At 50.2% G+C, this 55045-nt stretch carries 62 protein-coding genes, 9 tRNA genes and 1 other RNA gene (2 of these 72 running past the window's edge); 43 read left to right on the forward strand and 29 right to left on the reverse strand.

The genetic code is table 11. The features are described 5' to 3' along the window. Positions 1–92, reverse strand: the 5' end (the start) of a protein-coding gene (locus tag HY455_01645; GenBank protein MBI4118224.1) for a hypothetical protein. Its footprint begins 382 nt before the window's first position; the window shows 92 of its 474 coding nt (coding positions 1–92); it begins with the start codon at positions 90–92; the stop codon falls past the left edge of the window. Here HY455_01645 and HY455_01650 point away from each other — a divergent pair. The 9 genes from HY455_01650 to HY455_01690 all read left to right on the forward strand — a co-directional run bounded on the left by HY455_01650 (position 75) and on the right by HY455_01690 (position 7213). Continuing rightward, positions 75–551, forward strand: a complete 477-nt coding sequence (locus HY455_01650; protein MBI4118225.1) for a hypothetical protein — start codon at positions 75–77, stop codon at positions 549–551. The genes HY455_01645 and HY455_01650 overlap by 18 nt on opposite strands. Beyond that, complete coding sequence (locus HY455_01655; protein ID MBI4118226.1) at positions 514–1089, forward strand: M48 family metallopeptidase; 576 nt, start codon at positions 514–516, stop codon at positions 1087–1089. Before HY455_01650 ends, HY455_01655 begins: the two co-directional genes overlap by 38 nt. 434 nt (positions 1090–1523) lie before the next feature. Continuing rightward, on the forward strand, positions 1524–2744 hold the full coding sequence (locus tag HY455_01660) for a peptidoglycan-binding protein (protein MBI4118227.1): 1221 nt from the start codon (positions 1524–1526) through the stop codon (positions 2742–2744). A gap of 103 nt (positions 2745–2847) precedes the next feature. After that, complete coding sequence (locus HY455_01665; protein MBI4118228.1) at positions 2848–3255, forward strand: metallopeptidase family protein; 408 nt, start codon at positions 2848–2850, stop codon at positions 3253–3255. Positions 3256–3276: 21 nt separating this feature from the next. Next, positions 3277–4557 carry a Glu/Leu/Phe/Val dehydrogenase gene (locus HY455_01670; protein ID MBI4118229.1) on the forward strand — a complete coding sequence of 427 codons (1281 nt, stop codon included), beginning with the start codon at positions 3277–3279 and terminating at the stop codon, positions 4555–4557. 127 nt (positions 4558–4684) lie between these two features. Continuing rightward, the gene (locus tag HY455_01675) at positions 4685–4873 is read left to right on the forward strand and encodes a DUF378 domain-containing protein (GenBank protein ID MBI4118230.1); all 189 of its coding nucleotides are present in this window, start codon (positions 4685–4687) and stop codon (positions 4871–4873) included. Positions 4874–5026: 153 nt separating this feature from the next. After that, the gene (locus HY455_01680; GenBank protein ID MBI4118231.1) at positions 5027–5569 is read left to right on the forward strand and encodes a hypothetical protein; all 543 of its coding nucleotides are present in this window, start codon (positions 5027–5029) and stop codon (positions 5567–5569) included. A 209-nt stretch (positions 5570–5778) separates the two neighbouring features. Continuing rightward, a complete protein-coding gene (gene nth / locus HY455_01685) occupies positions 5779–6405 on the forward strand; it encodes an endonuclease III (protein MBI4118232.1) in 627 nt (208 codons plus the stop codon). 166 nt (positions 6406–6571) lie between these two features. After that, positions 6572–7213: a hypothetical protein gene (locus tag HY455_01690; GenBank protein MBI4118233.1), complete on the forward strand. Its 642-nt coding sequence runs from the start codon at positions 6572–6574 to the stop codon at positions 7211–7213. A 39-nt stretch (positions 7214–7252) separates the two neighbouring features. Here the strand turns inward: HY455_01690 and HY455_01695 are convergent, their stop codons facing one another. The 4 genes from HY455_01695 to secG all read right to left on the reverse strand — a co-directional run bounded on the left by HY455_01695 (position 7253) and on the right by secG (position 12580). Next, positions 7253–8449, reverse strand: a complete 1197-nt coding sequence (locus tag HY455_01695) for an MFS transporter (protein MBI4118234.1) — start codon at positions 8447–8449, stop codon at positions 7253–7255. Between the two features lie 8 nt (positions 8450–8457). Further along, positions 8458–10449 carry a ribonuclease J gene (locus HY455_01700; GenBank protein ID MBI4118235.1) on the reverse strand — a complete coding sequence of 664 codons (1992 nt, stop codon included), beginning with the start codon at positions 10447–10449 and terminating at the stop codon, positions 8458–8460. Between the two features lie 58 nt (positions 10450–10507). After that, entirely contained in the window at positions 10508–12283 is a 1776-nt protein-coding gene (locus HY455_01705) for a peptide ABC transporter substrate-binding protein (protein ID MBI4118236.1), read from the reverse strand. A 69-nt stretch (positions 12284–12352) separates the two neighbouring features. Next, on the reverse strand, positions 12353–12580 hold the full coding sequence (gene secG / locus HY455_01710) for a preprotein translocase subunit SecG (protein MBI4118237.1): 228 nt from the start codon (positions 12578–12580) through the stop codon (positions 12353–12355). A 218-nt stretch (positions 12581–12798) separates the two neighbouring features. On the opposite strand from secG, the gene HY455_01715 reads away from it, so the two are divergent. The 3 genes from HY455_01715 to HY455_01725 all read left to right on the forward strand — a co-directional run bounded on the left by HY455_01715 (position 12799) and on the right by HY455_01725 (position 15504). Next, positions 12799–13107, forward strand: a complete 309-nt coding sequence (locus HY455_01715) for a co-chaperone GroES (protein ID MBI4118238.1) — start codon at positions 12799–12801, stop codon at positions 13105–13107. 3 nt (positions 13108–13110) lie between these two features. Continuing rightward, positions 13111–14757, forward strand: a complete 1647-nt coding sequence (gene groL, locus HY455_01720) for a chaperonin GroEL (protein MBI4118239.1) — start codon at positions 13111–13113, stop codon at positions 14755–14757. Positions 14758–14877: 120 nt separating this feature from the next. Next, a complete protein-coding gene (locus HY455_01725; protein ID MBI4118240.1) occupies positions 14878–15504 on the forward strand; it encodes a LemA family protein in 627 nt (208 codons plus the stop codon). A gap of 43 nt (positions 15505–15547) precedes the next feature. On the opposite strand, the gene HY455_01730 is transcribed toward HY455_01725, so the two are convergent. Beyond that, positions 15548–15757, reverse strand: a complete 210-nt coding sequence (locus HY455_01730; protein ID MBI4118241.1) for a hypothetical protein — start codon at positions 15755–15757, stop codon at positions 15548–15550. Further along, on the reverse strand, positions 15758–15991 hold the full coding sequence (locus HY455_01735; protein ID MBI4118242.1) for a hypothetical protein: 234 nt from the start codon (positions 15989–15991) through the stop codon (positions 15758–15760). Between the two features lie 105 nt (positions 15992–16096). Here HY455_01735 and HY455_01740 point away from each other — a divergent pair, with 105 nt between their 5' ends. The 9 genes from HY455_01740 to HY455_01780 all read left to right on the forward strand — a co-directional run bounded on the left by HY455_01740 (position 16097) and on the right by HY455_01780 (position 21348). Then, positions 16097–16990, forward strand: coding sequence for a M48 family metallopeptidase (locus HY455_01740; GenBank protein ID MBI4118243.1), 894 nt, complete (start codon positions 16097–16099; stop codon positions 16988–16990). A gap of 137 nt (positions 16991–17127) precedes the next feature. After that, on the forward strand, positions 17128–17487 hold the full coding sequence (locus tag HY455_01745; protein MBI4118244.1) for a hypothetical protein: 360 nt from the start codon (positions 17128–17130) through the stop codon (positions 17485–17487). A 156-nt stretch (positions 17488–17643) separates the two neighbouring features. Continuing rightward, the gene (locus HY455_01750; GenBank protein ID MBI4118245.1) at positions 17644–17961 is read left to right on the forward strand and encodes a hypothetical protein; all 318 of its coding nucleotides are present in this window, start codon (positions 17644–17646) and stop codon (positions 17959–17961) included. Positions 17962–17990: 29 nt separating this feature from the next. Beyond that, a tRNA-Ser gene (locus HY455_01755) sits at positions 17991–18075 on the forward strand. Positions 18076–18154: 79 nt separating this feature from the next. After that, positions 18155–19147, forward strand: coding sequence for a serine hydrolase (locus tag HY455_01760; GenBank protein ID MBI4118246.1), 993 nt, complete (start codon positions 18155–18157; stop codon positions 19145–19147). 79 nt (positions 19148–19226) lie between these two features. Beyond that, positions 19227–19937: a hypothetical protein gene (locus HY455_01765; protein MBI4118247.1), complete on the forward strand. Its 711-nt coding sequence runs from the start codon at positions 19227–19229 to the stop codon at positions 19935–19937. Between the two features lie 97 nt (positions 19938–20034). Beyond that, entirely contained in the window at positions 20035–20505 is a 471-nt protein-coding gene (locus tag HY455_01770; protein MBI4118248.1) for a YjbQ family protein, read from the forward strand. Between the two features lie 110 nt (positions 20506–20615). Beyond that, on the forward strand, positions 20616–21047 hold the full coding sequence (locus HY455_01775) for a DUF1761 domain-containing protein (GenBank protein ID MBI4118249.1): 432 nt from the start codon (positions 20616–20618) through the stop codon (positions 21045–21047). 34 nt (positions 21048–21081) lie between these two features. Beyond that, positions 21082–21348 carry a hypothetical protein gene (locus HY455_01780; GenBank protein MBI4118250.1) on the forward strand — a complete coding sequence of 89 codons (267 nt, stop codon included), beginning with the start codon at positions 21082–21084 and terminating at the stop codon, positions 21346–21348. 68 nt (positions 21349–21416) lie between these two features. Here HY455_01780 and HY455_01785 read toward each other — a convergent pair whose 3' ends face one another. Together HY455_01785 and HY455_01790 are read right to left on the reverse strand one after the other, a co-directional pair. After that, positions 21417–21866 carry a hypothetical protein gene (locus HY455_01785; GenBank protein MBI4118251.1) on the reverse strand — a complete coding sequence of 150 codons (450 nt, stop codon included), beginning with the start codon at positions 21864–21866 and terminating at the stop codon, positions 21417–21419. Further along, the gene (locus HY455_01790; protein MBI4118252.1) at positions 21863–22354 is read right to left on the reverse strand and encodes a hypothetical protein; all 492 of its coding nucleotides are present in this window, start codon (positions 22352–22354) and stop codon (positions 21863–21865) included. The genes HY455_01785 and HY455_01790 overlap by 4 nt, the downstream gene beginning before the upstream one ends. A gap of 230 nt (positions 22355–22584) precedes the next feature. On the opposite strand from HY455_01790, the gene HY455_01795 reads away from it, so the two are divergent. The 11 genes from HY455_01795 (at position 22585) to HY455_01845 (ending at position 32790) form a co-directional block, all read left to right on the forward strand. Then, positions 22585–22767 carry a hypothetical protein gene (locus tag HY455_01795; GenBank protein ID MBI4118253.1) on the forward strand — a complete coding sequence of 61 codons (183 nt, stop codon included), beginning with the start codon at positions 22585–22587 and terminating at the stop codon, positions 22765–22767. A gap of 63 nt (positions 22768–22830) precedes the next feature. After that, positions 22831–23691, forward strand: a complete 861-nt coding sequence (locus HY455_01800) for a hypothetical protein (GenBank protein MBI4118254.1) — start codon at positions 22831–22833, stop codon at positions 23689–23691. Positions 23692–23699: 8 nt separating this feature from the next. Next, a complete protein-coding gene (locus tag HY455_01805; GenBank protein ID MBI4118255.1) occupies positions 23700–24407 on the forward strand; it encodes a hypothetical protein in 708 nt (235 codons plus the stop codon). 10 nt (positions 24408–24417) lie between these two features. After that, the gene (locus HY455_01810; protein ID MBI4118256.1) at positions 24418–24693 is read left to right on the forward strand and encodes a hypothetical protein; all 276 of its coding nucleotides are present in this window, start codon (positions 24418–24420) and stop codon (positions 24691–24693) included. A gap of 26 nt (positions 24694–24719) precedes the next feature. Then, positions 24720–25178 carry a DUF192 domain-containing protein gene (locus HY455_01815; protein MBI4118257.1) on the forward strand — a complete coding sequence of 153 codons (459 nt, stop codon included), beginning with the start codon at positions 24720–24722 and terminating at the stop codon, positions 25176–25178. A gap of 49 nt (positions 25179–25227) precedes the next feature. Beyond that, an RNA gene (rnpB, locus tag HY455_01820) (RNase P RNA component class A) lies at positions 25228–25581 on the forward strand. A gap of 214 nt (positions 25582–25795) precedes the next feature. Then, a complete protein-coding gene (locus HY455_01825) occupies positions 25796–28168 on the forward strand; it encodes a tetratricopeptide repeat protein (protein ID MBI4118258.1) in 2373 nt (790 codons plus the stop codon). 74 nt (positions 28169–28242) lie between these two features. After that, positions 28243–29916, forward strand: coding sequence for a murein biosynthesis integral membrane protein MurJ (murJ, locus tag HY455_01830; GenBank protein ID MBI4118259.1), 1674 nt, complete (start codon positions 28243–28245; stop codon positions 29914–29916). Between the two features lie 430 nt (positions 29917–30346). Beyond that, a complete protein-coding gene (lepA, locus tag HY455_01835; protein MBI4118260.1) occupies positions 30347–32143 on the forward strand; it encodes an elongation factor 4 in 1797 nt (598 codons plus the stop codon). A gap of 165 nt (positions 32144–32308) precedes the next feature. Beyond that, the gene (locus HY455_01840) at positions 32309–32698 is read left to right on the forward strand and encodes a septum formation initiator family protein (protein ID MBI4118261.1); all 390 of its coding nucleotides are present in this window, start codon (positions 32309–32311) and stop codon (positions 32696–32698) included. Positions 32699–32719: 21 nt separating this feature from the next. Then, a tRNA-Gly gene (locus HY455_01845) sits at positions 32720–32790 on the forward strand. A gap of 41 nt (positions 32791–32831) precedes the next feature. On the opposite strand, the gene HY455_01850 is transcribed toward HY455_01845, so the two are convergent. After that, on the reverse strand, positions 32832–33665 hold the full coding sequence (locus HY455_01850; GenBank protein ID MBI4118262.1) for an ATP-dependent Clp protease proteolytic subunit: 834 nt from the start codon (positions 33663–33665) through the stop codon (positions 32832–32834). A gap of 158 nt (positions 33666–33823) precedes the next feature. On the opposite strand from HY455_01850, the gene HY455_01855 reads away from it, so the two are divergent. Further along, the gene (locus HY455_01855) at positions 33824–35206 is read left to right on the forward strand and encodes a dihydrolipoyl dehydrogenase (protein MBI4118263.1); all 1383 of its coding nucleotides are present in this window, start codon (positions 33824–33826) and stop codon (positions 35204–35206) included. A 64-nt stretch (positions 35207–35270) separates the two neighbouring features. Here the strand turns inward: HY455_01855 and HY455_01860 are convergent, their stop codons facing one another. The 4 genes from HY455_01860 to HY455_01875 all read right to left on the reverse strand — a co-directional run bounded on the left by HY455_01860 (position 35271) and on the right by HY455_01875 (position 36892). Further along, positions 35271–35585, reverse strand: a complete 315-nt coding sequence (locus HY455_01860; GenBank protein ID MBI4118264.1) for a hypothetical protein — start codon at positions 35583–35585, stop codon at positions 35271–35273. Positions 35586–35587: 2 nt separating this feature from the next. Then, positions 35588–35884, reverse strand: a complete 297-nt coding sequence (locus tag HY455_01865) for a hypothetical protein (GenBank protein MBI4118265.1) — start codon at positions 35882–35884, stop codon at positions 35588–35590. 120 nt (positions 35885–36004) lie between these two features. Next, positions 36005–36643 carry a C40 family peptidase gene (locus HY455_01870; protein MBI4118266.1) on the reverse strand — a complete coding sequence of 213 codons (639 nt, stop codon included), beginning with the start codon at positions 36641–36643 and terminating at the stop codon, positions 36005–36007. Between the two features lie 178 nt (positions 36644–36821). Beyond that, positions 36822–36892 (reverse strand) — tRNA-Ala (locus tag HY455_01875). A gap of 182 nt (positions 36893–37074) precedes the next feature. Here HY455_01875 and HY455_01880 point away from each other — a divergent pair. The 6 genes from HY455_01880 (at position 37075) to HY455_01905 (ending at position 38526) form a co-directional block, all read left to right on the forward strand. Next, positions 37075–37311: a glutathione S-transferase N-terminal domain-containing protein gene (locus HY455_01880; protein MBI4118267.1), complete on the forward strand. Its 237-nt coding sequence runs from the start codon at positions 37075–37077 to the stop codon at positions 37309–37311. Between the two features lie 81 nt (positions 37312–37392). Next, positions 37393–37464 (forward strand) — tRNA-Arg (locus tag HY455_01885). Between the two features lie 95 nt (positions 37465–37559). Then, positions 37560–37631, forward strand: a tRNA-Arg gene (locus HY455_01890). 111 nt (positions 37632–37742) lie between these two features. Then, a complete protein-coding gene (locus HY455_01895) occupies positions 37743–38069 on the forward strand; it encodes a hypothetical protein (protein ID MBI4118268.1) in 327 nt (108 codons plus the stop codon). 184 nt (positions 38070–38253) lie between these two features. Further along, positions 38254–38445, forward strand: a complete 192-nt coding sequence (locus HY455_01900) for a hypothetical protein (protein ID MBI4118269.1) — start codon at positions 38254–38256, stop codon at positions 38443–38445. Between the two features lie 9 nt (positions 38446–38454). Next, a tRNA-Phe gene (locus HY455_01905) sits at positions 38455–38526 on the forward strand. 191 nt (positions 38527–38717) lie between these two features. Here the strand turns inward: HY455_01905 and HY455_01910 are convergent. The 7 genes from HY455_01910 to HY455_01940 form a co-directional block, all read right to left on the reverse strand. Next, positions 38718–39188 (reverse strand): Hsp20/alpha crystallin family protein, encoded by a 471-nt coding sequence (locus HY455_01910; protein MBI4118270.1) that lies wholly within the window; start codon positions 39186–39188, stop codon positions 38718–38720. A gap of 5 nt (positions 39189–39193) precedes the next feature. Continuing rightward, a complete protein-coding gene (locus HY455_01915; GenBank protein MBI4118271.1) occupies positions 39194–39907 on the reverse strand; it encodes a PrsW family intramembrane metalloprotease in 714 nt (237 codons plus the stop codon). A 16-nt stretch (positions 39908–39923) separates the two neighbouring features. Then, positions 39924–42110 carry a valine--tRNA ligase gene (locus HY455_01920; GenBank protein MBI4118272.1) on the reverse strand — a complete coding sequence of 729 codons (2187 nt, stop codon included), beginning with the start codon at positions 42108–42110 and terminating at the stop codon, positions 39924–39926. A 43-nt stretch (positions 42111–42153) separates the two neighbouring features. Then, positions 42154–42585 carry a hypothetical protein gene (locus tag HY455_01925; GenBank protein ID MBI4118273.1) on the reverse strand — a complete coding sequence of 144 codons (432 nt, stop codon included), beginning with the start codon at positions 42583–42585 and terminating at the stop codon, positions 42154–42156. 70 nt (positions 42586–42655) lie between these two features. Then, a complete protein-coding gene (gene tsaD / locus HY455_01930; protein ID MBI4118274.1) occupies positions 42656–43879 on the reverse strand; it encodes a tRNA (adenosine(37)-N6)-threonylcarbamoyltransferase complex transferase subunit TsaD in 1224 nt (407 codons plus the stop codon). 73 nt (positions 43880–43952) lie between these two features. After that, the gene (locus HY455_01935) at positions 43953–44192 is read right to left on the reverse strand and encodes a hypothetical protein (protein ID MBI4118275.1); all 240 of its coding nucleotides are present in this window, start codon (positions 44190–44192) and stop codon (positions 43953–43955) included. A 217-nt stretch (positions 44193–44409) separates the two neighbouring features. Beyond that, the gene (locus HY455_01940; GenBank protein MBI4118276.1) at positions 44410–45276 is read right to left on the reverse strand and encodes a hypothetical protein; all 867 of its coding nucleotides are present in this window, start codon (positions 45274–45276) and stop codon (positions 44410–44412) included. A 97-nt stretch (positions 45277–45373) separates the two neighbouring features. Here HY455_01940 and HY455_01945 point away from each other — a divergent pair, with 97 nt between their 5' ends. Beyond that, positions 45374–45967, forward strand: a complete 594-nt coding sequence (locus tag HY455_01945; protein MBI4118277.1) for a hypothetical protein — start codon at positions 45374–45376, stop codon at positions 45965–45967. 21 nt (positions 45968–45988) lie between these two features. Here the strand turns inward: HY455_01945 and HY455_01950 are convergent, their stop codons facing one another. Together HY455_01950 and HY455_01955 are read right to left on the reverse strand one after the other, a co-directional pair. After that, positions 45989–46237, reverse strand: coding sequence for a hypothetical protein (locus tag HY455_01950; GenBank protein ID MBI4118278.1), 249 nt, complete (start codon positions 46235–46237; stop codon positions 45989–45991). Positions 46238–46647: 410 nt separating this feature from the next. Beyond that, positions 46648–46734, reverse strand: a tRNA-Ser gene (locus HY455_01955). A gap of 59 nt (positions 46735–46793) precedes the next feature. On the opposite strand from HY455_01955, the gene HY455_01960 reads away from it, so the two are divergent. Continuing rightward, positions 46794–46866, forward strand: a tRNA-Glu gene (locus HY455_01960). 56 nt (positions 46867–46922) lie between these two features. Here the strand turns inward: HY455_01960 and HY455_01965 are convergent. Then, positions 46923–47498 (reverse strand): elongation factor P, encoded by a 576-nt coding sequence (locus tag HY455_01965; protein ID MBI4118279.1) that lies wholly within the window; start codon positions 47496–47498, stop codon positions 46923–46925. A gap of 61 nt (positions 47499–47559) precedes the next feature. Here HY455_01965 and HY455_01970 point away from each other — a divergent pair, with 61 nt between their 5' ends. Continuing rightward, positions 47560–48303, forward strand: coding sequence for an RNA methyltransferase (locus tag HY455_01970; GenBank protein ID MBI4118280.1), 744 nt, complete (start codon positions 47560–47562; stop codon positions 48301–48303). A 51-nt stretch (positions 48304–48354) separates the two neighbouring features. Then, positions 48355–48431: transfer RNA gene (locus HY455_01975), tRNA-Val, on the forward strand. A 25-nt stretch (positions 48432–48456) separates the two neighbouring features. On the opposite strand, the gene HY455_01980 is transcribed toward HY455_01975, so the two are convergent. The 5 genes from HY455_01980 to ftsA form a co-directional block, all read right to left on the reverse strand. Further along, complete coding sequence (locus tag HY455_01980) at positions 48457–49503, reverse strand: hypothetical protein (protein ID MBI4118281.1); 1047 nt, start codon at positions 49501–49503, stop codon at positions 48457–48459. A 102-nt stretch (positions 49504–49605) separates the two neighbouring features. Further along, complete coding sequence (locus HY455_01985) at positions 49606–50640, reverse strand: hypothetical protein (GenBank protein MBI4118282.1); 1035 nt, start codon at positions 50638–50640, stop codon at positions 49606–49608. Positions 50641–50774: 134 nt separating this feature from the next. Next, entirely contained in the window at positions 50775–52403 is a 1629-nt protein-coding gene (locus HY455_01990) for a hypothetical protein (protein MBI4118283.1), read from the reverse strand. A gap of 167 nt (positions 52404–52570) precedes the next feature. Next, positions 52571–53761 (reverse strand): cell division protein FtsZ, encoded by a 1191-nt coding sequence (gene ftsZ / locus HY455_01995; GenBank protein MBI4118284.1) that lies wholly within the window; start codon positions 53759–53761, stop codon positions 52571–52573. 279 nt (positions 53762–54040) lie between these two features. Beyond that, on the reverse strand, positions 54041–55045 hold the 3' portion of the coding sequence (gene ftsA, locus HY455_02000; GenBank protein MBI4118285.1) for a cell division protein FtsA. 168 nt of this gene lie beyond the right edge of the window; 1005 of the gene's 1173 nt are visible here — the last part of the coding sequence; the start codon falls outside the window, past its right edge; the stop codon is at positions 54041–54043.

A 55045-nucleotide genomic window follows, 5' to 3' on the forward strand; every position in this document is an offset into this window, starting at 1 on the left:
AAGAGGGAGGCAACAAGGCGCGGCCAGGGGACGGCATGCCAGCGACATTGCTTCTTCTCGCTGACACCTTTGCCGTGAGAGTGCTCGAGCACGACTTCGTCTCTGCCCCGGCTCGACAGGAAGGCGATTACATGAGCCGCCGTTGCCGTTGGGTCATCGAGATCCGAGAACCGCTCCATCGCTGGCATGGCCCCGAGTGGGTACACGTCGTCGTAGCGGTAATGAAGGTCCGCGAGCAATATGAACGGTGCGTCGAGGAGTCGTTCGATTCGGTGGTTAGCCGAGACGAGGGTAGGGGCGACGAGACGACTGAATGCCTCTCGCTTGATGCCCGACAGAGCGTCGTCGGCAAGGTTGCCTCTGATGATGTTCAAGGATTTCCTCCGCGTTTTCCGCCTTTCGGCGGTCCAGGCCAATTATATCATATTTTACATAGCCTGTCAATCAATTACGCCACAGAGAAAAAGCTCGCGGGAGTGTCGCAGGTATCGGTCAGTGGTATACACTCCCGCCATGACGAAGCGCAAAGTGGCTCTCCTCGGGAGACGTAAAATAGCCTATACAGTGAGGCGAAATGCCCGGGCAAGGCAGATCGGTATTACGATCTACCCCAACGGGAGCGTCGTACTCACAGTCCCACAGAGTGACACACTACGAAGCGCTGAAGCCTTTCTCCGAGCAAAGGCCGATTGGGTATTAGGACTCATACGGCAATCGAAGACGGAGCGTGCGAAACGGCTTCCGCCTCCAAACAAACGATACTATCTCCTCAATCATGATCGGGCGCGCGACCTCATTACCTCTCGCCTTGAGCATTTCAATGAACATTATGGTTTTCGATATCGTGATGTACGTATTAAAAATCTTCTTTCGCAGTGGGGGAGCTGTTCGGATAAGAAGAACCTGAACTTCAACTACCGCATTATGTTTCTTTCGCCGCGCCTCCGAGATTATGTGATTGTGCACGAGCTGTGTCACTCCGCCCAAATGAATCACTCTGCATCTTTCTGGCGGCTTGTTGAAGAGATGTTTCCTAACTATAAAGCACTGGAAGAAAGACTTGGGCGCTACACGCTCGCGCGCTTCTAAGCGGAGGGTGGGGTTACCACAATATATTGACAAAAGTCTTTTATATTGTATTATTGTAACGGAGTCCCATGGAGGTAGTGTCGTGAAAAACCTCGCGGTCCAAGATTTTGTGGTGTATTGTCAGCCGTTGGTGTCGGAGGGTGGCGCGACAACGGTTCAGGGTTACGTATTGCACACCGACACGGCCAAGCTCAGCGCCTTTTGCGCGGGGTACCGTCAAAGGTGCAATCTCGTGCCGCAAGAAAATGCACTATACGTTATTGACCCGACCTTCTCACTTGAGGCCGATAACATGATGGTGCTTCGCGGTGGTGGCACCGTGCTCGTGTTGAACAATGATCTCCCGCCGCAACGACGGCTTCACTAATATATAGTTACGTATGTCACCCGTGTTCGCTCAGTTGGCGAATGCGGGTTTTTGATATACTAAAGATATGACTTCGCGCGCATTGTTTTCTCCCGCACCCGTACTCTTGCTCGGAGGGTTACTCCTTGCTTTTGGCGCATACTTAGATATTCCAGTGCTTCGAGTGCCTGGCGAGCTAGTTGCGAACACTATCTTCGGCGTAGGACTTTCACCTGACGAGCTTCGCGCCAGGTATTGGACAGGCCCTCTGCCTATATTGATTGTTCCCGGACACGACAACGCCTCGCGGGGGACACAGTTCAGGGGTTTGAAAGAAGGAGACCTTAACGTCACACTTGGCTATCTCCTCTACGACGTCTTAGCAAAAGACCCGCGTTTTGTGCCCATGATAAACCGCACCCCCGACGGGGAGTATGCACTGTGGTTTGCTTCATACATGAAAGAGAATCGTGTTGCGATTCAGGAGTTTCGGACACAATCAAAGGTGAAGACGCGCTATTTTGCGACTCAAGGTCTCTATGATCCGCGCCGTCTTGTGCACCACAACCCCGCCGCGGACAATGTCTCTGTTGCGCTCTATGCCGTAAACAAATGGGCAAATGACCAAGACGTTCCCGTTGTGCTCCACCTTCACTTCAACGACTATCCGCGCCGCAAAAAGACGGAAGTCGGTGAATACTCGGGGTTTGCGATTTATGTGCCCGAAGGCCAACTGCCCAATGCGGGCGTCTCGACCGCGCTTGCAGAAATGCTCGCAGAACGTCTGGGGCGTGTCGTCGGTCCCAGCAACTTGCCTGGCGAGAAAGGGCCAATTGTTCCCGACCAAGAGCTCATTGCCGTTGGCTCAAACGGCTCTCGAAATGGCGCGTCGGCAGTGATTGAGTACAGCTATATTTACGAACCACAGCTCCACGACCCCGAGGTTCGTCAGCTCTTCCTTCGTGAACTAGCGCACCAGACGTATCTGGGGCTCAAGGCATTTTTTGACCCCGGGGTGCTTGCATACGCCGGAGTGCCCCCGACAACGTTATTGCCGTATGAATGGACATCAAAAACAGTTGTCGATGGCATGCGCGGTAAAGAAGTTTTTGCGCTTCAATCGGCGCTCCGCATTAGTGGATATTACCCGCCCTCCGGGCTCTCGCTTGCAAGCTGTCCATTGTCGGGCAACTATGGCCCCTGCACCACCTTTGCGGTGAAGGCATTCCAGCAAGCATGGGGTCTCGCGCCATCCGGGTCAGCCGATGAAGCAACGCTCGAAGCAATAAAAGGCATTGGTGCAAAATGATCCCATTAGAAGTCGCGGGAATCAAAAGTGCGGTAATCCACGCAATGCCTAATTCTGAGTTGGGGAGCGTAAACGGTTTGTACGATTCCCTACTTCTAACGGGATGAAACGGAAAGAATTTGAAAAACTTGTTTTGGAAAGCTACGCGGCACTGCCGTCGCGTTTTCAAGAGCGAGTCAAAAATGTAGCTGTCTTGGTAGAAGATGAGCCGTCGACTGCCCTGCGGCAAGAAGAGGGCCTCGTGCCAGATGAAACGCTTCTTGGACACTACCGCGGGATTCCTGCGACGGAGCGTGGAGAAGACTATGGTGTTGGGGTGACACTGCCGGACACGATAACACTCTATCAAAAGCCGATTGAAGAAGCGGCGCACGAACTTTCGGAAGGGGTGGAAGGAGTGTTCGAGGAGAAAGTGAAAGAAGTGATCTCCGATACTGTGTGGCACGAATTTGCGCACTACTTTGGCATGGATGAAAATGATGTCGCATTGCGAGAGCGCGCGGAGGAGTAGAGGTGTGGTATCATATTTTGTATGAATGTCAGTGCATTTGAGGCGTACCACGCGCATTTAAAAAGAGCAGCAGAGATCCTCGGGCTCTCGGAGGAGACCGTTCTGCGTTTCCGTGAACCTGACAGGAACATTGTAAAAACACTCACGATTGAACGCGATAGCGGCGAGCATGTGTCGCTTAGTGCCTATCGTGTTCAGTTCTCAAACGCGCGCGGACCTTACAAAGGCGGTATCCGTTTCCACCCCGAAGCAGACTTGGATGAAGTTAAATCACTTGCGGCTGAAATGGCTGTTAAGACAGCGGTTGTTGGGATTCCTTTTGGTGGGGCTAAGGGTGGCGTAGCTTTTGACCCAAAAGGGTATAGCAAGCAAGAAATTGAAAGGGTTGCGCGTGCCTATGCGCGTGCGTTCGCGGATGATATTGGTCCTGATAAAGATATTCCAGCTCCGGACGTATACACCAATCCAGAGATCATGCAGTGGATGCTCGATGAATACGAGAAGGTGGTCGGACACGCGGCACCGGCCACATTTACCGGGAAACCAGTTCGCGCTGGTGGAAGCGAAGGGAGAGACACTGCGACAGCAGATGGTGCCATTTTTGTTTTAGAGGCATTCATGAAAAAGAGAGGACTCAAGGTGTCTTCACAAGGTCGCGTTGCTATACAAGGGTTTGGCAACGCGGGGTTCAATGCTGCGCGCGTCCTTTACAATATGGGGTATACCATTGTCGCTGTCTCTGATTCAAAGGGTGCGATACATAAACCGACCGGTCTCGACCCGGAAGAAGTTAATCGTGTCAAAGAAGAGGGGCGTTCGGTTACAGAGCTCTATTGCAAAGGCTCTGTCTGTGACGCAAAAAAACTCGCAGATGATGGCGCGAGTGTTTTAAGTGGTGAGGATATATTCGGGGTCTCGTGCGATATTTTTATCCCCGCTGCGCTAGGTGGTGTTCTCACAAAAGAAAATGCATCTAAGGTGAAAGCTGCTGTGGTATTGGAGATAGCAAATGGCCCAACAACCCCAGAGGCCGACCAGAGCCTGGAAGAACGCGGTATCGTCGTCATCCCTGACGTGCTTGCAAATGCAGGGGGTGTCGCAGTCTCATACTTTGAGTGGTTCCAGAACCAGAAAGGAGAAGCCTGGAGCAAGGAAGAGGTACGGAAGCGCCTTAAGGAGATGATGGAGAAAGCATTTGTTACTGTTTTTACTCGCGCAGAAAAAGATAAACTTACATTGCGTGACGCTGCTTACGCTGTCGCTTTTGAGAAAATTCTCGCGGCATCCCCCGAGAAAAGATAAGTTTGTATCGGGGTGTGGATAACTGCTGCTGTCATGGGTATCACGCTTTTGATATCCTTAAGTAGTAAAGCTGAATTAATGTAATTTATTCAGGTCGAAGTATTAATCAAAAAATCGTTCTTTTATTATGGACGTTCTCCACAAAATCTCGTTCTGGCTTCTCGTCATCGGTGGTTTGAACTGGCTCTTGTATGTCTTGGGCTGGGAAGTCGGAGGTGTCCTCTTGGGCGGCATGGATGCCATGCTTGCGCAGGTCGTCTACGTTGTCGTAGGACTTGCTGCGCTCTTTGAGGTCTTCTACTTCTTCAAGAAGTAGAAGCAACAATTCATATCAGTTTCTTCTTTAAACAAATCCCCTTCACGGGGGTTTTGTTTTTGCTACAATTGCTCGTTCCACAAGCATGGTATATGCTCGAGAAAGAAATAGACGAGAGGTCTCCCTATGACAGGCGATGTGTGGAAGGTTGTAATGCAGCAGCCTGGATACTCTGGTAAGCGCCGCGATGAGATCCGTCAAGGGTGGGATAAGGAATACGGTCCTCTTAATTGGCGCATTGCGTGGCAGGTGAACGACATAGTTACTGATTTTCTTGGCGTGTGTGCGCTCTATGAAGACGCATACTTCAAATTCTTGTGCAGACATCAGGATGTTCTTGCCACTCTCGTGAACCAAGCTTCCGAAGTCTATGATGATGCACCGTCCAATGTCCTGTCGGGTTTTAACTATCTAGCGCAAGAGACAAACCGGACGCATATCCAAGACATCGCCATTCGAAAGTGCCTAGTCCGCATGGCCCTACAGTTTCGGGGGAAGGAACTTATCCGGATTCGTGACAGCAGGGGAACGCATCCGCTCTCAAAAACACTCTCGCCTGGTCGCATACCGTTCCATGTGCGGCGTCTCATTGTAACCCCAGAGCTTTCTGGTTGGTGGGAGAAGGGAAGCGTTGAAAGTTTCTATCAATCGAATAAGGTATTGCAAGTGCGGAAGGGCTCATCACCCGCAGCGTAATTAAACAGGAGAAATCCTGTTTTTTATTTCGTCGAGCGAGTGGGCAAAATGAAAATGTTTCAATTTTCATTTTCTCCGAGCGAAGACGAAATGAGGGTAGACTACCGCGCGGCTTGCCGCGCATTGCTGCGAGCGAAGCAAGCTCCTCCAATACCTCGGGGCTTGCCCCGAGGACACCTTTATTTTCTCCGTAATGATACAATGCGTGAATGATAGATAAAGAGGTAAAACGCCGTGCCGCGGCACTCCTTCGTGCGCTTACGAAGTTGTTCCCCAATCCCAAGATTGTTCTCAAGTACCACTCCAACTGGGAGCTTTTGGTTGCGGTGGAGTTATCTGCACAATGCACAGACAAGAAAGTGAACGAAGTAACTGAAAGACTTTTTAAAAAATACAGGACTCTTGATGACTATGTGCGTGCCGACCCGCGAGAGTTCGAGATAGATATTCACTCCACGGGTTTCTTTAGGAACAAGACAAAGAACATTCTTGCGGCCGCAAAGATGGTAAAGGAGAAACACGGCGGTCGTGTGCCTGACACGATGGAAGAGCTTATCGAATTACCGGGTGTTGCGCGCAAGACCGCAAACATCATTCTCGGAAATGCCTTTGGCAAAGTAGAGGGGATTGCGGTTGATACGCACGTCATACGCCTTGGGCATCGCTTCGGGCTCTCGAAAGAAAAAAATCCGGAGAAGATTGAAAGAGACTTGATGGCGACCTTCCCCAAAAAGGAGTGGTTCAAGCTCACCTATCGCCTCATTGAATACGGGCGTAACTACTGTCCTGCGCGTGGATGTCCGGATGACCACCCCCTAGCACGTTTTGACGCCTAATTTTGAGTATTTTCTAATCATATTTTCTCTTGCATAGACTGGCTGGAGGTGTGTATACTTTCAGTTACTATGGAATCCCGTTAGAGGCCACGATCATTCGCAGGTTTCTGGCTGGAGATGGGAATAGCTTACCAATTTTAATTCTAAGGCGGGGAACGATTTTCATATGATCGTGATCGCCTCTAACGGGATGGAACCAATGGATTACAACACGGGAGAGAAGCGCACCTCTAAAGGAGCTCTTTTTATCTCATTTATCGTAGGTATCGTCGTGGGAGTAGGTGGTTATTGGAGTGTAGACGAGAAAGGTTTTCTCGGTGATTTCTTGGCTCAACGCGAAGAAGTGGGAGAGGGGGTCGAAACTAGCCAGGAGAATGGAGGAGGTGATACGGTTGGAGATATTTTAAAGAATGCACGTCAGGCAGAACAAACTGCAGGACTTGTACAACCTGCCGTAGTCTCCGAGAACAACGCACTTGTTGTCACAAACCAAAGCGCAGGCAACACTGTCCTCGTATCACTCGTTTCTCTCGAGCAGAGCGGTTGGGTAGCGGTACATGAGCAAACCCCCGAAGGGAACCTCGGTAACATCTTGGGCGCGCGTCGCTTTGACGCCGGAAAGCAGTTCGGACAATCAATCGCGCTACTTCGTGGCACGGAAGCAGGCAAGGTATACCAGGTGGTGCTTCACGCAGACGATGCGGATAACGTGTTTGATTTTAGATTGGAGCTTCCAGTAACTACTGCTGGGGGCGAAGGCATTGCGGCAGTCTTTACAGCGACAGCCGTTGAAGAAGTAGCATACTAAATAGCACCAATTAAAAACACCCGCATGAGGCGGGTGTTTTTAATTGGTGCTCGTGTGCGCCGGGCTTCTCATGAGTGCGGCGTTGAGTGCTCCGAAAAGCAGGATGCCCGCCAAGATAAAAAAGAGTAAACGTGCGTCAAAAAAGAGGAGGAGCACTGATGCCGAGAGCGGGCCCGCAATAGCTGAAATCGGACGCATATCACGGAAGATGCTTATGATACTTGTGTCGGAGGCTGTAACTCGTTTGAAAAAATAACTTTCCGAAGTAATCTCGACAAAACTCATTCCAACACGAGTGCCAAAGAGACACAGTGCCCACAAAAGAAGCGAGGGCTCTCTAAGCAACACGAGAGTAGCCGTGAAGAACGCGGCAATCAAAAATCCCAGGAACATGACCCGCCTCTCTGCATTTTTCGAATCTACATAACGACCTACGGGGATTTCGAAGAGCACGAAGGGGAGGAGCATTATAGTGAGAATGATACCGATTTCGCCCCACGAGAACCCAATGTAGTCGTGCAAATAGATGGGTGTGTAGATTACCATCCACGAATAAAAGAAGTTCATCAAAAAACTCGCAATACCGGCATGACGGATGTCGTCTTTTGGGTGTTTTGCTAGAAGCGTTTTTTTGAGTGCGGCAAACAGTGAAATATCTTGATAGACAGGGTCCTTAAAGTTGTGAAAATGGCGAGCGATAATCCACCACGTCGGGAGGGTGAAGAACGCGGCGGCGAGATACACTTTGGAGAAATCCCCGTTAGCGAGGAGATACCCCGCGACCAGAGGGCCAAGAAGAATGGCGAAGTTCAAAACAGTAAGCATGACACCCCGCAATGCCCCGGTAATACGCTCCTCGGAGTACTGTTCGATGAAGACATCGATGTTAAAGAGCGATATGGTAACAAACCCTTGGTAGACAATAAAGAGGGGAATGACAGCGCTTGACTCCGGCCATACGGCAATTGCCACGAGCGCGAAGAACTCAAGCCCCAGGAGCGCAAGGGTTGTTTGGTAGTTCCCGAGTGTCGGAAGTACTTTGGGTGTGTATACCAAAGCAAAAAGCGAGGCAACCGAAGCCGCAATATATACAAAACCGACAAAACTCTCCGGGAGGAAGTTTTTGAGGAATGACGAGGTAATATAGAGCGTAAGACCAAGCTGGAAAGAAAAAAAGAAAAGTGCGGCGTAGAGAAAGTACAGCTTGGAGAACTTTTTAGGGAAGAGCCTCTGCATCACCCTCATTATATTCCAAGTATGACAGGGATGACAATCGGGCGTTTGTTAGTTTTCTGGAAGAGATATTTCGATACCTCGTCAGTCAAGATGCCCTTAAGGTAGTCGAAGTTCACCGGGTGCATTGCGCCAACCTCCTTCTCAACCGTTTTCTTTACAAGCGTGCGAGCATTTGAGAGCAGTTCTTGAGACTCGCGAAGGTATACGAACCCACGTGAGATGATGTCTGGTGATTTGCGGAGCTTTCCTGTAGTAACGTCCAAAGTTACCACGAGGACAAACATGCCGTCTTGAGCAAGCATTTGTCGGTCTCGAAGCACAACCTCCTGTATGTCGCCGATTGAGAAGCCGTCCACAAGGACCATTCCGCGAGGGGCCATTTCTTTAAGACGGACTATTTTCTCGCCTCCGTTCTGTATTTCAATGATAGCGCCGTTGTCAGGGATTATGACGCGGTCTTCGGGCATCCCGACTCTCTGCGCGAGTTTTCCATGCACATGAAGCATGTAGTGGTAGCCGTGAATCGGAATAAAGAACCGTGGTTTTACATGTTTGTGGATCCATTCAAGTTCACCCTGGTTCGCATGCCCACTTGAGTGCACGTCGGAGACTTGATAATGGACAATGTTTGCGCCCTGCCGTGCAAGGTTGTCTTTAAGTTTTTGTACAGCGAGCTCATTTCCAGGGATGATAGAGGACGAGAGAACAATCGTATCTCGTTTTGAGAGGCGAATGTACTTGTGACCCTTGTTTGCAACACGCATGAGAACCGCGTGCTCGTCTCCCTGCGCACCGGTCACAAGAATAACAATTTTTTCTGGAGAATAATCATCCATGGCATCAATGGGGACGATTGTTCCTTTCTGCGGCTTCAAAATGCCCGCTTCCGTTGCTATCTCAACGTTTTGCTTCATGCTCCGTCCGTCGATAATGATTTTCTTGTTGTATTTCTCGGTAATCTCTATGATTTTTGCGATACGCTCTATCTGAGAGGCAAACGTGCCGATGATAAGACGGCCTCGCGCATTCTTGATGATGTCCTCCATCGTCTTAAAGACGGCTGATTCTGGGATAGACCACCCCGGCTTCTCAACGTTGGTTGAGTCTGCGAGCAATGCAAGGACCTTTTCTTTTGCAAATATGCCGAATTCCTCATCCTCTTTCTTGGATGGCGTACCGTCTTTATGTTCAAGCTTTAAGTCACCTGTGTGCACAATGACACCGTGGGGGGTTTCAATGATGACTCCAGCAGCGTCCGGTATTGTATGTGTTACCGCAAAGAAACGCACACGAAAGCCGCCCAAGATAAGGTTCTCGTCTCCTTTGATCTCATTCAAATTAAGTGGCGGTAGTTCCGGGAATTCACCTTGCCGTTTCTTCACCATAAGCAAGGTCAAGAGCCGGGTGTAGATAGGCGGATTTCCAATGCGCGGCATGATGTAGGGGATACCACCAATGTGGTCGAGGTGTCCGTGCGTGATAATCACTCCTCGGATCTTTTCTTTTCTCTCCTCGAGGTATCGTGTATTGGGGAGAATGTAGTCGATACCCGGTGTCTCTTCGGCTTGGAACTGGATGCCACAGTCAACAATGAGGATGTCATCCCCGTATTCAAAAGCCGTCATGTTGCGGCCAACCTCTTCAACCCCTCCCAACGGAATGATTCGAATAGAATCCTTGGCGAGGGGTGGGATTATCTCCTCTCCCGGCCTTCGTTCTTTTGTTGGGTGCCCACCCTTGGGGGCGTCTCTCCATACGGCATTGCCGCTTTGTCTCTGGCGGCTACGTCCTCCATGGGACTTATGGCCTCCGCCACTCTTGCCACCTCCGTGGTATGGTTTGCGTCGTCCTCCGCCTCGGCTCTGCCCAGGCGAGGCTGGTCCTCCTGTTTTTCTTTCAGCAGACTGATGCGGCCGCCAACGCGACCCTCGTTCTCCTCCCTCTTTCTTTGGTGCGCGGTCCACTTGTCGTCCGTGCGATGCTTGTTTTTTGTCGTCCATGATTGTAGCCACTCGTTCGTAGCTTTTAGAGAAATTTTAATCTCTTATCTATTTGTAATTACTTGAAAAATACCCACTCTCTATTAGTTTCTATGAACCACTGATGTATGTTAATGAATCGCTCTGACGGCAAGGCGATCGTGCCTCGCTCCACTCCTTGTATCCGCTCCGGCAATATGTAGATAAAGTCTGGGGAATAGATGAACACTGCGGGGGAGTCCGATGCAATTTCTTTTTGGAACTTTTCGTATGCTTCTGCGCGTTTCTCAATATCCGTTGTCGAACGAGCTCCTTCGAGCAGTTTGTCCACAGTGATGTTTGTATAGAGTGCAATGTTTAGTCCAGGATCGTTTCTTTGTGAGGAGTGCCAGAAGGGGAATGGGTCTGATTCTCTGCCGATGACTTCTCCAAAGAAAAGTGTGTCATAGGTGCGCGGTCGTATAACATTTTGGTTGAGCTCGTTCACGGGGAGTGTCTGGATGATGACATCCGCTCCGAGCCCCCTCCATTCGCTCTGAAGTGCTTTTGCGGTGAGGAGGAGCTCCTCCGCATTTGACGTTGCGAGTGAAAAAGCAAGCGCTTGCCCCTTTCGTTTACGAATGCCCGTCTCTTTATCGAGTACCCATCCGTTCTTTTCGAGAAGCGCTATGGCGGCTTCCACATCCCCTGAGCTTTCCTCGGTAGGAGCTATATAACCGAGAGCCCCCGGCGGGAGCGGCCCCTCAAGTGGCGTGCCATAGCCATGAAGCACATTATCTACCAGTTTCTTCTTGTCGAGCGCCATTTCGAGAGCCTGCCGCACCGCTTTTTGGGTGAAGATTTCATTTTTGTTGTGATTGAAAAAGACTCCGAAGACACGGGGGAGGAGGAAGTTTAATATGCGATAGCCCTCTTCTCTAAGTTTTGCCGCCTCAAATGTAGGTATTGCAGAGACTGCCTCAACACCTCCCTTGCGCAGTGCCACAAGCAAATGTTCCTCGTCTGGATAAAAGTTGATATGAATCTTTGCAATATACGGTATCCCAAGCGCAAAGTGCTTGAACGGTGCGAGTTCGTAATACTTAGGAATCCCAGCCGAGTCGCGCTTAATTTTCTCGACACGATATGGTCCCGAACCAATTGGGTTTATGTTGTACAACGAGAAGGCAAATTGCTCCGGTGTGATCTTTTCCCAAACGTGTTTTGGCAGTATCCCGAGTGTCGTGTTCTCAAGGAATGGAGCATAGGGCTGTTTCAGCGTAAAGACAACTGTCTTATTATCCGTTTTTGCAACATCAACACCTTCCCAGTTTGCAAGCTTGGGGCTTTTGAGCGTGCTGTCTTGAACTTTTTTGATAGTAAAAACGACATCATCCGCCGTCACTGGCTTGCCATCATGCCAGCGAAGGGCGTCTCGCAATACAAATGTATATGAGAGCCCATCAGGAGAAACAATATAGTTTTCTGCAAGGTCATTCACCAGTGTCCCGTCTGTGGTTGGGCGAAGGAGGCCCGAATAGACGAGTGCTGTGATATCGCGATCTGCGTCTGACGTGGCAAGTAGCGGATTCAAAAAGCGCGGTGTACCAACAACTCCTTCAGTGAAGGAGCCGCCACGCGCGGGGACTATTTCGATGAACATCGCATTCACGGTAAGCAGTGTACCGAGGACTCCCACGACAAATAGGAGGACAAGCCCGAAGAATACTCGGCGCTCATGGGTACCAAGCGAAAGAATAATCAGCCGCACATAACGTACGGAAGCCTTAACTTTTTCGCGGAACCCAGGTGTTTCCGGCGTGGAATCACTGCTCTTCTCTGATTCGTTTGTAGTATTTTCGAGAGGAGAAATCACAAAAGATAGGCACTAGGTTTTGGTCGCCGATGTTAGGCGAGTTCGTCCCTATGAGCTAGTCGCTAAACTCTAAATAAGGAGAGTGACAAACGCTGTAATTGCAAAAAGAATACCAAGGATAATTGTTGCAAGGAAGAAAACGCGCTCTGCACCACGCCTTGTGTGGAAGCCGCCTGCGTCTGCCCCACCGAATGCTCCACCTAAACTGGCTCCAGTTTGCTGGAGTAAGATTGCTGCGACGAGGAGCACTGAAAGCACGATTTGGATCCAAGGAAGGACCGATACAAGCAATTCCATGTAATTCCCACTCTAGCGTACTATTGCGACGGAGTCAACTACCCAGCAAACATGCCCGAAAGCCCTCTAATACAAGGGGCTATGTGGCAGTAGCTTTTTTGCAATTTGCGTGTTACAATTTGCCCACGAAGTGGGTTATGTATAACAAAGAGCGGCTTTGTCGCCTTGTTTTCTAAGGTGGTGAGGACGTAGCAAAAAGAACTTAATTTTTTAAAACTATGAGTACAAAAAAACCAAAAGAGATTATCCCCTTGGGGGACAGGGTTCTCATTGAGCCCCTCGAAGATGAGAAGAGGACGGACTCGGGTATTATTATTCCCGATACTGCAAAGGGAGAGCGACCTCAGATGGGCAAGGTTGTAGCAGTCGGCGAAGGCAAGAGAAATGATAATGGCGACCTTGTGCCCATGACAGTCAAGAAGGGCAACGTTGTCCTTTTCTCGAAATACGGTCCTGATGAAATAAAGGTTGAGGGGGAGGAGTTTCTCATTACCAGCGAATCCAATATCTTGGCTATCATCAAATAACGTATGGCAAAACGAATTCTCTTTAACGAAGAAGCGCGCAGCGCCTTGAGGCGCGGAGTAGATATTGCCGGAGACGCTGTCCGGATAACCTTGGGCCCGCGGGGGAGGAACGTCATTTTTGACAAAGGCTTTGGCGCACCCACCATCACGAACGACGGTGTTTCTATAGCAAAAGAAATCGAGCTCAAGGACAAGTTTGAGAACATGGGTGCAGAGATTGCGAAAGAGGTTGCGAACAAAACGAACGATGTCGCCGGTGACGGCACCACGACGTCCGTCGTGCTTCTCCAGGCAATGGTCTCTGAAGGCTTTCGCAAGATTGCAATGGGCTTAAACCCCATGGCGACACGCGCGGGTATTGAGCGTGCACTCGCGGATGTCGTCGCGGCGCTTCACACCATTGCGACACCGATCAAGGGTCGCACAGAGATCGAACATGTCGCGACCATCTCTGCGGAGTCCGAAGAGATCGGCAAGAAGATCGCTGAGACATTCGAGAAGGTTGGCGAAGACGGCGTCGTGACCGTCGAGGAATCGCAGTCATTTGGCGTCGAGTCAGAAGTTGCACTAGGGCTCGAGTTCGACAAAGGGTATGTTTCTCCGTACATGATTACAAACACGGAACGCATGGAAGCGGAATACCGCGAGGTCTCGATACTTATTACCGACAAAAAGATTGCAAGCGTGCAAGAAATCTTACCGCTTCTTGAAAAGCTGGCGCAGAGTGGCAAAAAGGAGCTCGTCATTATTGCTGATGATGTGGAGGGCGAGGCGCTCACCACCTTCGTCGTGAACAAACTACGCGGCGCCTTTAGTATACTCGCGGTCAAGGCTCCTGGCTACGGCGACCGCAAGAAAGAGATGCTCCAGGACATTGCAACTACGACGGGTGGACAGGTCATCTCTGAAGATCGAGGTGTCAAACTTGAAAATGCGGAAGTAAAGATGCTCGGCAAGGCGGGGAGAGTTGTCGCGACCAAGGAGTCCACCCTCATCGTCAATGGCAAGGGGAAGAAGTCTGACATCGATGAACGCGTAGCACAACTGAGGCGTCAACTTGAACAAACAGATTCTAAATTTGATAAAGAAAAAATCCAAGAACGTATCGGCAAACTTTCAGGAGGGGTGGCCGTGATTCGTGTTGGGGCCGCAACTGAGACCGAGATGAAGTATAAGAAATTGAAGATTGAAGATGCGGTGAACGCTACTCGTGCCGCTATTAAAGAAGGTGTTGTGCCTGGGGGTGGCACCGCATTGGTTAAGGTGCTCGAGAAACTCGAAGGCAAGAAAAGCCTTGAGAGTCTTTCAGAAGAAGAGCGCGCTGGCTACGAGATCGTCCTTCGCTCGCTTTCGATGCCTCTTCGCCAGATTGCTGTTAATGCCGGAAAGGGTGATGGTTCACTCATTGTGCATGAAGTACGAAAGGGCAAGGGTAACGCAGGTTATGATGCAAAGAAGGACCAGGTGATCCCAGACATGATTGCGGCAGGTATCATTGACCCTGTTAAAGTGACCCGGAGCGCTATTGAAAACGCAGCCTCTGCGGCGGGTATCCTCCTCACGACTGAAGCAGCGATCGCTGAAGAGCCAAAAGAAGAGAAAGGCGATAATGGCGCCGGAATGGGAGGCGGTATGCCAGGAATGATGTAGTGACACCCACCTATAAATGTCGCAAAAGAACAAAAACCCCGCGCCTTGCGCGGGGTTTTTGTTGGGTGAGTTGTATGCTACTATTGATCGTATCTTACTAACTAACCATCAGTTAGCACCATGTCTCAATTTTGGAATATCATCTTTGCACTTGTTGTACTAGCCCTCCTTGCAAGTGGCTTCTTCGATTTTATCGAATGGAAATTCAACCTCATCGCGATTGCAGTGGCCGCAGTCTTTTGGTTCGTCGCAATTTACAACAGCTTTGTCGCGCTCGTAAACCGTGCCAAAGAGGCATGGGCGGACATTGACGTGCAGTTGAAGCGCCGCTATGATCTGATCCCGAATTTGGTGAACGCTGTGAAGGGGTATATGACACATGAACGCGCGACCCTAGAGAAGGTGACAGAAGCCCGGGCGCAAGCGCTTGCGGCACAGACAGTGGGGGAGCACAACAAAGCAGATAACATGCTCTCGGATGCGCTCAAGTCGCTCTTTGCCGTTTCTGAAAATTACCCGGATCTCAAAGCGAGCCAGAACTTTCTTGAGCTCCAACGCGAGCTCTCCGACACAGAGAACAAGATTCAAGCGGCGCGACGATTCTACAATACGAATGTGCGCGACCTTAACACAGCAATCGACTCGTTTCCGTACAATATCTTTGCTGGAGTCTTTGGCTTCAAGCCGCGCGACTTCTTCGAACTTGGAGAGGCAGGAGCGCGCGAGCCGGTGAATGTGAACTTTTAGCTACTAGAGTGCAATAAAAAAATCCCTATTGGGGGATTTTGCGCTAGCGCCTCGGCGCTTCGTAGATACAGAGACCAACAAGAAACATGATGCCCAAGAATGTGAACGGGATGTCCCAAACTCTATTGAACGCCTGAAAGGCATTGGGTAGATCAGTATTCCAGAACCTATTTAGCAAAAGATCGCTTATCGGGTAGAGGAAAAATCCAGCGAGGCAGACAAGAAAGGTGACCTTCAACAGACGCGCGAGCATTTAGGAGTACTTGTCTAGACGTTCCCAGTTTTTTGTGACAAATCCGATTGCGCCCACGAGAGCGGCTATGAGGAGACCTGGAATCAGGAGGAGACTTGGTCCGAAGATGCCCAACGCACCCAAAGGTATCATCAGGAGAAAGAGACCCAAAGACCCGAAGCAAATAACGAGGAACGTTAGATCCAGACCATCAAAAGACACGTCACGATAAGAGGGTTTCGTCTGCGTTACCATCGCTATTCCTCGCATTTGTTCTAAAAACAATTTACCACAACTATTTGAAATACGCAAGCCCCCCAATTGTTTAATTCCTAATTGCTAATCCCTAGTGGCTATATTATGGCTTCCATTTACACCCACAAAGATGCAAATATCAGGAAAACATGGCTTCTTATGCTAGGGTTTTTGATCGTGGTTATTCTCATTGGCTGGGGGTTTAGCTGGTACATGGGAGACGCCGTCGTCCTGTATGTCGCAGTTGCATTAGCTCTCGGCATGAATGTCAGCGCCTACTGGTGGTCCGATAAGCTTGTGATCAAGATGACAGGGGCTCACCCGATAACCCGCGATTCACATCGCGAACTCTGGAATGTTGTCGAGAATCTCTCCATCACCGCGGGGCTCCCAATGCCGAAGGTCTATGTGGTGGATGATCCGGCGCCGAACGCATTTGCGACAGGAAGGAACCCCAAACACGCAGTCGTTGCTGCGACGACGGGGCTCTTGCAGATCCTGAACAAGACAGAACTCGAAGGTGTCATTGCGCATGAGCTTTCGCATATCGGTAACCGGGACATGTTTGTTTCAACGGTCGCAGTCGTTCTCGTTGGTTTCATTGCAATCCTCGCAGACATCTTTCTTCGCATGATGTATTTTGGTGGAGGTCATGACCGCGACTCTCGCGCCGGCGTTGCTTTTTTACTATTGGGACTTGTCGCTGCAATCTTGGCTCCCATCGCAGCGCAACTCATTCACTTGGCTATTTCTCGCAAGCGCGAGTTTTTAGCGGACGCTTCGGGGGCACTATTAACCCGTTACCCGGAAGGACTTGCCACTGCTTTGGAGAAGATTGCGGTGCATGGAATGGAAATGAGGAAGACGAGCCACGCGACCGCCCACCTTTTTATTGCCAATCCGTTTGGTTCGAATGGGAGGGGAATGCACTGGGTTAACAAGCTGTTTAGCTCACACCCTGATCCCAAAGAGCGCGTTCGGATCTTGCGCGGGCTTTAGGAGTATTTTAATATTTCGCTCAAAAAAGTTTAAAAAGCACTTAATTCTCAAGTGTTTTTTAGTGTATCGCTATCTATTGACTTTTGCTACCAATTTGCTATAATTAAGGGGAAACGAATTGGAGGAGATCTTTCATCATGCCGGTCCGTTATAAGACCATCTCAAACCGTCGTGGCGTCGTCTTGTTCCGGCCCGAACCGAAGCAAGAAACTGTCACCGCTACGGTGACGGCGAGAGTGGCCCCGAATGACCCCGTCGTGGTCCTTGTGCGGGGAACTCGTGGCGTCGCTCCCTCTCCGCAGGGCAACACCGAGAACACTTCCGGGGTGCGCAAGGCTGTAGCCGTGGAGGCCGGACCCTATGTGCCCACTAAGTGGGAAATGCGGGCGCCGAAGTGCATCGATGTTCGGTCCGCCACTCGTCGGTTCTGGAAGGAGGCAAGACGTCGCGAGCGCGTGCGTCGTGAGCGCACGCGTCAGAGCTTCGCATTCGCATAACAACAAACACACACCGGGGGAGGTTTTCTGCCTGTGCGCGGCACGCAGACAGGCCTCCCCCGACAAGGGCAGCATGATACGCTGCTCTTTTGTTTTTTCTACTGTGAATGTTGGTATAATGAAACAATGCTATTACTTTCTGCTATAGCACACAGTATGGCTCCGTGGGCTTGGATTCTCGTGGGTGGGATTATTCTTACTGGAGGAGATATTATGACCAAGCTTGCAATTGAGGGGAGAGGGGAAACGTTCTTTTGGACAGGATTCACCCTTTTTATTATTGGCGAGTTTTTCCTCGCTATGAGTTTTTTTGGACAAAACATAGCTCAAGCAAGTTTGGCAATGGTCATCATTAATATCCTGGCACTTACGCTCGTAAACATCTTTGTGTTTCATGAGTCGATGTCTCTCCTTGGGTATGCTGCGATGGTGCTCGGACTCGTGTCGTATATCGTTCTTGAATTCTATGCGTAAGATGCATTTCCTGGTATAGTAGTTTTTTTGGAGGGGTCGCATAGTGGTCTAGTGCACACGCTTGGAAAGCGTGCAACCCGAAAGGGTTCGGGAGTTCGAATCTCCCCCCCTCCGTCCAGGTCACGCAACGTTTGGCCACCGCCTCCGTTTTGGTGTACACCCAGGTTCATAGGGAAAAAGATTTTTAAACAGTATGCTGCAGTGGAAACATATAACAATTATTGTCCTCACTTTCATCTTGGGGGCAGCACTTGGTTATACTCTTCATAGAACCTTCCAAACACAAGAGCGTGGTTTCATTGTGCGTGAGGGAGAATATAAATTCATCAGCCCAATCCTTGCATGTGAAATTGCGCAGGCAGGATCTTTTTCCGAACTGCATTCGGTGGAATCGGCGCTTGAACGAGTCATCGACAAAAAGATTGCTGACCGTGAAGTGGGTCATCTCTCCGTTTACCTCCGGCTGTTAAACAGCGGACGTTGGGTTGGTATCAATGAAGACGAGGAATATACCCCCGCGAGTCTGATGAAGGTTCTTCTCATGATGGCCTTTTTAAAGGAAGCTGAGTTGAAGCCCTCTGCGCTGACCCAAGTTTTACAGTTTACCGATGCAAAAGAGCCAGGCCAGTATGGACCAGACGGAAGACGAGTTCCGCCATTAGAGGTCGGCAGTTTCTATACGGTTAGCAACTTAATAGAGCGTATGGCGGTCTACTCTTCTAATGCCGCTGAACACACTCTGCTCGATAATGTTAATCTTCCCATCCTCGAAGAGGTCTTTTCCGACCTCGGCTTGCCACCCCCCGACTCACAAAGTGACAACGGTTTTTATGCCATGTCACCTGCAAAGTATTCACTCGCACTCCGTGTCCTCTACGGCGCTTCCTACTTGAACCGGGAGATGTCGGAGGCAGCCCTCGCGCTTCTGTCCAGTGGCGCCTACGAAGATGGTATTCGGAAGGGTGTATCAGAAGATATGACTGTTGCCAATAAGTATGGCATTTTCTTTGAGAAGGAGACGGGCCCCTTTGAACTCCACGACTGCGGCATCGTCTATTATCCTGACCATCCCTATCTTTTGTGCGTCATGACAAAAGGAACTAATCTTTCGGCACTTTCCTCTGCTATTGCGGATATCGCAACAACGGCGTATACAGAACTTGATCAGTTCTACCAAAACGAGTAGCCGATTACAGAGAATCTTGACTCTCCATTCGAGACGCTCTATAGTTGCAGGAGTTTTGAAATGAAGCGGAGTCGGAGAAATGGCGAAGCGAAAAGATGTGGCGAAGGATGAGTCTCGCGTGGTGGTGTCAACCAGCTACTTCCTTTGTGCCAGTGATCACAAAGCACTTCGTGGATTTGCTTTTTGGGAAGAAAAGCCTGGTTACGAGGTGGCGCGTTCTTTCATTCAAAAAGGGCTTAAGAACGCCAAACGTCGGCGAGATTCTGTGGCTCGCTTGATTAGCGCCCAGCGCAGTGCCGAACGAAATCCGCAAGGCACATTAAATAGTGAGCGCGTGCGTAGTGTCCTGATTTCAAGAGAAGAATATGAGCAACTTCGCGATGAGGCACACGAGACGCACGTTACAATTTCGGAGCTCGTTCGTGCGTATGTGATACAAGGGCTGGAGGAAGCCCCGAAAGCGCGAAAGGCTTTTGAGCGGCGTCTCAAGAAACAGCGCAAGGCAGAAGTAGCAAAGTCACATGACAAGTTTGTGCGGCGAATTGTCCGCGCGGCGACTAAGGAATTCCCGTCATTCGGTGGCGGACAGACGAGCGATACGAACCCGATTGCTCGAGCAATGAGCGACAAGCCCCCCAAGTTTGCCGCAATGGTAGATATTGAATCAGTTGTCCGCTTCGTCTTTAAGCGAGCCGCCACTCAACTAGAAAGAGAGAAGCAGGGTGTTCGAGTTCGAAAGGTTTCGAGTAAGGCAGTTAGTCTGCAAGAGAAAAAGAGCGCGGGTGCATAAGCCCCGCGCTTTTAATTAGTGTATTAGTTGACAAAGCCCCCAAGTATTCTATAGTTGGAAAAGCTGTTTACGCTTTCTTGCGAGCGCCGGAGGAGAAATGGCACATCATTTCGACAAGCTGACCATTCGAACGGCAGGGATGCTACCGACAAGTGTGCCCAACATTCGTTTGTACGATATTACAAAAAACATAACAGGGGTAGTACTTGCTTCAAAGATTAAACACGGGATTGTGGTCGCTCAATCACTCCACACAACGGCAGGGCTTCTCGTAAATGAGAACGAAGATGGGTTGCTTCAGAACGACTTCCCAAATCTGTTAGTGTCTCTCTGCCCAGAAGGAACGTATACTCATGACCGCCCCGAGCGACTCGCCACACTAACCAATGAGCCCGTTAATGGTGTGTCGCACTTACGTGCCGCTCTCGGTCTTTTGCCATCAGTTACGCTTATCGTTAAGCATTCTGTGGTACAACTCGGGACATGGCAGGCGCTGCTCTTTGTCGATTGTGACCCTGTTCATCGAGAGGAACGTTTTGTCGATGTACTAGTTCTTGGTGAAGCGTAGACCCCTCCGCCAGTTGGCGGATGGGGTTTTTCTTTTGAAAAAGTGGATAACGCACGATTTATCGCGTGGTATACTTGAGTCAACATTACGACTAACGTTCTCGCACGTGCATGCCAGAGATAAGTATTAATTTTGTCGCGGTAGTAGTAGCTGCAGTCGTGTATATGGGGATAGGAATGCTTTGGTACGGGCCCTTATTTGGAAAAGAGTGGAGGCGACTCATAGGGTTCTCTGAAGCAGACATGAAGAAGATGACGATGACTCCAGTCCAGGCGATGGTCGGTGGTTTCATTGCCGCGCTCATCATGTCGTTCGTCCTCGCGCACGATGCGTATGTGTGGGGACTCTTCTTCGGGGCTTCTGTCGGATCGTATCTTTTTGCATTCCAGCTTGCTTTCTGGATCTGGCTTGGGTATATCGCAACGACGCAACTCGGAGCTGTCTTATGGGAAGGCCGACCATGGAAACTCTTTTGTCTTAATGCCGCGAACTCACTCGTCTCGCTTATCGCGATGGCGCTCGTCATCACTTTTCTCAAGTAACTCCTTCTGGTACACTCATAACCAGAACAAAGTAATGAGGAGCTGGCAGTTGGGAGCAAAACTCGTCGCTTCAGTGATCTTCATAATTGCGGCTCTGCTTGCCTATATCAACGGTTTGTTGGTCGGAACCCTCGTTTTCTCCGGTTTATGGGTCATTGTAGGCACTGGATCCTTAAGAGAGTCGCTGATCAAGGGGGACAAAAGACTTTTGCGCATGACGGCCTCCCAGAGCCTGAAAACTTTTGCCAGAGCGGCTTTTTATGGTCCGTTTGTGCACCAGAGGGTGATGGCAAAACTATAGATGTGCAGAATCCCAAAAGGCGCTTTATTTGCGCCTTTTTACATTAAAAAAACCGAGCTAATGCTCGGCTATTCTTCATCAATGTCTCTCAAGACCACGATAAACGGATACTGCTTTGAGCTAAAGGCGTACCCGCGGAGGATATCCTTCATACCGCGATACTCCTCTCTATACCCTAAGTTAAAAGAAATGCGATTTGCCAACCACCAGTATCGCCAACCTTCAACGGCGACAAACTCGCGGAATGCCTTTGGCTCGAAACGAACCAACTTGCAGTTGAAGACAGCGACGCCGGAGGAAGTAATGCACACTCGCGTGGGCCGCGTATCGATCCTAGAGACGAAAACCCACGGGGGAGTGATGTGCCACCCCGACCTCTCTTGCATCGCTACTGTACCGTCGACCACATTCCACGTGATACCCACCTGGTGGGGGTCGAGGTGATTCAGGAAAGCAAGGTAAAAACCAAAAAGCAAAGAGGCGACTACCGCGACAACACTTGCCGAAAACCTTATCACGGCGCTACGTCTTCAGCCTTAAGCTCTCGAAGGACGGTGAGGAATGGGTAGGTTTTGCTACTTCCATCGAATGCGTAGCTCTTCAGAATCTCACCCAATGCTGTAGCCCCAGTTCCTGTCGGAACAGTGGCGCCAGACCTGTAATCACGGCCATGCCAAGAGAGAAAGAGATCGAGCCCTTCAGGGTTGAACTTCACCAACTTGCAGTTCAGAACTCGAGCATTTGCGTTGATGCACACCTGCATAGGACGAAGGTCAATGGTCCCCACAATTACGAGAAATGGTGGGTTGATGACATACCCATTTCGTTCAATGCGCGAAATCTCACCGGTGCGGGCATCGTACTTGTAGCCGAGCTCGTAATTGTCGACGAAGTTAACCCAGCCAATGCGGAAGATGATTGCTCCTACGAAGGCAAGTGCGGCAATGAACCCAACAACAGTGAGTACGGCTCTTCCCCAACGAATCTGTGTTTTTTCGGGTGCCATTGGCAACCTCCGTGGTTTAGTGCCTTGCGTATTTTATAACACCGCCAATGTTTGTCAACAAGCACTTCGAGGGCTTTCGATATTGTTCACTACGTTGTTGATAAATCACAAAAAGGTTGAACCTCCGGGTAATTTATCCACACTTCGTGAAAGAGATTCTGGGTACTTGCGCGTCTTGTGATACAATAGTGACAACTGTTGTATTACCAGTTAGTTTTTTGCTTACATCTATGGATTTTCTTAAAAAAATGTTTGGTATGGGGAAGAAGGATGACGGTCAAATGCCGAAGGAGCCGCAAGTGAATCCCGACATGAATAGGGTTGATACAAGCATGGGGGGCGCGGAAAGCGCGAAGGCTTCGGGGCAACACGAACACAAGAGCGAGGACAAAAACGTGTGTGAGTTTTGCTAACCATTTTTCTTCACATCGAACCTGCTGTGCCTTCGGCACGGCAGGGCGCATGTGCAGAAAAATATGTTTCAACGCATCGTCTTTTTACTTGCGGTTTTTTTGCCATCTATCGCCCGTGCTCATGATGGGCACGAGCATAGTCCGATAGACTTGGCACAGTTTGGCGCAGTCATCGGCGCACTTTCTGGCGCGAGCCAACTAGTGCTTACCGGTGTTGCTTTCGGCCTACTGCTCCTCATCGCACTCGCTGTCACTGTGAAGAAGCCGCAAAGTGAGTTCGCAAAAGCTTTTCTCTTCTTCCTACTCTCTGCTATTACAATACTCAGTACATGGGTCCTGGTTGACCGAACATTAGATGATGTGCGCCTGTCCCCAACGGGAGGCCCCGTACATTGGCACGCAGATTTCAGAGTTTTTAATTGCGACGAAGAAATTGATTCACTCGATCCATCGGGGCTTTCTAATCGTATTGGTACATCCGAGGTTCACGAACACGGCGATCTTCGTATTCATATCGAAGGCATTATTAGTGCCTTTACGGAAGCATCGCTCGGTAACTTTTTTAACGTAATCGGGGGCGAGCTCACAAACGAACGGCTCGTTGTTCCGACGAACAACGGTCTAGTGGTAATGGAGAACGGGAGGATGTGTCCAGGTGGAAGACCGGGAACACTCCAGGCATTTTTGTGGAGCACGGATGTGAGCAAAAAGCCGTGGGTGGCCAGCGTACAAAAGCTGGGAAGCGATTTCCCGGATTATGTCATGACTCCCGAAGCGATAGTTCCGCCCGGCGACTGTGTCGTCTTTGAGTTTGTTCCTGAAAAAGAGAAGACCTTTCGCACATGTGAGCAATATGAAGCGGCAGAAAACAGGGGAGACCTCATCATTCTCTGGCCGGATCTAGGTGATGATATCCGCAATTAAGTACGCATATGCTTGAAGCACAACTACCAACCCTCTTAACGGTCATTACAACGGCGGCCATTGACTCCATTAACCCGTGCGCTATCGGTGTCTTAATCCTGATGGTGAGCGTCATTCTTGCCTCGGGAGGATCGAAGGGGCGGCTTTTGTGGTTAGGTTGTCTCTATATACTCTCCATCTTTGTTGTCTACCTTCTCGCCGGACTTGGTCTCGCCTACTTCTTCACCAAAGTTCCGTTGGTGCTGACACTCTATATTTCGATTGTCGTAGGCGCCTTCATCATTCTTGCCGGACTTCTTGAGGTTAAAGATTACTTTTGGTATGGGCGGTGGTTTTCGCTCGCTATCCCCGTGGCTTTTGCGAAAAAAATCCACGTCTACTCGGAACGCGCCACGATCCCAGGAGTCATTTTTCTCGGCGCCTTTGTCTCGGCGGTTGAGCTACCTTGTACCGGGGCGCCGTATCTCGCGATTATCACACTTCTTGCGCAGTACTTTGATTTCACTGCGTTCATGATGCTCGTGCTGTACAACATCATCTTCGTCGCGCCACTCATTATCCTCCTCCTTCTTGTTGCTGGGGGGATGCAAGTTCAGCGACTCAAGGCATGGAAACAAGGCGCGCGCGGTTACGTGCGCCTCCTTATAGGACTTCTCCTGGTTGCCTTGGGTTGGCTCTTGATTTTAATTGCAAACGGGTCGATTAATTTTGGGTAAAATAGTATGTATGGACCACACACACATTGTTAAACGACACGGACACGAGGAAGCTTACGATAACCACAAAGTATATGCCTCATGTTACGCGGCATGTGTTTCTGCGGCATGTCACAAAGAAGACGCGGAGCGCATTTGTGGGGAGGTAATGCAAGAGGTCGATACCTTTATTGACGACAAGGGTTCTGTCACCTCGGACGAGATTTTTAACGAAACAGCACGAGCGATGAGGGGGCGCCATGGAGAGGCCGCATTTTTGTACGAAACGCACCGGGACATTTCGTGAAAGTTCTAGTTTCTAAGCTTTCCATTGTGAGTAAATATTTAGGCGTTCTCATTTTTCTTGTCTTAGCAGTAGTATTTGCCCGGCATGTCTTTTTTGATGCTAATACATGTGGTGCGACACTTCCGACATTTGCGTCGTTAAGTCTGGGAGGGGCATTCTTTGATGTAGAAATAGCGGGTACGGCGGAAGAGCGCGCATGCGGGCTCTCCCGTCGTGCTTCTCTCCCAAAGGATCGGGCAATGCTCTTCATGTTTCCCGAAAGTGGCCTTCACGGGATATGGATGAAGGATATGCATTTTCCAATCGATATTCTCTGGCTAGATAAGGACCTCGTTGTTGTTGATTCTGCGCGAGATGTCTCCCCGGACTCATACCCAACCGTGTTTCATCCAAAGCGGGAAGCACGATATGTGCTTGAGCTTTCTGCTGGTGCCGCAGACGTCTTGCATCTCAAAGAGGGGGATAAGGTTACGATCCCCAACTAATACGTTTTTTGGCTTGCTTTTTCTATTTTGTATAGTATAATGTAAGTATCCCCTGTATTGGGTAGTTGCGCTCCGATGTAAATCGGAGTGAGGAAAGTCCGAACACGCCCCCGACGTAAGTCGGGGAGGACGGTAGCGGGTAACACCCGTCTGGAGTAATCCAAGGGATGCGAGCAGTGACGCCAAGGCCGAGAGGCCGAGGGCTCCTTAGGGAGTAATCCCGCCGAAAGGCGGGGGTGAAACGGCCAAATTCCTATCTGCGTGCAAGGCCGTGGTCACTTCTACCAACTGGCAGAAGTGACAGTGCCGCTTGAGGTCTTGAGCAATCAGGATCCTAGATAAATAGCTGCCGTCCCGATGTCATGTCGGGATACAGAATTCGGCTTATAGATACAGGGGAACATACATGAAAATCCCCCCGAGAAATCGGGGGGATTTTCTGTTTACCAGGGCTGTCTCTTGTGTCGTGTGCGTGTAGCGGTATAATTAGCATACGTGTCATTGATCTATGTTAGCTTCGCTGTAACGTAAGGCGATGTGTTAGATCAAAGGTTTTTTATTGGATAATTACGTGCATACCCTCCCGCGTTAACACACAACTCATTGCGGGACTTATTATGGAAATTCTTAAAAATTTTGTAGCCGATATTTCTGGTGAGCGGAGTAAGCAAGATGCCGGTACGTCCATCGATGCTCTTATCGCATGGGTCATCGTTGCTGGGTTCTTTCTTACCCCCCTTCTTTTCGTACCTTTTGAAAGTATCCCGCTCGAGTGGGGAAAGATGCTTTTTATCGCGGCAATCGCTCTAGCCACCCTCGTGCTTTGGGTTGTGGCGCGGCTCAAGGAAGGAGCGATCAGTATCCCTAAGAGCCCAATACTTCTCGCCGCTTTCGCAATAGTCGTCGTCTTCATTTTGGCGGCCCTCTTTTCTCCGGTCATGAGTGTCTCTCTTGGCGGGGTTGCGTATGAATTTGGCACGGCACTCTCCTTTGCCTTTCTCTTCGTGCTTCTTGTTCTTGTTTCCGCCCTATTCCGCAATGCCTACTGGGTTTCTCTTTCCTACTTCGCGCTTTTCCTCTCATTTCTCGTTGCCTTTGTCTATCATGCCTTGCGGTTAGTGGTCGGAGTTGATTTTCTAGATTTTGGAATTTTCACGTCAGAATCGATGAGTCTCTTAGGGAAGTGGAATGACTTTGGAATCTTTGCGGGTCTTGTAGCTCTTTTAACGCTCATGATTATTGAGCTTTCCTATCCCCAGGGTCGCATGCGGATTTTTGCCTACACTCTGCTTGGGGCGGCACTTATTGTTCTTGCTACCATCAACTTCTCTGTTTCCTGGATACTTCTTGGGGGAACCGCGCTTGTTATGGTCGTGTATCACCTGTCTGTCACGCGTTTTGTTGAGACACAAAGGAAAAAGGTATACGCATTTCCAGTCACTGCACTCGTGGTACTTCTCATTGCTTCGGTCTTTTTGATGGCCGGAAGCGCCATTGGAAACGCCATTCGGCAGTACGTACCGCTCCCTTCTGTTGTGGAAGTACGCCCCTCCTGGTCTGCAACAGTCGACATTATTAAGCAAACATGGAAGGAGCAACCCCTTGTCGGGAATGGTCCGAACCGCTTCAATATTTCCTGGCTTCTTCACAAGCCCGACGCAATCAATGCAACACAACTCTGGAATACCGATTTTCGCCACGGGGTCGGTCTCATCCCCACCTACGCGGTGACCGCCGGCCTTTTGGGCTTGCTTGCTTGGCTTGTGTTCTTCGGCACCTTCTTGTATAGTGCCGCTCGCTCACTCTTTGCCTTTAGTGACACGCGCACGAACTACCTCGTCCTCTCATCGTTTGTTGCGGCACTGTATCTGTGGCTCACAGCAATTTTCTACACTCCAGGGGTCACCATTGTCGCGTTCGCCTTCTTCTTTACTGGGATTTTTATCGCACTTCTCGCGCAAAAAAAAGAGATTCCGAGTATTGAATTTTCTTACATTCGCGATCCGCGAACCGGCTTCTTCTCTGTTCTTGCTCTTGTGGCGCTTCTCGTCGTTACTGCTGGAGGAATGTACGATTTCGGGAAACGTGGGCTTTCGCTCCTCTCATACCACCAAGGCAGTGTTGCGGCGGCCGAGGGCAATCTTGATAAAGCAGACGCAGCGCTTGTGCGTGCAGGCGCACTCCAGGATTCAGATGTCGTATACCGCTCGCTTTCTGAAATACGAATAGGACGGCTATCTACGCTCTTGGGAAGGCAAGACTTGTCACCAGACAACGCTCGCGCGGAGTTCCAGAATATTCTAGGGAGCACGATAGACGCCGCACAGAACGCCGTGCGATACGATACGACAAATTATCGAAACTGGCTTACTCTCTCAAGGGTGTACACGGCCGTTGTCCCACTCAATGTGACAGGGGCGTATGAGAATGCAAAAGCGGGCCTGGAGCAGTCGCGCCTCTATAACCCCAAGAGTCCCGAGCTTTTCCTCGAGGAGGCGCGCCTGGAGGCAGGCCGCGGTGATAACGACAAAGCTCGCGAGCTCATCCAGCAATCGCTTGTTCTCAAAAACAACTACACAGATGCGATATTCCTCTTGGCGCAGATGCAGATTGACGAGGGGAACGTCAAAGATGCTATTCGCTCGGTGGAGCAGGCGTCTATCATCGATGCGAATAATCCCGGGGTTTTCTTCCGTCTTGGTCTCTTGCGCTATGCAAACAAGGACTACCGCGGCGCGGCATCGGCATTTGAGCGTGCAGTAACGCTTCTCCCCGATTACGCCAATGCGCAGTATTATCTCGGTCTCTCACTCGACATGATAGGGGAGAGCGAGCGGGCAATTGCGATATTTGATGGGCTTACAAAAACAAACCCCGATAACGAGGACATCAAGAACATCCTCGAGAACCTAAAAGACGGGCGAGCCCCCTTTGCTGAACGCAAAACCGCATCGCCAGCCGAACTTGACGAACCGCCTATAGAAGAATAAGTAATGGATTATTGCTAGAGTGTGCCTGCCCTACCCACATAATCGGGTAGGGCAGCACTCTAAGTCCCTCTCTAATGGTCACGAAGTTAAAAGATCTCTTATATGGAGAGACAAGCGGTCTTCTTGAGGCCGCTTTTCTCCTTGGTGGGTTTGCACTCTTCTCAAAGTTGCTTGCTTTGGTGCGTGACCGCCTCCTCGCGGGGAACTTTGGGGCAGGTCTCGAGCTCGATATTTACTATGCGGCGTTTCGTGTGCCTGATTTTGTTTTTATTTCACTCGCGTCTCTCGTCGCTTCTGCCGTCTTGATTCCGTTTTTCGTAGAGAGGCTTGGAGACAAGGAAGACGCGGAGCGTTTCTTCAACTCCATATTTACGGTTTTCTTCCTAGCCATCACTGTCGTCTCGGCAATCCTCTTTGTCGCCATGCCGAGACTCGCGCCCCTCGTTGTCCCTGGTTTTGACCCGGCATCAGAAGAGACAATGATACTGCTTTCGCGCATCATGCTTCTTTCCCCGATACTTCTCGGCCTTTCTGGCCTTTTCGCGAGTGTGACGCAGGCGCTTCGGAGGTTTTTTATCTACGCCCTGACGCCGGTTGTGTATAATCTCGGTATCATTCTCGGCATTCTCTTCCTCTACCCGACCTTTGGAATGCCGGGGCTTGCGTACGGGGTTGTTTTGGGCTCTCTTCTCCACTTCGCTATTCAATTGCCAGTGCTCGCGCGGAATGGCTTTCTCCCCAGATTCTCATTTGGATTGCGGTTTGCTGAGCTCGAGCGTGTACTCGCGCTTTCCTTGCCGAGGACGATTACTCTGTCGGCAAATCATCTTGTGATCCTAATTTTTATCGCGATGGCCTCTCTTGTCGCGGAAGGTTCAATCGCCGTCTTCAATCTCTCCTACAATCTCCAATCTGTCCCGCTCTCGGTTATCGGAATTAGTTATTCGGTTGCCGCATTTCCCACCCTTGCGTATCTGCTTTCAAACGGGAAGCGTACGGCGTTTGTGTCCCAGATTTTGACCGCAGCTCGGCACATTATCTTTTGGTCAATCCCGATAACCGTGCTTTTTATTGTCCTGCGTGCACAGATTGTTCGAACCATTTTCGGCACAGGAGAGTTTGGATGGGCGGAGACACGACTTACAGCCGCGGCACTAGCGCTGTTTGCGTTGTCCGTTGCCGCCCAAAGCTTACTCCTCCTTTTTGTCCGTGGGTATTATGCGGCCGGCTACACCAAGAAGCCGCTTTTTGTGAACGTGATTTCGGCGGTCGGCACCGTCCTCCTGGGATCTTTCCTCTTCTCGCTCTTCTCCTCATCAGAGACATTCAAGTATTTCATTGAGACGGTCCTGCGCGTCGAGGGTCTTGAGGGCACCTCCATTCTCATGCTCCCACTTGCGTTTTCGATAGGTCAGATACTAAACCTCGTCGCATTGTGGATCTTCTTCTCGCGCGACTTTGATGCGCCGTTTAAAGAGGTGTGGCTCACACTGCGGCACAGTTTCTACGGTGCGGTTGCGATGGGGTTTGTTTCGTTCGAGTCTCTTCGCGTATTCGATGACGTCTTTGATCTAAACACACTCTTTGGCATCTTCTCTCAAGGATTCCTCTCGGGTCTCATCGGTATCTTGGCCGGGATTCTTTTATTGCTTCTTCTTGGTAACCAGGAGGTCAAAGAAATTGGCAAGGCTCTCCACGGGAAGTTCTGGCGAGGGAAACCCATTGCACCAGACCAGGGGGAACTGTAAGTTGTTGGCGTTTAGAAAACAAAAGCCTGCCTCGCGTAGAGCGAGACAGGCGATTAGCGGTTGTGGATCCAAAAATTCTTAAGCCACAACAACCATAGTTTATGATGCGCGGTTACGTGGGAGGGGAATTTCCCATCACGTCCCCAACCAAATACTCGAAGAATGACATCGCGACCTCACAGTGATGAGCATCACACACCCCAAAGAATTGCTACACAGACAATAGCCATTCTTCACGCGCCTGTCAATTTCCCGCATTCTCCCACGGACTACATCTGTGGGAGAATGCGGGAATACAGGAAGGGGTCGGGGAACCAGTAGGGTTCCCCGTGGAGGAGTTAAGTGATGCAAGCGGGGCGGAGCATCGCGATTCTAGAACCGTGGGTTCATTGTTTTGGAGAAAAGGGCATTTTCAGGTATTGTTGAATCAATGGATACGAAGCTTATTCGAAACTTTAGCATTATCGCGCATATCGATCACGGGAAGTCTACTTTAGCTGACCGGATGCTTGAGGTAACAGGGACTATCGAAAAGCGCAAAATGCGTGAGCAGGTTTTGGATGATATGGAGCTCGAAAGGGAGAAGGGGATCACGATTAAGATGACACCCGTCACGATGCGCCACAATCTAGGGGGTACCGACTATAAGTTGAACTTGATTGACACCCCAGGCCACATCGACTTTTCTTACGAAGTTTCCCGGTCGCTAAAGGCTGTCGAAGGGGCGATTTTGCTCGTGGATGCTACCCAGGGCGTACAGGCGCAGACACTCTCGGTTTTTGAGATGGCGCGTGCTCAAGAACTCGTACTGATCCCCGTTGTCTCAAAGATTGACTCCCCGCTCGCGCGTATTGAGGAAGTGAGGGAAGAGCTCGCGTCTTTACTCGACGTACCCCCGGAAACTGTTGTGGGTGTGTCGGGCAAGACAGGAGAAGGAGTCCCCGAGCTACTCAAGGCAATTATTGAGCGTATCCCAGCCCCTACAAGCGCTTCAGGAAAGTCACTTCAGGCGCTTGTCTTTGATTATGCTTTTTCGGAGCATCGCGGCATTGTTATGTATGTGCGTGTCTTTGGAGGTGTGGTGAAAAAGGCTGATGAACTTTCACTTAAAATACGAGGAGAACAGTTTAAGTCACTTGAAGTTGGACAATTTGCACCGACTCAGCGACCCGTGGAGGAGCTTGGTGCAGGTGAAATTGGGTATGTTGTCTCTGGTGTTAAGGAGGCGGGTAAAGCGATTATTGGAGACACCCTTACCAGTGCCAAGAGCCCGAGCGAAACGCTCCCTGGATATCGAGAGCCCCAAAGTATGGTATGGATCTCGCTGTACCCAGAAAGCCAAAGTGACTTCTATGAACTGAAAAGTGCCTTAGAGCGGCTCAAATTATCGGACGCAGCTCTTTCCTTTGAAGGAGAAATGTCTCCAACACTTGGGCGAGGGTTCCGGTGTGGGTTCCTTGGGATGCTTCACTTGGAAATAGTAATTGAACGGTTACGTCGCGAGTTTGGTCTTAAGTTAGTCGTAACCTCTCCGTCCATTGTGTACGAAGTAGAAAAAAAAGGTAAACGTGAGAAAATCTACTCACCGACACAGTTTCCAGATCATGGAACATATGAAAAGGTATATGAACCTTGGGTTCGTCTTACGATTATTACGCCTGAAGCGCGCTTGGGGGATGTCATCAAACTTTGCTACACACACGAAGGCGTGGCTGGGGCGTCAGAAAACTGGAGTGGCGGGCGTGTCTCCTTGTTGGTCGAAATGCCACTTCGTGAGCTTATGCGCGGGTTTTTCGATGAGCTGAAAAGTGCTTCATCGGGATTTGCTTCGCTTTCGTACGAACCCCTCGATATGCGTGAGGCTGAAGTAGCGCGCCTCGATATTCTTGTTGCTGATGAGTCCGTCACCGCGTTTTCACAAGTCGTCTCGCTCGCCCGTGCCTACGATGAGGCAAAGGATTCCGTAGAGCGACTCTATGATGTTCTCCCAAAACAGCTTTTCCCCGTCAAAATCCAAGGGCGCGCGCGGGGGCGCATTCTCTCATCAAAAACACTACCCGCAATGCGCAAGGACGTGACGGGGTATCTGTACGGAGGAGACATTACACGAAAAATGAAGCTTTTGGAGAAACAGAAGAAGGGCAAGAAAAAGATGCTTGCGCGCGGAAAAGGAAGCGTCGAGATCCCGCAGGATGTGTTCGTTAAAATGATCCGACGAGAAAAATGATCCTTTGGATAGTGTATTTAGTAAAATAGCCCAGGTGCGTAAGCGAGAATCATCGAGAGGATGACAAAAATCCCAAGTACGATCCACACCCACTTCACTATTTTTTTGTTTCGTTGATCGAAAAGCATACCTCATACTTTATACCAAATATTGTATACTAACAATATGCGCTCAATCCAAAAGAAACAGCGTTTTTTGCGTCTCCTCTACTCGCGTCTTTCTCTTGGCCTTCTCCTACTCGTTCTTCTTATGGGTGTAAGCGCAGTGTGGAATGTCTACGGGAAGTTCAAAGATGCTGCCAGGGAGCGCCTGCAGAGCAAAGAGGCCCTATCGGGGATTGAGGAGCGCATCACCCAGGTGAGAGAGGATGTCGCTCAACTAAAGACCGTAGAAGGGGTTGAGGAAGAGTTTCGAACCACCTTTGGCTTGGTCAAGAAAGGCGAGGGGGTGATTGTGGTCATTAATGATAAAAATCAAGCCGGGGTTGAGGAGGACGCACAGGGAGGCTTTTGGGCAAACATCTCTAGGGGCTTGAAAAGCCTCCTTGGAATGTAGTATGAGATTATATGGGTGCGCGCGGGCATAGTTTAGTGGCAGAACAGTTGCTTCCCAAGCAACGGATCGGGGTTCGATTCCCCGTGCCCGCACTAAGAAAATAAAACACCCTCGAAAGAAGGTGTTGAAATTATTACTCAGGTTTAAACTGGCGGCCAAGATTCCCCAAAAGTTTTGAGACATCGACGGGTGCTGACAAGACCCGGAACATTCTTTTCCTGCGTTCTTCGTTCCGTTCCATTGCACGTGAAATGGTATGGGTACCGTCAATCACGTCATCAACGAACCCCCACTTCTTTGCCTCATCGGCGGAAAGGAACGTATCAATGCGGCGCTCCATCAGTCCTTCAAGCATCTTTCGGATTTTTTCCGGAGGCGACTTTTGGAATTGCCCCTGCTCCTTTAGTCGCGCAACATATAGTCGCAGCATCATATCCTGGGTCTTCAAGAGCTCGACAAGCTGGGTTGTTGCTTCTTGGGTGAGCCCAGAAAATTCCCATGAACCATGGTGGAACATGTACCCCGTTGGCTCTCGCAGTACGAAGCGGTCTGCAGCAAGCGGAATAATCGAAGTCATGGACCTCGCGTCTTTCATCGCGAGGACAGTTGTGGGGTTTGGCGAGGCGAGTAGCGCGCTAAACATTTGCATACCCTCTTCCCAAAATCCGCCACAACTCGCAAGGTTGATCAAAATCGGACGCGTCGGATCAATGCTACTCAAGATGCCGAGATTGCGCTCAAATCGGCCTGCCATGTTGTGTTCAACGCCAGGCTCGAGGCTTTCCGGGGCGTCTGAGTGAATCACCGTCTCTTCATTGCCGAGATAGATCGTAAACGTGTCTAGGTCCACTCGATACGTGTGGACATTGTCCAGAATGTGATTGTCGACACGTGTCTTCCGTCGAGGCGCCATGGGCGCCAGACGGGCATCGCTGCCTTTGGGGCGTCTTTTGATCTGGCGAGCCATGGGGTTACCTCGCAATCTGCTATTCTCCACCCATTGTATAGCTCAAAAATGGGAAAAGGCAAGAAGGCCTCCGCATTAGAACATATGTTTGTCCCAAACCGTTCTTTAATGGGTGTAACCCTTTTAGATTTAAGTGTTTTTGCGATATAATGGGTACTATGGTGCAAAAACATTACGACCTTGTCATTGTCGGCGCTGGTTCCGGATTGAACCTCGCGGCAAAAACTGCGGAGGCAAACAACTGGAAGGTTGCCGTCATCGAAAAAGGGCCGCTTGGCGGCACGTGCCTCAACCGTGGCTGTATCCCCTCAAAAATCCTCATCCACGCGGCAGATGTTGCAAATGAAATCCGTAGAGCACGAGAGTTTGGCATTGACGCAGAGATCACAGGTATTCGTTTTGCTGATGTGGTAAATCGAGCGAGCGAGTTTGTGGATGCTGATGCGGCAAAACTTGAGCGAGGAGTCCGCGCACACCCCGGAATCGACCTCTACGAGACAGAGGCATATTTTGTAAGTGACAAAACACTAGATGTCGGCGGCCCTTCGAGTACCTCAGGACAAGAGACCATTACGGGCGAGCGCATTTTGATTGCGGCGGGGACGCGGCCCTTTGTTCCTCCGGTCCAGGGGATAGAGAGCATTGAATATTTGACGAGCGATGAAGCGCTAAGACTTACAAAGCAGCCGAAGTCCATGATTATCATAGGCGGTGGCTATATCTCTGCCGAATTGGGGCACTTTTTCGGTGCGCTGGGGACGGAGGTCACGATTATTGAAGCGGGGGAGCGGCTTATTGGTCGTGAAGACAGTGATATTTCCGCCGCATTTACCCGTATTTTTTCGGAAAGCCATCGAGTTGTTTTGAATGCAAAAGTTATCTCTGTTGCACAAGGCAACGGACTAAAACAGGTGATTGTTGAAGGCAAAGACGGGAAACAGCAGACGCTCGAAGCCGAAGCGTTACTCCTCACTACAGGGCGTCGGTCCGCAAGTGATCTACTGAAACTCAAAGAAAACACGAAGATCGAATTAGACGAGCGCGGCTTTGTGAAAGTGAACGAATATCTGGAAACAAACGTGCCAAATGTCTGGGCGCTCGGGGATATTGTTGGCAAGGCGCCGTTCAAGCATGGAGCCAACATGGAGGCGCGGCACCTGCTCGCGGCATTGACTGGTGGAAAGAAGACCCCCGTTGATTATTCGCTCATGCCGCACGCGATTTTTTCTTACCCCCAAGTTGCAGGAGTCGGACTCACCGAGGAGGAGGCAAAAGCGAAAGGAATTAAATACGAAGTACGTAAAAAAGAATATGCCAAAACAGGCATGGGTAAGGCTCTTGAGGAAAAAGATGGTTTTGTAAAGTTCATCATTGATCCAGAAAAAGAAAAGATTTTAGGATGCCATATTATGGGGCCCCATGCCTCAACACTTATCCACGAGGTTATCGTCGCCATGAAGGCGGGTGGTGACATTTCTCTTATTCGCGATTCTATCCATGTTCACCCCGCGCTCTCAGAGGTAGTTCAGAGGGCGTTGTAGTTAGGCCACAAAAAAACTCCAATCTGCCAGCTGGCGGATTGGAGTTTTTTTTCGTACCTACTTACTAGATGAGAAGCAAGACGAAAGCGGTTAAGAGGAGGAAGGCGACAAGCCAAGCGAGTGTCGCGAGGAGGAACACAATAGCCTCTTTTTTCTGATTGTTGAGGTAAAGGTACACTGGCCACCCGAAGACCAAGAGGCTCGTAATCGTCGCCGATATGATAAAGAGGAGGAGCATGAAGATGGGAACAAACAACCCCTCTTCGTGCTTCCCAAAAATGCGCTCTGCATTGGAGAGGAACGAGGCCACCCCAAAAACATAGAGAAATACGCCGGACCCGTGCACGAAACTTTTAAAGAGATAATCAGAGTACTTCATGGTTATTTTTTAAGAAATCTATCTGCTAATACGTCTATTTCGTCTGGTGTAAAACGGAAATCTTGAGCAACCTTCACCAACGTTTCGTAAAACGACTTTGTGTGAGGGAGTTTCCTAATTTTGCTGAACTCCTCAACAGCTTTCAACTCTTCGTCCGAAAAGCGGCTATCAGATGCCGTCACCTTTTCCTCTAACGCATTCGCATAAGCAGCGAAAAACTCCGCAATGAATTGAGGATCTTCAATTCTTGATCGATGGGCTTCAAATTCTTCTCCTTTTGGTGCTGATTCCGATGTCATGATGCAAATTATAACATTTATCCCCGCAAGAAAGATGCCCCGCTTTGTTAAAAGAGTAGCACTTAAGAAATGTCGGGGCAAAAGAAAAAGAGCAATCAATGTTGATTGCTCTTTTGGGGTTTACGCGTGTTTACGCTGCTTTTTGGATAGTGATTGCAGAATAATCCATCTTATGTCAGCTGAAATCTCCACCTCCTCTCCATGGGGAGTTTCGAACGTGAGTACCTCTACACTCTTTGGGATGTAGCGACGTATGCCGCGAAGCCTGCTTTTCTCGGCTCCGCCGACGAACTTGCGGAGCGGAGTCTCCACCACGTTGACTCTTTCGTTTGCTGCGTTAACAATCGTTCCCTCGCCAGTAGCAATACCGACATGACCAACCCCATCATTGGGGTCAGTATCATAGAGATTGACACATCCTGTAACAAATACTACGTCTCCGGCGGTAATCTCCTCCAGAGCGATGACCTCACCAAGTCGGCGCTGCTCGATCGCAAGCCGAGGCAGCCAGATACCGCGCTGGGCATAGAGCCACCTGACAAGGCCCGAGCAGTCGACAAACCATGGAGCATCACGCGGCTTTGCATAGTCACGAAAGCATGATGTTCCGATGCGCTGCCGAGCGAGTGCGACGATATCCACTTCAACCAATGTAAAACCTTTATCGGTAAGCATGGCCAAAGTTTCCTCACGCGAGAGCGGCAAATGTAGCGAATCGAGGGACACTGCGCAGCGATTTCCGACAGCTCGGTATTCCATTCCTCTCTCCTCTCTGGGTTTCCTTGTGAAAGAACAAAAATCTGCCCCAGCAGGGCAGATTTCGAGGCTTTGAACATCAAAGCCTGCCCTCTAGGTCAGGAGGTAAAAAGATATGTGGATAAAGCCAGACCACGTTGCAATTTGATGATTATGAATCATGGTGTTGAAAGATATAATGTGGACCTACGGGGAATCGGACCCCGACCTCATCCATGCCATGGATGCGTAATACCATTTTACTATAGGCCCTAGTGAGGATTCAAAATGAGAACTTGCTCATATCTTCTCCGAGCGATGGGCCTATATCAATTCTCTCATTGATATAGGCCCCTTGGGGGAATCCTAACATGTTTCCTGTGGATTTCTCAACTATGATATACTGGTAGAACACTCTAAAAGTTGTTTTACCAGACTTAAGTATAAACATTTTTATGCAGCACAAGGTAGAGATTTACACGACCCCGACATGCAAGTTTTGTCTTGCGACCAAGGAACTTTTCCAGGAGAACAACATAGAGTACACGGAACACGATGTCGCAACTGATATGGAAAGGCGTCAGGAAATGCTTACAAAGAGCGGGCAGGGTGGTGTGCCAGTTATCTTCATTGATGGTCAAATGGTCATCGGTTTTAACGAGCCAAAGTTAAGAGAACTTCTCGGTATTTAGTGAATAGCCTCGAGATGATGGCAAACAAGCGGCGCATTCGTAAGCTGACGGATGTGCTGTTTTGTGTTAGAGTTTGGGATACCCCCCATAGCTCAACGGATAGAGCAATCCCGTCCTAAGGGAGAGATCCAAGTTCAATTCCTGGTGGGGGGATCCGCCACAGTGTGATACCATCACCAGGAATTGAACAGGAATGGTGTAGAGGAGGAGGTTTGCCCCCGTAGTTTAGGACCCCGTACTAAAAAAATGTCCTCATAGCTCAACGGATAGAGCGTAGGCCTCCGAAGCCTGAGATCGAGGTTCGATTCCTCGTGGGGACACTAGGAGTAATGACGGCTTAGTACGGGGTAGGTGCCACTTGAAACTTTTTATAGGATATGGTATTCGTTGTGTAGGTTTGGCAAGCTCTCGAACACAGGAGGAGAGGGCGTATGGCTCAGCACAAGGCACGCCTAGTAACCATTTCAGTCACATCAGGTTCTGTTGCCAAGTTTCTTCAGGGCTTAACTGGGGCAATTGTGCCCGAATATCAAGCCCTGGCGGCGTATCTTGGAGGACACTCCGGAGAGGCCCAATTTGAGGGAGAGCCGGATAAGGAGCCCAATGGAACCCCAGTGCTTGTGGTCGCAGACGCGCGGTTCCCTGCAGGGAGGCTTCGCATGGCTGCTTGCGAAGGTGTGTGGAACAGGGCTGTGGGTGTTTGGGAGAAGCCCAATCGACAGACCCTCATCACGCATGGATTCCTGCCGCAAGAATAAGTTCACTTTTTTCGGTCCCGCGGGCGCAAATGCGCTCGCGGGCTTCGTTTTAGGGGCTCCCCCTTTCCCCTTAAATATTGCATGGTATACTCTTGTGATGGATTCTGAAGATCGAAAATTGTTGCAAAAGATCCAAAAAACAGTGGAGGAAAACAACTCCATGTTGCACAAAATGCGAAGCTCTATGAAGTGGTCCAAGTTCTTCAGGTCTTTGTATTGGCTCCTCATTATCGGTACATCAGTCGGAGCGTTTTACTATCTCCAGCCTTATGTAGAGCAAATGCAAGAAGCCTATGTCTTGCTTCGGTCTGGAGTAGGGGGTATACAAGAGATAGGGAACAAACTGCCCGACCTCAATCAATTCATACAGCAATAGTTCAGATTTGCCTGGGTAGCTCAGTGGTAGAGCGCTGCCCTGAAGAGGCAGGCGTCCGGTGTTCGATTCACCGCCCAGGCACAACAAATATCACGTCCCTTGGACATGAAATTTGTTTCCAGAACCCACGGTTCTAGAAACGCGATGCTACGTGCACTCGCATCGCTTAACTCCTCCACGGGAAAACCGCAGTTTTCCCGGCCCCTTTCACAATGCCTATGCACACCGCCCAGGCATAATAAAAGAAATCCCCGCATCTGCGGGGATTTCTTTTACGCCGGCTTCACTTTAAGTTTTTGTGTCTTCTTCTTATCAATCTTTGGGAGACGTACAGTGAGGAGTCCGTTTTGGAATGACGCCTCCGACTCCTCCACCTCGATTTCCTCTGGGAGGACGATGGTGCGGGAGAATGAACCCCAGTAAAGTTCCTCAAAGAAGTAGTCATCGCGGGATGCACTCCGTGAGCGCTCGCGCTTTCCTTTGATGGTTACCATGTCCCGGGTAATATTGACGTCCAAGTCGTCAGGCCTAACCCCCGCCGCCATGGTCTGGATAATGATCTCGGACGGTGTCTGATACATGTCAACCGTAAGCTCGCCCTCGGAGTCGTCTTCTTCGTCCTCCTCGTCGGCCTCTTCTGTACCTTCGTCTTCGAGTTCAACATCTACCTCTTCTCTTGGAGCATCATCAGGATTTAGGAGGCCTGACATCTTTTCGAAAAATGATGGTTTGTTTTTGAACATAACTGTTAGAGACGTGGGCTTCTGATCCGCTTCACTCGTTCAAAGAGATAGACGACGACGAGTGCAGAGAACCACACGATTGCAAAAATAAGGAAGAGATTACCACCCTCACTAAGAAGTATAGAGAAGTTAAAGGCTGTGTGCAAAATGGCAGCTGTGCATAACCCAAAAAGAAGGGATAGGCGCTTCACCCATGGCGATTTGTAGAACGCAAAGCCTATGGCGAAGCCGACAGAGGCACTTGCGACGACATGGAGCACTGTTGCCCCAATGAAGCGGAGATTCCCCATCACGATTCCCGAAAGCGACTCGCCTGCCGCAAGGGGGGAGAGCAAGAAAAGCGTGTTTTCGAGCGCCGCGAAACCAAGCGCGACAGTAACCATGTAGATGACCGGGTCAATCGTCTCGTCGAGGCACCGACTCTTGTCGATGCACGCTTTACGGAAGGCGATGAAGTAGGCGCCGAAGTATTTTACAAGTTCTTCGATTGATGCCCACAAGAGAAGGAGAAAAAAGCCTCGGGTGAAGTAGTTGTCAGCAAATTGCTCGAGCACAAGGGCGACTGGCACTGCTATCATACCAGCGATGAATGCGAAGAAAATGAGCCGCCCCGGTTCTGGGTGCCATCCGTCTTCCTTGAGCCAAAACCAAAGCCACAGGAGCGCTGGCAGAAGGCCTCCCAAGAATGCCCAAATGAATGTAGTTAAAGAAAAATCCATCCCGTTAATATGTAGCCTAGACGGGCCACTTCGATATCATAAGGAGTTCCTCGTCTCTCTCCTTCTCGGGGAGGAGAGACCAGATCTCTTCCGTTATGAATGGCATGAAAGGGTGAAGAAGTTTGAGGCACCCTACCCAGAGGTGGAGCAAGAGGGCTTCACGTGAGCGCTTCGCCCCAACGTCGGCGCCTAAGAGTATTGGTTTACTCTCTTCTATTATTTTATCAGCAAATGTGTGCCAGATATAGTGGTAAATCTTTTCCGAAGCAAGGTGCAGCTGATACGTTTCAAAATTGTCCGTTACCTCTTGTGCGGTTGCGTTGAACTCCTGCAGTAGCTTTTCGTCTTCGGATGCGGAGATCGCCTCTTTTGACACCGACGAACCTGGACCACTCGAAAACACAAAGCGGGTAATATTCCATGCTTTGTTGGCGAAGTGTTTATATCCTCGTATCTTATCTTCTGAGAGCGCAACCGTGCCACCCGGGGTGTTTCCCACAGTTAAAGCCATGCGAAAGGCGTCTGCGCCGTATTTTTCGGACATCTCGACGGGGCTAATGACATTCCCTTTGCTCTTCGACATCTTTTTGCCCTTGTTGTCAGTCACCATACCGTGGAAGTAGACCGTCTTGAAGGGGATGTCCTTGCCCAAGTAGAGGCCAAACATGATCATGCGTGGCACCCACTTAAAGACGAGGTCCGAGCCGGTTTCCATGAGGTCGGTTGGGTAGAAGGCCTTAAAGTCAGCCCCGTTAGGATAGCCAAGCGTTGTAAGTGGCCATTGGCCAGACGAAAACCACGTGTCGAAGGTGTCGGGGTCTGGTGCATATTCCGCATCGCAAAACTCGCACTCAGGTTTTGTCATAGAGACCACAATACTCTCGCATTTACTTACGTCCTCTTCATGCCCAGGGCGAGGAATGCAGACAGAAGCGTGGAACCACGCTGGGATGGGAATGCCCCACACGATTTGCCGCGAGATGTTCCAATCGATAGTGTTGTGCATCCAGTGGAGGAGCACTTTCTTTTGGTGATCGGGCAGAAACGCTATTTTATTTTCTTCTTCTACCGCCTTGATGACCATTTCTGTGAGTGGTTTCATCTTTACAAACCACTGCGCTCTGATTTGCGGTTCAATGGGTACGTTAGTCCTGCTGTCGATGCGCACTGTGTGCTTGTAATGCTCGTCTACTTTCACAAGGAGACCCTTGCTCTTCAGTTTTTCGATAATGAGCGGTCGTGCTTTTTTCCAATGCAAACCAGCAAAGTCTCCGGCGCTCGGAAGAAGCTTACCGCTGAAGTCGATAATTTGCTCCTTCTCCAGTCCATGGCGTTCGGCAATATCAAAGTCGGTCTGGGAGTGCCACGGGGTGATGGTCATGACCCCAGAACCGAACTCCATATCGATTGATTCATCCTTAATCACGGTCGCGGTGATCGGGCCATTGATCCACTCAAGTTCGAACGTTTGCCCGTGTTTGTATTCTTTATACCGTGCGTCGTTGGGGTGCATAACGACGTATTTGTCACCAAACTTTGTCTCGGGGCGCACGGTCGCAATAACAAAGGGGCCGTATTGGAGGAAGTAGAAGGGGTCCTCCTGTTCTATGAACTCCGTCTCAACATCAGAGAGCGATGTCTGGTGCTTTGGGTTCCAGTGAATGATGCGCTCACCGCGGTAGATGAGGCCATCTTCGTACATTTTGATAAAGGTCTCTTGCGTGCGTGCAACAACCTTCGGGTCGAGCATGAACGTGTTGCGTGACCAGTCGCACGAGGCGCCGAGCTTCCTCACGTCATCTTCCATGTACGCCTTGTTTTCAAGCGTAAAGGCCATGATCTCTTCGTAAAGTTGCTGTGGCGAAAGGTCGTGGCGAGAGCGGCCCTCTTTTTCGAGCTTTTTCTCAAATACCATCTGTGTTTCAAAACCGGCATGGTCAGAGCCGGGGAGATAGAGCGTTTTCTTGCCGCGCATTCTTTGGAAGCGGATGATTGCGTCTTTGAGAGCAATATCAAGGCCATGGCCTGCATGTAGACGGCCATTCGCGTTGGGTGGTGGCATCAGGGTGGAGTAGGGTTCTTGGTGTCGTGCTGGTAGATTGTCAGGGTTGAAAAAACCGCTTTCTTCCCAGCGCTTGTAGATAGCCCCTTCGGTTTCGTTCGGCTGATAGGGCTTCGTCAGTTTTTCGGGCAAATCCGCCATAATTGCTAATCATAACAAAATAAGGGTTATCAAAAAAGCGACCTTAGGAGGTCGCTTGCTTTCCACGAACTTGCTTTGGGCGCACGCAGAAGTGATATTCAATGTCACCCATCCAGACTTTTTCCGGCGCAAAGAAACACTCGAGATCTTCTTTCTCACACCATTCAAAAACAATACGCGCACGGCCGGTTAGGTCATTTGCCGTAAGGATGTGTCCGGCATTGAGTTTCTGCCAGAGCTTGTCGACCTTTTCGGGGTCGTTCCCCGTAATGTCATCCCACGTAACGAAGAAAAGCCGCACTGATTGTTTTGCTTTACTCGCCGCATCTCTAAATAACAAGGGAATGTGATCAATGATTAGCCCTGCCTCGTTCTCAAAGGACATCTCCTTTTCCTGTGTCTTACGTTGCTTTTCCGCAACGGCATGCGTATCAAGCACCTGTCTCCATAAAGACCCTAGCGTGTCTTCAATCATACTCTCTTCCCGACCCTCTCGCTTCTTACAAAAGGGTACTCTCGCCCCAGAAATGTGTCAATAAAATATCTTACGAGAGACGGATGTTGCCGTTTGCGCTGATGGAGTCTAGGGGTTGGATTGCTTTTTCTCCCGTAAGTGAGTGCCTGACCCATGCGGCCACAGCAATCATGAGGGCGTTGTCACCAGTCAATTCGCGCGGAGCATAGAGGACGCGTACTTCAGGGTTTTGTATCGCCGATTCTTCGATGAGCACTTCCTTGATTCGGTCATTAGCCGAGACACCTCCACCGACGAGGATGGTTTTTGTGCCATAGTGCTCGGCTGCGGCAAGTGTCTTCTTGACCAACACTTCAGTCGCCGCCTCCTCAAACTCATGGGACATTTCGCACCTCAGTTCTTCTGTTATCTCTGGAAATTCCTTAAGACGATACAGCACTGCTGTCTTCAACCCAGAAAAAGAGAAGTTGAAATCACCGGAATCAATCATTGGTCGAGGCAAAGAAATACTTTTAGCTTTTGGCGTATAGCTTTTGGCTAACCGCGAGATCGCAGGGCCGCCGGGATAGGGGAGCCCCATCATGCGCGCGGCCTTGTCGAAAGCCTCACCAACAGCATCATCTTTCGTTTGCCCAACGATTTCGTATTTGAGCCAATCGTGTATGAGGACGAGCTCGGTATGTCCACCCGATATAAGTAGGGCCAATGCGGGAAATTCTAAATTCGAAATTCTAAATTCAAAATTCTTCTCCACCCCTTTTTCTAAAAGTGCGGAGAGCAGGTGTCCTTCCATGTGATTAACGGGGATGATTGGGAGATCCCAAATGGTTGCCAGGGCCTTGGCAAAGTTGATGCCGACCCAAAGTGTCGGCTCAAGTCCGGGTCCGGAGGTTACTGCAACGGCATCAATGTCGGGCTTCCTCACTCCCGGGACAAAGGCCAAAAACTGTTCTCGTAAGATTTGTTCGCGTTCCAAAATGGAATTTAGAATTTCGAATTTATCCCTCGAGTTCCTCGGGATCCTGAGCGAAGTCGAAGGAGAATTTTGCGCGTTCGGCTCCAGATGTAGCATACCAGCCTCTTCTAGAGATTTCTTCAAAACAGGTACCAAGCTCTTGCTGTGCTCACGCACGGCGAGGGAGGGGAAGACACCGCCATATTCCGCATGTTTTGCTACCTGCGAGAGCACGACATTAGAAAGGACCCGGATGAGGGCACCGGGTTTGAATTCGTCCGCTTCTATAATGCTTATTGCCGTTTCGTCACACGACGTCTCGATTGCAAGAATGCGCATTGCCTCGAGTATAGCATACAAAAAAGCGCAGGGATCTTGTCCCGACGCTCTGTTATTTCTCGATTAAAAATGATTACGCGACGCGAATGGTTCCGCCCTTGAAGAAGAGGCCAGTGCAGACGAAGACCTCCACCTGTCTGCCTGTAGGGTTCGTCGCGCGCGCGGTGAACCGCGCGGCATCATTGCCGTCGCATCCGCGTAACCCAATGGCGAACCACACATGGTCGACGATTTCGATGTTGCTAAAGCCCTGCGCCTCAAGCGCTCTCACCGCAACCCCTTGGTCAGCGAAGGCGCCCCGTCCAAGTCCGATTGCCGCAGCGATGAGGAAAAGAATAATCGTAATCCACCCGCCGCCGCTACTGTCTCTCCCGCCGCCGTAGTTCCGTCGCATGTCCGGCTCTCCTCGTCCGAGGGGAAGGGCTCACAGTGCCGTCTTCCTGAAACTGTTAAAAACATAGCCATTTATACTACAAAAGTCAAGGATTGTTACGTTTTACAAAATAAAACCCGCTTATGAAGCGGGGTAACTAGGAAGGAAAGGGAAAACTTCCTGCAGCGTATCCTCGTTTAGGGACGCCGTAGATGTCGACGAGTCCATGGGCAGGAGCCCAAACTTTCATGAAGTGCTCGATGACCCGAGGGGACGCATCGCCGTTCAGCATGATCTTTTCGCGCGACTCACTCGGCGCGTCCCTGTATTTGCAGAGGTATATGCGTCGTGAGCTCATCGCGGCGGTGCGTAAGGCAAGATATTCTGGTGTGTACCCACCTTCTCCGAGGTATTCGGAGGTCATGTCAGAGACGCGTACGTCACCCATAGAAATGGTGCGGGCTTTTTTCAAAATCCGAGCATATGACCAAATAAGGAGTTTAACAACACCAATGCGGATTCCGGTTGCTTCGGCGATGTTATTAACCACCAAGCGGTGAAGTCGGTCTACATCAATACCCGGGCACTTTCCTTTGTAGGCTACTGCGAGACAATGATCTGCTGCGGCGATGTGATGCAGCTTAACTTCTGCAGAAGCAAAATCAAACTTAGCAAATACATCGGGCATTTCTGTTTGCAGAAACTGGATCAACTGCCCCAAGCTTGATGCTTCCCAATACTGGGTTGCCCCAAGATCGTACCCCGGATCTCCTTCTCGGTGATGATCAATGACGACTAGCTCCAAAGAAGGGCCAGTCTGGAGAAACATCGGGCGGCACTCAACACATACGAGCCTCCCTACATTTGAAAGATCAGGAAGATCGGCTGTGTATGCCGTGTGTGGGCTAACCCGCTCTTTCCCATTACGCGCGAAGGCGAATGTGAGGCCGCAGGCCTTGAGGATTGCCGCGATGTGGTCCATTTCCGGATCAGCGGCACCAAGCATGAAGAGCGTGTTCTTCATCAGACTCTCCCGAGCTCTGTTTTTACAATACAATCTTTATAGTAAATTGGCAAGTTTTTATAGAGACACCCGTGTTAGCTGTGCTACAATTATTTGAGTGCCGAAAGCTCGCAAAACAAGGAATAAGGTGATGGAGGCGCTCAGGGTTCTGATACCCATCGGACTCGTCGTGTTCTTCGCGGGAATGTTATGTGCCTGCGCGCTTCCCGAGAAGACCAAAACACTCACTGCTCCGTACGAAGAGAATGCCTTGGCAACGTCTCACCGATTTGTCCCGCTTGAGGAGGGGGTGCTCTACACAAGTCGCGAACCGAATGAAGCGTTTATCCGCTGGCTCGTAGCAGAGAAGGGCGTGCGGACCTTCATTAGCCTCAGGGGAGACATTCCTCAATGGAAGGAAGATTTGATTGAACAAAGCGGCTCGGAATTGCTGATGTTTAGCTGGAGTGCCCATCGAGTTCCTCCTCAGGGAGAGTTAGAGCAAGTCTTGCGCTTCATGCGCGAGCGCTCAAATGGCCCCGTCCTTGTCTTCTGCCGAGCGGGGGTAGATAGGACCGGACTCGTTCGTGCATGGTGGCGGTTCTTTGAGCAGGGGTGGTCGGAGGAAGAAGCTCTAGCAGAGTTCCGCGGAATGGGGCATATACCGAACGTCCTAGATACATTTTTGGAAAAGGAGTTTGCAAAACATTAAAATCCACCGTCAGGTGGATTTTTAAAATTGCCACGAACCCCCCGTATTTAAAAAGGGCGTGACGAGTTTGTTCTCGTGCACGTCCAATGTATCATTCAAATCTTTTTTTTGAAAAATGAGGCAGGAAGACATCGCCCTTAGCAACACGCCGTGCATCTCGCGGCAGCATTCGGGCGAGTAGTCGCTCTTTCTCCCAGAAGGGAAGAAATGGATCGTCGCGATATCTGCGCTCTGCTTCCCAAAATGGGGGGAACGGGTCTTCATCGTCATCTCGGGTGCTCATCTCTGTTGGAGTTTCTCCCGGGAGCCTCGAGAATTGTGGCTTTCCACAATATATCACATCTTTTTTAATTCGTCAATTTCTCATAGAAGAAAGTTCGGTCTGCGGTGTTCGTTTGAATATATCTTCTATAAAAATCTTGTTTTCGGGTAACTGTGTGCTACTCTTTATGAAGGTAGCCTCTTTATGAAGGGTCCAAATGAAGGAGATGGTCGCACTAGTCATCTGGGGTATTGTCGGATACTTTATTACCGGGTTTACTGTCGGGTTACTGTTTCCTAATTTGTCCCCAACGGTAATCGTAGGGATTGCCACGCTTGGAGCATTCGTTACAATGTGGTTTATAAAGGAGTGATTTTGATAAACACTAGTCGTCTCGCACGACCGGTGTTTTTAAAAACGGAGGGAGTGAGATTCGAACTCACGAGAGGATTCCTCCTCTACTGGTTTTCGAAACCAGCGCCTTCGGCCGCTCAGCCATCCCTCCAACGTCACACACTATAGCATTTTTTGATTTTTCCCACAAAAATGCTATAGTAATTTTCTGGCCCTATCGTCTAGAGGCCTAGGACAGCGGGTTTTCAATCCGTTAACCCGGGTTCGAATCCCGGTGGGGCCGTTAAAGAAAAAGGCGGGCCGACTATAGTCGGCCCGCCTTTTTCTGTGGTGTTGATGTTATGCTTTGTTTATGCGTTCCATGTATTCTCCGGTTTCGGTATTAACCGCTATGACGTCATTTATATTAATGAAGAGGGGAGTTGAGACTACGGCGCCCGTCTCGAGCGTTACCTTCTTGTTACCACCTTGGGCGGTGTTGCCGCGCATTGATGGGGGAGCTTCAACCACCTTGAGCTCCATCTTGGGTGGGATTTTGATGCCAATGACCTTCTCATCGAATTTCATTGCCTCAATCGGCGTGTTTGCTTTGAGATAGTCTGCCCTAGAACCAATGAGTTCCCGATCCAACTTGAAGCGATTTTTGGGATTTCCCTCCTCGCAAAACCAGTACTCGCCACGGTTGTGATAAATGAATGTGATGTTCTGATATTCGAGCTCTGCTTCTTTGACGGTCTCGCTCTGGCGGAAGGTGTTTTCGATCACCTTTCCATTTTTGAGGTTTCGGAGTTTTGTCTGGTTCACCGGCCGGCGCATTTGCATGTTGAAAACGTGAGAACTCACGACCTCGTAGGGATCCCCATTAAAAAGGATGATTTTCTTAGGCTCTATTTCGCTGTAGGACAGGACGGACATAGATGGGTTTAGAAACATAGCTAGAGTACACTATTTTCCTGGAAATTGCTACTATGCTTGTATGAAAATACGGAACAAAAACGCTATACTCGAACTGCTCAAAGAGGATGTTGCTTTCGATAAGATATCGGTTGTTGAGGGCCTCGACCAAGACGAGATGACCAAGGAGATACTCTCCGTTGCTAGTAAGCGGGGGGTGTCCATCGAGACAAAACCACTGAGCAGCATGGCGCGAAGGCGGACAGGAAGCACCCACGAGGTCATTGTCGGATTCTTGAGCCCCATACATATCTGGAAGTTCGATGAACTCCTCGAGAATCTCTATCAGAGCAATCGAACACCCTTTTTTCTTCTCATCAACAAAGTCGAGTTCGCCAGCAACGTCGGCATCATTGCTCGCACGGCATTTGCCGCAGGTGTTACCGGGCTCATATTCCAAGGAGACGAGCACCAGTTTCTGAATGAAGACACGGTACACTTCTCAACAGGCGCCATTGCGCGCGTTCCTCTCGTTAAGATGGGCGTGTTTGAGGCGATGGAGCAGTTGCAGAAGAACGGCATACCCACATATGCACTGCATATGGGAGGGGTGGAATATTCAAGTGAGGACCTCAGGGGCCCTGCGGCGTTTGTGCTTGGTGCGGAGGGGGAGGGGCTATCGGACACTGTTTTAAAACGTTGCGACAAGAAACTATCTATCCCGATGCGCGAGGGTATCGATTCACTTAATGTAGGCACGAGTGCGGCAATCCTCCTCTTCGAAAAAGTGCGGCAAGAAGGAGGTGATTTCTTGGGGAAACAATAATCCAGGAGTGTTTTTGCCCGACACAACAATTCCTGCTACCATGGGTTCCATGGGCGGTTAGCTCAGCTGGTTAGAGCGCAGCATTGACATTGCTGAGGTCAGAGGTTCGAATCCTCTACCGCCCACCAATTTGTCGTAAAAAGCCCAGTAGTATTACTGGGCTTGATTGTGCCGCGGCCCCTCTAAAAGTTTAGGAGGCGGACTCAAGAGCTTTTGCTTCCCTCTCGACTTCTGGCCGAGCATTGTCGCTACACGTTCCGGGTTTCTGTCCGCAACATAGAACAAGAGTGTTGAAATAAGCGCCTGTATGATCATTTCCGACTTCTGCAACTCCTCAATGCTCCAGCATGATGGGCGACCATCCTGAGCGGTGCCACCAATGTCCCACGCGATTTTTATGTGTGCTTTTACACCATCTTCAGTTGGGAGGGAGGAGATAAGTGTTTCCCATCGTTCTCCCGCTTGGTCTCTGAAGTACGTCGCCTTGTCCCACCATGAGGATGCCACTGTTTCGAAGATATCCTTCACCACCTCGAAGGGCATGCCGAATTCAGATGCGAGCTCGTGAAGTTTGTCATCTGAAAGGGGCGACTTCTTTTTGCGCTTTCGTGAAGAGTCCTTGCTGTTATAGCTATCCTCTATGGTTGCTTGGGTATAGGCCAACCCCTCGCACTCGAGGAGAACTGCATGCTCGGCCAAGGTTCTCAACATGCCTTCGGGCACATGAGTCAGCGGGCGACTATTGTAAGGAGCCTCTGAAAGAGTCTCCACAATGTGAGAAAGCCACTCAATAGTGCCTTCTATATCGCGTCCGTCCCGCGCAGCTTTCTCAAGGACACCGAGAAGAGTAAAGAGAATCTCTGTGGCCATTCCGGCGACTTGGGGAAGGGCCTCGGGGCACACCGGGACTTTTTCTCTTGGATGGGAGCGGTGCGCAGCAGCAGACGCCAGGACCGCTGCTGGACTTTCGCCAAAGGCAGATACATTTGCTGCCCAAGAAAGGCCGCTTCTCCGCAATAACTTTGCACGGCCCTTCAACTCGTACGCGATTCGCAACAGTTCTTCTTTACGATTGAGCGACCAAGTGTGCCAGAGATGTGAACCTGCAAGTAACAGTGCTCCCGCTTCTTCTAAAAATGGGGCAATGGAATAGAGGAAAATCCTCGTATCCCGCATCTGCGCTTCCCAGAAGTTAAGCATTATTCTCTCGAGTCGGATTTCTCCCGTTACCGTAACAGAGCTATAAGGAGAAAGCAATCCAACAAAAAAGGCCGAATGAATTCGGCCACACCAAAGTTCTTATTATGCTTTCTTGAAAGATGTTACTGCAGAGGCGATGTCATTCGGGAGAAGGCACGCATCCGGACTCTTGTCGTCACGAGTACGGAGGAAGACGGGGGAGCGCAGTGCGCAGTGTATCTTGCCCTTACTCACCATCCTCGGCTTTTGACGTTTCTCGAACTTGATCTGCGCGACCAAGGGATATTCTGCCTTGGTAAGGGCTCCGCGTTCTTTATCGCTTACGCCTGTGCCGACCTCACCGCATGGAACAAGAACACCGGTAAGGGGATGCCTCTGGGCAAGGAATAATTTACCGACCCTGTCTGCATTTTTACCGCTACCCTTCTCCCACCCAGTGACGATAAAATCATCTTCGGAAAAAGGTTTCCGCTTCCAGGACCCAGTGGGGCGTGGAGGGCGATCCTCATTTCCATCAAGGTGATATTTCGTCGTCCCCAGGGCATCGTAGAGAACTAGGCCTTCCCACTTATTCCTAACCACTTCTCTCTCTGCTTCAGCGAGTGTCCCAGGAAGCACCTCGACAGGGAGCACATAATTTGCCCCCGGAGCGACTGTCCTTTGGACAAGCTCCAGACGTTCTCTGTTTGTGCGGGAAGTAATATCTTCGCCGCCAAACACCAGGGCGTTGAAGACTCGCAAACGTGCGAGGCCTTGCTCTAGTTGGAGATGTTGAGCAACTTCGGCTTGCGACTTAACAAGTCGACCGACAGCATGCAAGTCATCGTGTCCCTCGTAGTCGAACATCAGTAGTTCCGCACAAAGGAGCGTAACTCCTCGCAGAGACTGGTTCCCACGGAGCTCTTCAACGAGGTGCGGAAACTTTGCCGTGATATCCTCGACTGTGCCACGGGTATAGATTCGAACACGACCGCCCATGACGACAACAGAAACATAATTACCATCATATTTTCTCGTTATGATGAGTCGTCCGGCTCGCTCGAGCTTCCTTACAACATCATCTTTGATACTGTTGATTGGCTTCGGTGGGACAAAGGTTGTATCTAGCGGATTCAGTGCAAATGGCAGTTTCGCCATCAGCAGTCTCCCTTCTCTCAACGTTGTTAGGGTTCAGGATCTGTCAGCACCGTAGCATATTAATATGAATACGTCAAATTAAGTATTCAATAAAAAACCTCGGTATATACCGAGGTACTTTGATGAGAAATCTTTTACACTAAATCGCGTCCGAAATGAGCCTTAAGTTTCTCGAGCCGTTCATGCACCAAGTCGTGCCAGCTCATTAGCCCCGGCTGAGGGTCGTTGAGAAGGGCAAGCAACTTCTCTGCCTCATCAATGAGCGCAGTGATGGGTATTGACTGATTTAACTGAGGCTTCTGATCCTTGAGAACAGCAATGATGCGCATCACCTTTGTTTTGAGTTCTTCAAGGCTGATCTTTTTCTCCTCAACGCCGCTTTCCTTGGCAAGAAGAGCCATCATTCTATCAAGGTCATACGCCAGTGTGTCTGCCTTGATCACGCGCTTTGTGGTGTCTGCCTCAGCTCTATAGAATTGGACCATACAGGTTTGATGCGTGGGGTTTCCACCAGACCACTCATTCTGCGGTTCGCTGACGAAAACGTATGCGTTTGCACTAGCGGGAGCGATAGCCTGCACCTCATTGATACCGAACTTGAAGAAACCATGATAGCCACCAACTGTCGTCCGGAAGAGGACCGGATCACCCACTTTTTCCAATGACGTGACTACATATTCTGGTTCGTACGTATCCATCCTCTCGCCCATCTTCAAGTATTGCGTGAACCATTGGTCGCCCATCTGCATCAGTGCGCGGAAACCAACACCAGGTTCTGCGTCCGGTGGGAATACGGGAACAAGCAAATCCCGCCAATATTTGTGAACGAGAGCGCGTGGCTCTGGTCCCGCGTGTACTCCCGATTCCAAATTAGCGCTTTCCTTGATGCCTACTAACCGAACGCCATTTCCCCATTCATGGCAGTGTAGATCTGAGGTGAGGCTTTCGTGGATGCCATGGTGAAGGTGGCATAAGGCGCCCGTGGTGATGAGGTGTGCAAGCGCGTATCCGTCTTCGATTTCCCGGTGTCCGTGGAAGGGGACGAATGTATAGGCACAATTTGCCGGGTCGTTTACCTGGAGAATGTGAGGATCGGAATCACGGCGCCCGTCTATCCAATGTTGCGCGCGTCTGCGGTTGAGGAAACGATCAAAGTCTGGCTGGGGTGTCTGAAATCTATTTTCTGGATCAAACCCATTCTGTTCCCTGTGCCACTCTCTCGCTGCGGCGACATGAATACGGATGTATTCTGCGTGTCGAGGTCCATGCCTCGCCTTGAGGACTGGATCCAAGAGCGCTTGCGATGCTCGAAGGGTGCCGCCAAACGGGTATTCGTATCGTTTGCAATATGCATCAAAGTCGATGATGCAGACTGGGCCATAGTTGCCCGCCTCTAGCTTCAAAAACTCTTGTTGCGTAATTCGTCCGCCGCGACGGTTACGGCCTTTGTCCTTGTATTCCCAACTATACGCCTTCTGAATGCCCGCAAGTGTGCTCATGGGACCAATGCCGTGCGCGACAATCAAAATACGGGAGCCATCCTTAGATATACCGAGGTATTCTGCAGTCAGGGTGGTGAAATACGTCTCCCAGGCAGGATCACCAGGCTTGCTGTTGATACGTGCTGCAATGATATCGGGCATGGTTGCAAGACGTCCGTTCGGGCCAGCAAACTTTGTTGCCTGTTGCCACGCCGCCGGCAATCCATCCTGGTGATAGAAGGCCATCACTCCAGGAGAAACACCTTGTTTCCTTGATGTCACTTTACCGCTCCTTCCCCGACTAAGGGGTTTTGGGGGTTGCGTTTCAAAGAGCTCGGGACCATCCCAAGCCAAACTTATCTTGGAGCAAAGTCTCCACCGTGTCAATTTGCTTATAAACGTGGTAATTAAAAAACAAACCCCTGATGGGGGGATTTGTTTTTAGGGTTCTACTTCTTCCTACGGAGGAATGCTGGTATTGCGGCGTTCCAGTCTTCTTCACCCTCTTCAACTCCATTTACTCCGTTCTTGCGCTGTAGGGGTTGCGGTTGCTTTGAGCCGTTTGGAATGTTGCTCGTCATGTTGCCGTTGTTGAATGCCTCGATGACATCTGCGGCGGTCTTTGGTTTTCTCTCCTCGTCGCGTTCTTTACGGTTACTGTCAAAAAGTTGGTGTGCGACGGGCACGTCGGGGAAACCCGTTGCGATAACAGTGACTTTGACGGTGCCCTTGTCGAGGCGAGTATCGTTGATTGCACCAAAGATAACCTTTGCGTCCTTGTCGATGGATTCGGTCACGATCTTTGCCGCTTCTTGGATCTCGTGCATGGTCATGTCTGCACCACCTGCGATTGCGAAGAGAACTCCCTTGGCGCCATTAATCGAGAGGTCAAGGAGGGGAGAGTTGATGGCCATTCTCGCGGCTTCTTCCGCGCGCTTCTCGCCACCGGAGTGTCCGATACCCATGAGCGCCGAGCCTGCGTTAGCCATAACCGCCTTGATGTCTGCAAAGTCCACGTTGATGATACCTGTTGTCGTAATGAGGTCCGAGATGCCTTCTACCGCTTGGCGTAAAATCTCATCGGACATGGCAAATGCTGTCTGGGCGGTTACTTCTTTTTTGACGATGGAGAGCAAGCGGTCGTTGGGGATGACGATAAGGGCGTCAACTTCGTTTCGAAGTTCTTCCAATCCCTGCTGCGCTATCTTTGCTCGCTGTGTTCCTTCGAAGAAGAATGGGCGTGTAACCACCGCAACGGTGAGTGCGCCGTTTTCTTTTGCGGTGCGCGCGACGATAGGGGCCGCGCCAGTTCCGGTGCCGCCACCCATACCTGCCGCTATGAAGACCATGTCAGCACCCTTGAGTGCGTCTTGAATCTCAGCCTTTGTTTCCTCCGCGGCACGCTTGCCAATATCCGGGTTCATCCCTGCTCCCAATCCCTTGGTGAGGTTCTTGCCCATGTGCACTTTTTTCTTTGCCTGGGATTTGTGGAGATCCTGACCGTCAGTATTCATTGCAACAAACTCAACACCGCGGACGCGCGAGTTGATCATGTGGTTTACCGCATTACCGCCGGCACCTCCGACGCCAATGACGTTTATCCGTGCGAATGCTTCTACTTCTGGTTCAACTTTAGGCATGCGAAAATAAGAAATTATGAGCGAAGTGAATAATGATTATATTTTTTGAGCACCAGACCACATACCACCAGAGATTGTATGTGCTCGGTCTCGTAAAACATACTCGCGCCGCTCGTTGTTTTACGGAACTTTAGTACCACCACGATAGCAGAAGAAAGACAGTGGTGGCAATATTGACACAGCGTTCATCTGTTTCACTCTGTGCCCTTCATCTCGATTTTTTAAAAAAGCCGGGATGACTTCAGTCAAACCGGCTTTTCAGGAGAATTACACTGCGTTTTATGGGTAGAATTGTCGCAACCACGCTCGGAAGGTCCGGAAGAGGCTCTGCGCTTCAAAGCGGGATGTGCTAAAGAGATCACTTTGGAATGATGGCTCAAAACCAAGCACGCACAACCCAACTGCCACGGCCCACTCTGCCTCGAGTGCTTCTTTCTTTGTATCGGTAAACGTGCGCGGGGCCACGACTCGTGCAGGGAGTCGGAGAGCCGATTTGGCAAGATCTTCGATACCAGCGATGCCGGCCCCGGCCCCGGTGAGAATGATACCTGCTGGGAGGAGCTCGTTCTTCCCGAGTTTCTTCAGATGGTTCTCAATCAGTTCAAAAATATCGTTCAAGCGCGCCCCAATAATCTCGTCGAGTTTCTTTTTGGGGTAGTCAGAGGCGGAGCGCTCCCCGTTTTTTACCTCCTCTGCTTCTTCAAGGGGGATTTTGAGTCCGAGCGCAATGTCATTTGTGATGTCCGTCGAACCGATGGGGAACACCTCGAGAGATATAAGGCGGTCGTTCTCGAATACAGCGATTGAAACAGTTTCTGCCCCGATATTTGCGAGCACACAGCCAGCCGTGCGTTGAGCTTTGGTGAGTGTGACCAAACTTGCGGCAATGGGCGCGGCTACGACGTCGTCAACTTCAATCCCAGCATTTTCTACAATGCGAATGAGGTCAGAGAGGTGTTGTTCTAGCGCGACCACAAAGACCACACGAGCTTCGAGTTTTACCCCACGCATCCCGATTGGTCGCCCAAGCACTTCTTTGTTGTCCAGTCTGAACCCGAGCGGGATTCGGTGGAGAACACTTTTGTTCGCGAGCTTGAGGCTCTCTTCGCATACCTCGACGACACGACTTACGTCAGCTTCAGTGATCTCCCCATCGATACGGGAGATCATAATTGAGGCAGTTCCCGTAACCGACTCAAGGCTCAATCCACCGATCGCGACGAGCGCATGCCTCAAGGGTGTGTCTCCTTGTTTTTGTGCGCGACGGATAGCCTGTTTCAGACT

It is taken from the genome of Parcubacteria group bacterium (assembly GCA_016204045.1).
Classification (GTDB): Bacteria; Patescibacteriota; Minisyncoccia; order Phycocordibacterales; family UBA2135; genus JACQLQ01.

Bases quoted from the DNA above. Each gene is read 5' to 3' on its own strand.
- HY455_01655 (MBI4118226.1), top strand. From the start codon at position 514: ATGACGAAGCGCAAAGTGGCTCTCCTCGGGAGACGTAAAATAGCCTAT.
- HY455_01660 (MBI4118227.1), top strand. From the start codon at position 1,524: ATGACTTCGCGCGCATTGTTTTCTCCCGCACCCGTACTCTTGCTCGGA.
- HY455_01665 (MBI4118228.1), top strand. From the start codon at position 2,848: ATGAAACGGAAAGAATTTGAAAAACTTGTTTTGGAAAGCTACGCGGCA.
- HY455_01670 (MBI4118229.1), top strand. From the start codon at position 3,277: ATGAATGTCAGTGCATTTGAGGCGTACCACGCGCATTTAAAAAGAGCA.
- HY455_01675 (MBI4118230.1), top strand. From the start codon at position 4,685: ATGGACGTTCTCCACAAAATCTCGTTCTGGCTTCTCGTCATCGGTGGT.
- HY455_01680 (MBI4118231.1), top strand. From the start codon at position 5,027: ATGCAGCAGCCTGGATACTCTGGTAAGCGCCGCGATGAGATCCGTCAA.
- nth (MBI4118232.1), top strand. From the start codon at position 5,779: ATGATAGATAAAGAGGTAAAACGCCGTGCCGCGGCACTCCTTCGTGCG.
- HY455_01690 (MBI4118233.1), top strand. From the start codon at position 6,572: ATGATCGTGATCGCCTCTAACGGGATGGAACCAATGGATTACAACACG.
- HY455_01695 (MBI4118234.1), bottom strand. From the start codon at position 8,449: ATGCAGAGGCTCTTCCCTAAAAAGTTCTCCAAGCTGTACTTTCTCTAC.
- HY455_01700 (MBI4118235.1), bottom strand. From the start codon at position 10,449: ATGGACGACAAAAAACAAGCATCGCACGGACGACAAGTGGACCGCGCA.
- secG (MBI4118237.1), bottom strand. From the start codon at position 12,580: ATGGAATTGCTTGTATCGGTCCTTCCTTGGATCCAAATCGTGCTTTCA.
- HY455_01715 (MBI4118238.1), top strand. From the start codon at position 12,799: ATGAGTACAAAAAAACCAAAAGAGATTATCCCCTTGGGGGACAGGGTT.
- groL (MBI4118239.1), top strand. From the start codon at position 13,111: ATGGCAAAACGAATTCTCTTTAACGAAGAAGCGCGCAGCGCCTTGAGG.
- HY455_01725 (MBI4118240.1), top strand. From the start codon at position 14,878: ATGTCTCAATTTTGGAATATCATCTTTGCACTTGTTGTACTAGCCCTC.
- HY455_01730 (MBI4118241.1), bottom strand. From the start codon at position 15,757: ATGCTCGCGCGTCTGTTGAAGGTCACCTTTCTTGTCTGCCTCGCTGGA.
- HY455_01735 (MBI4118242.1), bottom strand. From the start codon at position 15,991: ATGGTAACGCAGACGAAACCCTCTTATCGTGACGTGTCTTTTGATGGT.
- HY455_01740 (MBI4118243.1), top strand. From the start codon at position 16,097: ATGGCTTCCATTTACACCCACAAAGATGCAAATATCAGGAAAACATGG.
- HY455_01745 (MBI4118244.1), top strand. From the start codon at position 17,128: ATGCCGGTCCGTTATAAGACCATCTCAAACCGTCGTGGCGTCGTCTTG.
- HY455_01750 (MBI4118245.1), top strand. From the start codon at position 17,644: ATGGCTCCGTGGGCTTGGATTCTCGTGGGTGGGATTATTCTTACTGGA.
- HY455_01760 (MBI4118246.1), top strand. From the start codon at position 18,155: ATGCTGCAGTGGAAACATATAACAATTATTGTCCTCACTTTCATCTTG.
- HY455_01765 (MBI4118247.1), top strand. From the start codon at position 19,227: ATGGCGAAGCGAAAAGATGTGGCGAAGGATGAGTCTCGCGTGGTGGTG.
- HY455_01770 (MBI4118248.1), top strand. From the start codon at position 20,035: ATGGCACATCATTTCGACAAGCTGACCATTCGAACGGCAGGGATGCTA.
- HY455_01775 (MBI4118249.1), top strand. From the start codon at position 20,616: ATGCCAGAGATAAGTATTAATTTTGTCGCGGTAGTAGTAGCTGCAGTC.
- HY455_01780 (MBI4118250.1), top strand. From the start codon at position 21,082: ATGAGGAGCTGGCAGTTGGGAGCAAAACTCGTCGCTTCAGTGATCTTC.
- HY455_01790 (MBI4118252.1), bottom strand. From the start codon at position 22,354: ATGGCACCCGAAAAAACACAGATTCGTTGGGGAAGAGCCGTACTCACT.
- HY455_01795 (MBI4118253.1), top strand. From the start codon at position 22,585: ATGGATTTTCTTAAAAAAATGTTTGGTATGGGGAAGAAGGATGACGGT.
- HY455_01800 (MBI4118254.1), top strand. From the start codon at position 22,831: ATGTTTCAACGCATCGTCTTTTTACTTGCGGTTTTTTTGCCATCTATC.
- HY455_01805 (MBI4118255.1), top strand. From the start codon at position 23,700: ATGCTTGAAGCACAACTACCAACCCTCTTAACGGTCATTACAACGGCG.
- HY455_01810 (MBI4118256.1), top strand. From the start codon at position 24,418: ATGGACCACACACACATTGTTAAACGACACGGACACGAGGAAGCTTAC.
- HY455_01825 (MBI4118258.1), top strand. From the start codon at position 25,796: ATGGAAATTCTTAAAAATTTTGTAGCCGATATTTCTGGTGAGCGGAGT.
- murJ (MBI4118259.1), top strand. From the start codon at position 28,243: ATGGTCACGAAGTTAAAAGATCTCTTATATGGAGAGACAAGCGGTCTT.
- lepA (MBI4118260.1), top strand. From the start codon at position 30,347: ATGGATACGAAGCTTATTCGAAACTTTAGCATTATCGCGCATATCGAT.
- HY455_01840 (MBI4118261.1), top strand. From the start codon at position 32,309: ATGCGCTCAATCCAAAAGAAACAGCGTTTTTTGCGTCTCCTCTACTCG.
- HY455_01850 (MBI4118262.1), bottom strand. From the start codon at position 33,665: ATGGCTCGCCAGATCAAAAGACGCCCCAAAGGCAGCGATGCCCGTCTG.
- HY455_01855 (MBI4118263.1), top strand. From the start codon at position 33,824: ATGGTGCAAAAACATTACGACCTTGTCATTGTCGGCGCTGGTTCCGGA.
- HY455_01860 (MBI4118264.1), bottom strand. From the start codon at position 35,585: ATGAAGTACTCTGATTATCTCTTTAAAAGTTTCGTGCACGGGTCCGGC.
- HY455_01865 (MBI4118265.1), bottom strand. From the start codon at position 35,884: ATGACATCGGAATCAGCACCAAAAGGAGAAGAATTTGAAGCCCATCGA.
- HY455_01870 (MBI4118266.1), bottom strand. From the start codon at position 36,643: ATGGAATACCGAGCTGTCGGAAATCGCTGCGCAGTGTCCCTCGATTCG.
- HY455_01880 (MBI4118267.1), top strand. From the start codon at position 37,075: ATGCAGCACAAGGTAGAGATTTACACGACCCCGACATGCAAGTTTTGT.
- HY455_01895 (MBI4118268.1), top strand. From the start codon at position 37,743: ATGGCTCAGCACAAGGCACGCCTAGTAACCATTTCAGTCACATCAGGT.
- HY455_01900 (MBI4118269.1), top strand. From the start codon at position 38,254: ATGAAGTGGTCCAAGTTCTTCAGGTCTTTGTATTGGCTCCTCATTATC.
- HY455_01910 (MBI4118270.1), bottom strand. From the start codon at position 39,188: ATGTTCAAAAACAAACCATCATTTTTCGAAAAGATGTCAGGCCTCCTA.
- HY455_01915 (MBI4118271.1), bottom strand. From the start codon at position 39,907: ATGGATTTTTCTTTAACTACATTCATTTGGGCATTCTTGGGAGGCCTT.
- HY455_01920 (MBI4118272.1), bottom strand. From the start codon at position 42,110: ATGGCGGATTTGCCCGAAAAACTGACGAAGCCCTATCAGCCGAACGAA.
- HY455_01925 (MBI4118273.1), bottom strand. From the start codon at position 42,585: ATGATTGAAGACACGCTAGGGTCTTTATGGAGACAGGTGCTTGATACG.
- tsaD (MBI4118274.1), bottom strand. From the start codon at position 43,879: ATGCGCATTCTTGCAATCGAGACGTCGTGTGACGAAACGGCAATAAGC.
- HY455_01940 (MBI4118276.1), bottom strand. From the start codon at position 45,276: ATGAAGAACACGCTCTTCATGCTTGGTGCCGCTGATCCGGAAATGGAC.
- HY455_01950 (MBI4118278.1), bottom strand. From the start codon at position 46,237: ATGACGATGAAGACCCGTTCCCCCCATTTTGGGAAGCAGAGCGCAGAT.
- HY455_01965 (MBI4118279.1), bottom strand. From the start codon at position 47,498: ATGTCCGTCCTGTCCTACAGCGAAATAGAGCCTAAGAAAATCATCCTT.
- HY455_01970 (MBI4118280.1), top strand. From the start codon at position 47,560: ATGAAAATACGGAACAAAAACGCTATACTCGAACTGCTCAAAGAGGAT.
- HY455_01980 (MBI4118281.1), bottom strand. From the start codon at position 49,503: ATGCTTAACTTCTGGGAAGCGCAGATGCGGGATACGAGGATTTTCCTC.
- HY455_01985 (MBI4118282.1), bottom strand. From the start codon at position 50,640: ATGGCGAAACTGCCATTTGCACTGAATCCGCTAGATACAACCTTTGTC.
- ftsZ (MBI4118284.1), bottom strand. From the start codon at position 53,761: ATGCCTAAAGTTGAACCAGAAGTAGAAGCATTCGCACGGATAAACGTC.